Annotated in this window: 43 protein-coding genes and 2 tRNA genes (1 of these 45 running past the window's edge); 9 read left to right on the forward strand and 36 right to left on the reverse strand. The window is 54.4% G+C overall.

What is annotated here, in order from left to right; all coding sequences use genetic code 11:
• The coding region (locus AC1EKE_RS00005; RefSeq protein WP_480307355.1) for a transposase at window positions 1-282 on the forward strand (282 nt) is incomplete at its 5' end.
• Window positions 283-614: 332 nt separating this feature from the next.
• Here the strand turns inward: AC1EKE_RS00005 and AC1EKE_RS00010 are convergent.
• The 19 genes from AC1EKE_RS00010 to nspC all read right to left on the reverse strand — a co-directional run bounded on the left by AC1EKE_RS00010 (window position 615) and on the right by nspC (window position 28,186).
• Window positions 615-2,456 carry an ABC transporter ATP-binding protein gene (locus tag AC1EKE_RS00010; protein WP_480307356.1) on the reverse strand — a complete coding sequence of 614 codons (1,842 nt, stop codon included), beginning with the start codon at window positions 2,454-2,456 and terminating at the stop codon, window positions 615-617.
• Window positions 2,457-2,487: 31 nt separating this feature from the next.
• On the reverse strand, window positions 2,488-4,791 hold the full coding sequence (locus tag AC1EKE_RS00015) for an ATP-dependent helicase (protein ID WP_480307358.1): 2,304 nt from the start codon (window positions 4,789-4,791) through the stop codon (window positions 2,488-2,490).
• The gene (gene uvrA, locus AC1EKE_RS00020) at window positions 4,788-7,658 is read right to left on the reverse strand and encodes an excinuclease ABC subunit UvrA (RefSeq protein ID WP_480307360.1); all 2,871 of its coding nucleotides are present in this window, start codon (window positions 7,656-7,658) and stop codon (window positions 4,788-4,790) included. The genes AC1EKE_RS00015 and uvrA overlap by 4 nt, the downstream gene beginning before the upstream one ends.
• Before the next feature lie 21 nt (window positions 7,659-7,679).
• Complete coding sequence (queG, locus tag AC1EKE_RS00025; RefSeq protein WP_480307361.1) at window positions 7,680-8,624, reverse strand: tRNA epoxyqueuosine(34) reductase QueG; 945 nt, start codon at window positions 8,622-8,624, stop codon at window positions 7,680-7,682.
• The gene (locus AC1EKE_RS00030; RefSeq protein WP_480307363.1) at window positions 8,621-11,920 is read right to left on the reverse strand and encodes a protein O-mannosyl-transferase family; all 3,300 of its coding nucleotides are present in this window, start codon (window positions 11,918-11,920) and stop codon (window positions 8,621-8,623) included. The genes queG and AC1EKE_RS00030 overlap by 4 nt, the downstream gene beginning before the upstream one ends.
• A 336-nt stretch (window positions 11,921-12,256) precedes the next feature.
• The gene (locus tag AC1EKE_RS00035; protein ID WP_480307365.1) at window positions 12,257-13,363 is read right to left on the reverse strand and encodes a phosphotransferase enzyme family protein; all 1,107 of its coding nucleotides are present in this window, start codon (window positions 13,361-13,363) and stop codon (window positions 12,257-12,259) included.
• A gap of 8 nt (window positions 13,364-13,371) precedes the next feature.
• On the reverse strand, window positions 13,372-14,073 hold the full coding sequence (locus AC1EKE_RS00040) for a phosphatase PAP2 family protein (RefSeq protein ID WP_480307366.1): 702 nt from the start codon (window positions 14,071-14,073) through the stop codon (window positions 13,372-13,374).
• 4 nt (window positions 14,074-14,077) lie between these two features.
• Window positions 14,078-14,920: a tetratricopeptide repeat protein gene (locus tag AC1EKE_RS00045; protein ID WP_480307368.1), complete on the reverse strand. Its 843-nt coding sequence runs from the start codon at window positions 14,918-14,920 to the stop codon at window positions 14,078-14,080.
• Window positions 14,920-16,767, reverse strand: a complete 1,848-nt coding sequence (locus AC1EKE_RS00050; RefSeq protein ID WP_480307370.1) for a BatD family protein — start codon at window positions 16,765-16,767, stop codon at window positions 14,920-14,922. The genes AC1EKE_RS00045 and AC1EKE_RS00050 overlap by 1 nt, the downstream gene beginning before the upstream one ends.
• Before the next feature lie 6 nt (window positions 16,768-16,773).
• Window positions 16,774-17,475, reverse strand: a complete 702-nt coding sequence (locus AC1EKE_RS00055) for a tetratricopeptide repeat protein (RefSeq protein ID WP_480307372.1) — start codon at window positions 17,473-17,475, stop codon at window positions 16,774-16,776.
• Window positions 17,462-18,496 (reverse strand): vWA domain-containing protein, encoded by a 1,035-nt coding sequence (locus AC1EKE_RS00060; RefSeq protein WP_480307373.1) that lies wholly within the window; start codon window positions 18,494-18,496, stop codon window positions 17,462-17,464. Before AC1EKE_RS00060 ends, AC1EKE_RS00055 begins: the two co-directional genes overlap by 14 nt.
• A 12-nt stretch (window positions 18,497-18,508) precedes the next feature.
• Window positions 18,509-19,489, reverse strand: coding sequence for a vWA domain-containing protein (locus AC1EKE_RS00065; protein WP_480307375.1), 981 nt, complete (start codon window positions 19,487-19,489; stop codon window positions 18,509-18,511).
• Window positions 19,486-20,493, reverse strand: a complete 1,008-nt coding sequence (locus tag AC1EKE_RS00070) for a hypothetical protein (RefSeq protein ID WP_480307377.1) — start codon at window positions 20,491-20,493, stop codon at window positions 19,486-19,488. The genes AC1EKE_RS00065 and AC1EKE_RS00070 overlap by 4 nt, the downstream gene beginning before the upstream one ends.
• Complete coding sequence (locus tag AC1EKE_RS00075) at window positions 20,493-21,365, reverse strand: DUF58 domain-containing protein (protein WP_480307379.1); 873 nt, start codon at window positions 21,363-21,365, stop codon at window positions 20,493-20,495. The genes AC1EKE_RS00070 and AC1EKE_RS00075 overlap by 1 nt, the downstream gene beginning before the upstream one ends.
• Window positions 21,366-21,376: 11 nt before the next feature.
• The gene (locus AC1EKE_RS00080) at window positions 21,377-22,375 is read right to left on the reverse strand and encodes an AAA family ATPase (RefSeq protein WP_480307381.1); all 999 of its coding nucleotides are present in this window, start codon (window positions 22,373-22,375) and stop codon (window positions 21,377-21,379) included.
• A 95-nt stretch (window positions 22,376-22,470) separates the two neighbouring features.
• Window positions 22,471-24,747, reverse strand: coding sequence for a GH92 family glycosyl hydrolase (locus AC1EKE_RS00085; protein WP_480307383.1), 2,277 nt, complete (start codon window positions 24,745-24,747; stop codon window positions 22,471-22,473).
• Window positions 24,744-26,048, reverse strand: coding sequence for a 30S ribosomal protein S12 methylthiotransferase RimO (rimO, locus tag AC1EKE_RS00090; protein WP_480307385.1), 1,305 nt, complete (start codon window positions 26,046-26,048; stop codon window positions 24,744-24,746). Before rimO ends, AC1EKE_RS00085 begins: the two co-directional genes overlap by 4 nt.
• Before the next feature lie 11 nt (window positions 26,049-26,059).
• Complete coding sequence (ftsY, locus tag AC1EKE_RS00095) at window positions 26,060-27,019, reverse strand: signal recognition particle-docking protein FtsY (protein WP_070467172.1); 960 nt, start codon at window positions 27,017-27,019, stop codon at window positions 26,060-26,062.
• Window positions 27,020-27,031: 12 nt separating this feature from the next.
• Window positions 27,032-28,186 carry a carboxynorspermidine decarboxylase gene (nspC, locus tag AC1EKE_RS00100; protein ID WP_480307387.1) on the reverse strand — a complete coding sequence of 385 codons (1,155 nt, stop codon included), beginning with the start codon at window positions 28,184-28,186 and terminating at the stop codon, window positions 27,032-27,034.
• A gap of 363 nt (window positions 28,187-28,549) precedes the next feature.
• On the opposite strand from nspC, the gene AC1EKE_RS00105 reads away from it, so the two are divergent.
• A complete protein-coding gene (locus AC1EKE_RS00105) occupies window positions 28,550-29,029 on the forward strand; it encodes an Lrp/AsnC family transcriptional regulator (protein ID WP_070467169.1) in 480 nt (159 codons plus the stop codon).
• 11 nt (window positions 29,030-29,040) lie between these two features.
• Here AC1EKE_RS00105 and sov read toward each other — a convergent pair whose 3' ends face one another.
• The 3 genes from sov to AC1EKE_RS00120 all read right to left on the reverse strand — a co-directional run bounded on the left by sov (window position 29,041) and on the right by AC1EKE_RS00120 (window position 35,856).
• On the reverse strand, window positions 29,041-35,049 hold the full coding sequence (sov, locus tag AC1EKE_RS00110; RefSeq protein WP_480307389.1) for a T9SS outer membrane translocon Sov/SprA: 6,009 nt from the start codon (window positions 35,047-35,049) through the stop codon (window positions 29,041-29,043).
• Between the two features lie 18 nt (window positions 35,050-35,067).
• Window positions 35,068-35,685 (reverse strand): Holliday junction branch migration protein RuvA, encoded by a 618-nt coding sequence (gene ruvA / locus AC1EKE_RS00115; protein ID WP_480307390.1) that lies wholly within the window; start codon window positions 35,683-35,685, stop codon window positions 35,068-35,070.
• 99 nt (window positions 35,686-35,784) lie between these two features.
• Window positions 35,785-35,856: transfer RNA gene (locus AC1EKE_RS00120), tRNA-Phe, on the reverse strand.
• A gap of 279 nt (window positions 35,857-36,135) precedes the next feature.
• Between AC1EKE_RS00120 and AC1EKE_RS00125 the strand changes: the two genes are divergently transcribed.
• From AC1EKE_RS00125 to AC1EKE_RS00150, 6 genes are all read left to right on the forward strand, one after another.
• Complete coding sequence (locus AC1EKE_RS00125; protein WP_296164685.1) at window positions 36,136-36,366, forward strand: hypothetical protein; 231 nt, start codon at window positions 36,136-36,138, stop codon at window positions 36,364-36,366.
• A gap of 123 nt (window positions 36,367-36,489) precedes the next feature.
• Entirely contained in the window at window positions 36,490-37,125 is a 636-nt protein-coding gene (locus tag AC1EKE_RS00130; RefSeq protein WP_297126780.1) for an OmpH/Skp family outer membrane protein, read from the forward strand.
• A 120-nt stretch (window positions 37,126-37,245) separates the two neighbouring features.
• Entirely contained in the window at window positions 37,246-38,049 is an 804-nt protein-coding gene (gene truA / locus AC1EKE_RS00135; protein WP_480307393.1) for a tRNA pseudouridine(38-40) synthase TruA, read from the forward strand.
• Between the two features lie 56 nt (window positions 38,050-38,105).
• Window positions 38,106-38,324 (forward strand): hypothetical protein, encoded by a 219-nt coding sequence (locus AC1EKE_RS00140; RefSeq protein WP_297126786.1) that lies wholly within the window; start codon window positions 38,106-38,108, stop codon window positions 38,322-38,324.
• A 24-nt stretch (window positions 38,325-38,348) separates the two neighbouring features.
• The gene (locus tag AC1EKE_RS00145) at window positions 38,349-39,995 is read left to right on the forward strand and encodes a diphosphate--fructose-6-phosphate 1-phosphotransferase (RefSeq protein ID WP_480307395.1); all 1,647 of its coding nucleotides are present in this window, start codon (window positions 38,349-38,351) and stop codon (window positions 39,993-39,995) included.
• Between the two features lie 107 nt (window positions 39,996-40,102).
• Window positions 40,103-41,020 carry an NAD(+)/NADH kinase gene (locus tag AC1EKE_RS00150; RefSeq protein WP_296158700.1) on the forward strand — a complete coding sequence of 306 codons (918 nt, stop codon included), beginning with the start codon at window positions 40,103-40,105 and terminating at the stop codon, window positions 41,018-41,020.
• Between the two features lie 3 nt (window positions 41,021-41,023).
• Here AC1EKE_RS00150 and AC1EKE_RS00155 read toward each other — a convergent pair whose 3' ends face one another.
• The 13 genes from AC1EKE_RS00155 to AC1EKE_RS00215 form a co-directional block, all read right to left on the reverse strand.
• A complete protein-coding gene (locus tag AC1EKE_RS00155; RefSeq protein ID WP_480307396.1) occupies window positions 41,024-42,991 on the reverse strand; it encodes a DUF4954 family protein in 1,968 nt (655 codons plus the stop codon).
• A gap of 115 nt (window positions 42,992-43,106) precedes the next feature.
• On the reverse strand, window positions 43,107-45,071 hold the full coding sequence (gene gyrB / locus AC1EKE_RS00160) for a DNA topoisomerase (ATP-hydrolyzing) subunit B (RefSeq protein ID WP_297126795.1): 1,965 nt from the start codon (window positions 45,069-45,071) through the stop codon (window positions 43,107-43,109).
• 234 nt (window positions 45,072-45,305) lie between these two features.
• A complete protein-coding gene (locus AC1EKE_RS00165; RefSeq protein WP_480307398.1) occupies window positions 45,306-45,908 on the reverse strand; it encodes a 5-formyltetrahydrofolate cyclo-ligase in 603 nt (200 codons plus the stop codon).
• 25 nt (window positions 45,909-45,933) lie between these two features.
• Window positions 45,934-47,565 (reverse strand): S41 family peptidase, encoded by a 1,632-nt coding sequence (locus AC1EKE_RS00170; RefSeq protein WP_480307400.1) that lies wholly within the window; start codon window positions 47,563-47,565, stop codon window positions 45,934-45,936.
• A gap of 15 nt (window positions 47,566-47,580) precedes the next feature.
• A complete protein-coding gene (locus tag AC1EKE_RS00175; protein ID WP_296158705.1) occupies window positions 47,581-48,033 on the reverse strand; it encodes a deoxycytidylate deaminase in 453 nt (150 codons plus the stop codon).
• A gap of 22 nt (window positions 48,034-48,055) precedes the next feature.
• On the reverse strand, window positions 48,056-49,861 hold the full coding sequence (gene argS, locus AC1EKE_RS00180) for an arginine--tRNA ligase (protein ID WP_480307402.1): 1,806 nt from the start codon (window positions 49,859-49,861) through the stop codon (window positions 48,056-48,058).
• A gap of 5 nt (window positions 49,862-49,866) precedes the next feature.
• Window positions 49,867-50,220 carry an aspartate 1-decarboxylase gene (panD, locus tag AC1EKE_RS00185; RefSeq protein ID WP_018107645.1) on the reverse strand — a complete coding sequence of 118 codons (354 nt, stop codon included), beginning with the start codon at window positions 50,218-50,220 and terminating at the stop codon, window positions 49,867-49,869.
• Between the two features lie 34 nt (window positions 50,221-50,254).
• On the reverse strand, window positions 50,255-50,773 hold the full coding sequence (gene ispF / locus AC1EKE_RS00190; protein WP_480307403.1) for a 2-C-methyl-D-erythritol 2,4-cyclodiphosphate synthase: 519 nt from the start codon (window positions 50,771-50,773) through the stop codon (window positions 50,255-50,257).
• Complete coding sequence (locus AC1EKE_RS00195; protein ID WP_480307405.1) at window positions 50,773-51,924, reverse strand: PorV/PorQ family protein; 1,152 nt, start codon at window positions 51,922-51,924, stop codon at window positions 50,773-50,775. The genes ispF and AC1EKE_RS00195 overlap by 1 nt, the downstream gene beginning before the upstream one ends.
• Window positions 51,921-52,532 carry a hypothetical protein gene (locus AC1EKE_RS00200; RefSeq protein ID WP_480307406.1) on the reverse strand — a complete coding sequence of 204 codons (612 nt, stop codon included), beginning with the start codon at window positions 52,530-52,532 and terminating at the stop codon, window positions 51,921-51,923. The genes AC1EKE_RS00195 and AC1EKE_RS00200 overlap by 4 nt, the downstream gene beginning before the upstream one ends.
• Window positions 52,529-53,179, reverse strand: a complete 651-nt coding sequence (locus AC1EKE_RS00205; RefSeq protein WP_480307407.1) for a redox-sensing transcriptional repressor Rex — start codon at window positions 53,177-53,179, stop codon at window positions 52,529-52,531. Before AC1EKE_RS00205 ends, AC1EKE_RS00200 begins: the two co-directional genes overlap by 4 nt.
• 341 nt (window positions 53,180-53,520) lie before the next feature.
• Window positions 53,521-53,594: transfer RNA gene (locus AC1EKE_RS00210), tRNA-Asp, on the reverse strand.
• Window positions 53,595-53,702: 108 nt separating this feature from the next.
• Window positions 53,703-54,560, reverse strand: a complete 858-nt coding sequence (locus tag AC1EKE_RS00215) for an endonuclease/exonuclease/phosphatase family protein (RefSeq protein ID WP_480307408.1) — start codon at window positions 54,558-54,560, stop codon at window positions 53,703-53,705.
• A gap of 355 nt (window positions 54,561-54,915) precedes the next feature.
• Between AC1EKE_RS00215 and AC1EKE_RS00220 the strand changes: the two genes are divergently transcribed.
• Complete coding sequence (locus AC1EKE_RS00220; protein WP_480307410.1) at window positions 54,916-55,827, forward strand: metallophosphoesterase family protein; 912 nt, start codon at window positions 54,916-54,918, stop codon at window positions 55,825-55,827.
• Window positions 55,828-55,919: 92 nt separating this feature from the next.
• Here AC1EKE_RS00220 and AC1EKE_RS00225 read toward each other — a convergent pair whose 3' ends face one another.
• Window positions 55,920-57,671, reverse strand: the 3' portion of a protein-coding gene (locus AC1EKE_RS00225) for a S9 family peptidase (protein WP_480307411.1). Its footprint extends 762 nt past the window's final position; only the last 1,752 of its 2,514 coding nucleotides appear in the window; its start codon lies beyond the right edge, outside the window — the gene reads right to left on this strand; it ends in the stop codon at window positions 55,920-55,922.

Genomic DNA, 57,671 nt, shown 5'->3' on the forward strand with positions numbered 1-57,671 from the left:
GAGCCGATCCGACCGCGGTACAGCGATCGGAAGTACAAGATAAAGGAGGCAGATCTTATGCTCATCACCAAGGAAGGAATGGAAAGTGAGGTGGAGGAGGTACGCAACATCGCAACTTTCCTCCGGTCAAACTCCACCCCCATCCTGAGATACTTCTACCGCAGGGAGAGCAATGCCAAGGCGGAGGCTCTCAATCAAAACCTCCAGCGCTTCGTCAGCGTCAACTACGGAGCCAGAAACACCGACTTCTTTCTCTACCAAGTCGCCCTCCACTTCTCCTGACGCCCTCCCCTCAACAAAGGTAATCTCTCACCCCTCCCCGTCACGGCACATCAAAATGCGAATTAGCCAAAAGAAGCCACTCAACTCATTGTAAAGAGTGGGAAACGAAGCACCCGCAAGGGCGCATTGCACCATCATGCCTACCCTGCGAGGCAAGAGGTAATCACTAATATCGGTATTAGTGATCACTAATACCGATATTAGAGAAGACTGATACCGATATTAGATTTCACTAATATCGGTATTAGATCGAGCACCTATCCATCGGGTATGAGACACCACACCCTTATGGGCTCCACAGCAAAGGCAATAGATCGTAGAGGAGGAAGTAGCTATAGCTTCTGCATAGCGACGAGGCGAGCGTAGTATCTCCCCTGAGCCAGCAGCTCCTCGTGCGTACCTCGCTCGACGATACTTCCCTTGTGCAGGACAATGATCTGATCGGCACTGACAATCGTGGAGAGACGATGAGCGATAACGATAGTGGTGCGTCCTCTCATAAGGTGCTCCAGCGCCTCCTGCACCAGTCGCTCGGACTCGGTATCGAGAGCAGACGTTGCCTCGTCGAGTATCAGGATGTCCGGGTCTTTGAGCACGGCGCGCGCGATGCTCAGTCGCTGCCGCTGCCCACCGGAGAGCTTGCTGCCTCGATCACCGATATTGGTCTCGTATCCCTCGGAGAGCTCTCTGATAAAGTCGTCCGCATTGGCCACCTTGCAAGCTGCCACGATCTCCTCATCTGATGCATCCTCGTTGCCAAAAGCGACATTGGCCCGGACGGTGTCATTGAAGAGGATCGCTTCTTGATTGACATTACCCATCAGCATCCTCAGGTCGTGCATCCTCAGCTCCTTGATGTCCGTGTCGTCGATCCGTATGGAGCCCTCGTCCACGTCATAGAAGCGAGGCAGGAGGTCCACTAAAGTGCTCTTGCCGGAGCCACTCTCCCCCACGATCGCCAGCGTCTTTCCCTTGGGGATGGTGAGGTCAACGTCCCTCAGGATCCAGTGGTCGTCGTAGTTATTGTAGCGAAAAGACACATGATCATATCTGATCTCTCTCTCGAAGCGGATCGCCCGGGGATGCTCAGGGTCTTGGATCGGATTGAGTGCCGAGAGCACTTCGTCAATGCGGGCGAGGGATGCCATCCCCTTACGTATGTCGTAGGAGGCGCGGGAAAACTCCTTCGCAGGATTGATGATGCTGTAGAAGATCACTAAGTAGTAGATGAAGGTGGAGGCATCGAAGCCAACGCTATTATGGAAAATGAGCGTACCACCAAACCACAGCACCACGGCGATGGTGACCGTCCCAAGGAATTCGCTCACGGGATGAGCCAATGCCTGTCTAGAGGCGACGTGCCTGGAGATGGTCCTAAACTCCTCGTTTTGGTTCTCAAACCGATCTTGTATGGGCTTCTCAGCATGAAAAGCCTTAATCACCCTAAGTCCGCCCAGCGTCTCCTCAAAGAGGCTGATCAGATAGCCCCACTTCGTCTGCCCCTCAAGGGAGTCACGCTTAAGTCTCTTGCCGATCCGCCCCATAACAAGCCCAGCCACAGGCAACAGAAGCATCACAAAAAGGGTCAGCGTGGGGCTGATGATCAGCATAGCGATCAGAGAGACGAGGATGATAAGGGGATTCTTGATCATCATATCAAGCGAACTGATCAAGGAGTGCTGCAGCTCATTGACATCTCCTGATATACGCGCCAGCAGGTCGCCCTTGCGCTCCCCGGAAAAGAAGGCCAGGTTGAGCCCCAGCACTTTCTCATTGAGCTGATTTCGTATATCCCTCACCACACCGGTCTGGACCGGTATCATGAAGAATGAGGCAGCATACTGCACTGACACCTTCAGCAATGTGATCGCCACAAGATAAAGCGCCAAGACCAGTAGAGACTTAGAGACACCATAGGCACCTATCATCTGTGTCACCGCATAATTGAAGTTATTCTGGATCCCACTCATCAGCGTGCTGAGCGACAGCTCGTCCCATGGCACAAAGTGGTATGCGGTGGTGTCTATCCCGAAAAGAACCCTCAGGATAGGTATCAGGAGAGAGAATGCCAATAGGTTTAGCAGCGGTGCTATAGCATTGCAGGCTATGTTACCTAAGATATACCACTTGTACTTGGGGAGAAACCTTCTAAATGCTCGAAAAAAGTCCTTCATCAGGGTAAGTCGTTAGTAAGTCGCAGCTCGATCAGATCTTGCGAAGCTTGGCAAACTTAAGGATCATCTGCTTCCTAGATCCATCGTCAAAGGTGACAAGGACCTTGGTCCCGGAGACACTCTGTGAGAAGCCCTCCACCTGCCCTACCCCAAAGGTGGGATGCTCTACGCGGTCGCCCTTGCAGAGATCCGCCTCGCTCACTCGGTCGGTCAGCGGCTCGTTGTCCTCCTCTTTCGTCCGTATCACTCGGCGAACACGCCTGGGCTTGGGATCAATATGGGACGAGGACTTCTCCAGTGATGAGGGTGCCACTGAGGGGCTTACCTTCCTCGGAGACTCCTCTCGAGCTATCGAGCGAGGCAAGTAGTCGGTCAGTCCGGTATGATCCTCAAGGTATCGGGGATCCAAGTCAAGGAGGAACCTGCTCGGTCTCTGGTAATCCAGCTGACCATGAGTCATACGGCTCTGAGCGTAGGAGAGGATGCACTTCTCCTTAGCTCGCGTGATAGCCACGTAGAGGAGACGACGCTCCTCCTCAATGTCTTTCTCCTCGCTATATCGGTCGCTGGGGATCAGCTGATCCTCTAGCCCCACACAGTAGACCTCCTCATACTCCAGTCCCTTGGAGGCGTGCATCGTCATCAGGGTAACTCTGGGGGTGCCGTCCTCCTTCTGATCAGCATCAGTGTAGAGAGACATATCACGGACAAAGTCCTCAATGGTCACCGGATCATCAGAGAGCTCGTAGTGAGCATCCTCATACTCCTGCACCGCTGAGACCAGCTCATTGAGGTTGTCCAGCTTAGACAGCGACTCCACACTATCGTCGCTATACATATCAGTCAGCCGTGTGGCGAGGATGAGATGGCTCATATACTCTGCCAAAGTCATCCCGGTGTTAGCCGCCTCGCGTAGCTGATTGATCAGCTCCACAAAGTCGGAGATCCGCTTGATCGGTCCCGCCTTAAGAGCCTCTGCCATCAGATCAGGGTCTGCAGCCACCTCCATCAGGGGCTTATGCTGACTATTAGCCAGATCAGAGAGGGTGGAAAAGGTCATATCGCCGATCCCTCTCTTAGGAGTATTGTAGACCCTCCGGAATGCCTCATCATCACTGGCATTGATAACCAGGCGTAGGTATGCGAGAGCATCCTTGATCTCAGCCCGGTCGTAGAAGGAGAGCCCACCATAGATCCTGTAAGGGATAGAGTAATTGCGCAACTGCTCCTCGAGTAGACGGCTCTGAGCATTGGTACGGTAGAGAATGGCTACCTCCTCAGGGGATCTCCCACGCCGGAGGGAGGAGGAGATCATCTCCGCGACCCGCTCAGCCTCGGACTTACCACTAAAGGCATCGAAGAGGGTAAGCTTCTCTCCCTGACCAGCTATCGCCTCCACAGTCTTGGGGATGCGGAAGTGATTTTTCTCGATCAGACTATTGGCGATGTCGACGATATTGGAGGTCGAGCGATAGTTTTTCCGGAGCTTATAGACCACGGCTCCGGGGAATGTATTGCTGAAACTGAGGATATTCTCGATCACAGCGCCACGGAAGGAGTAAATGCTCTGTGCATCGTCGCCTACCACCGTGAGGACCGTATCTGGTCCCTTCAGTTGCTTGACGATCTCATTTTGTACCCAATTGGTATCCTGATACTCATCAACAAGGATATATCGAAATCTCCTATGAAGCTCGTCCCTCACCTCTGGATGCTGCCTCAACAACCGGAGCATATTGATGAGAAGGTCATCGAAGTCCATCGCATTGGCTCTGAAGCAGCGGCTCAGATAGCCCTTGTAGACATCCTCAAAGCGGGGCATCCGACGTAGTCTTGGGTCACTATCCGAGAGGCTACCGGGAGTAAGTCCATCATTTTTACAAGCTGATATGAGTCCGTAGACCTTCTTGGGGGGATAGTCTTTCTCATCCAGCTTCATATCTCGGATGATGACCTTGACCAAAGTCCGTGAGTCACCTGAGTCGTAAATGGTATAATCGCTATCATATCCGAGATACTTCCCGTAACCACGGAGCCAGCGAGCAAAAATGGAGTGGAAGGTCCCCATAGGGATCATACGCGAGAGATCCTCTCCCACGATGGTGGCGATACGGGAGCGCATCTCTCTCGCAGCCTTATTCGTAAAGGTAAGCGCCAACACCTCTGAGGGACCCGCCTTACCCTCAGCCAAGATATAGGCTATCTTCGTCGTCAGGACGCGTGTCTTGCCCGAGCCTGCCCCGGCAATCACCAGACTGTCGTGAGTGAGATCCTCTACAGCCTGACGTTGTTCTTCATTGAGCGTCGCTAAGAGCTCCTCGCTTGTCGTCATCATACGTCTCTACCAGCTGCCTTAAATTCCTCTCTCAGATACTTTGCCGTGTGGCTGTCACAGCGCTGCACCATTTCCTCAGGTGTCCCTTGGAAGATGATGTGTCCACCATCCTTACCTCCATCGGGACCTATATCTATGATATGGTCAGCGGTCTTGATCACGTCAAGATTGTGCTCAATGATCACGATGGTATTGCCTCGATCCACCAGCCTATTGACGATAGTCATCAGCATACTGATGTCCTCGAAGTGAAGCCCCGTCGTCGGCTCATCGAGGAAGTAGATCGTATTGCCGGTATCTCGTCTATTCAGTTCGCTCGCCAGCTTGATCCGCTGACACTCACCCCCGGAGAGAGTCGATGAGGACTGACCAAGCTTTATATAGCCGAGACCCACGTCCTGCAGCACCTTGATCTTACTCTGGATGCGGCTTTGACCATCGAAGAAGTCCACCGCCTGATTCACGGTCATCTCCAGTACATCGGAGATAGACTGCCCCTTGTACCTTACCTCCAGCGTCTCCCGATTGTACCGCTTTCCACGACACACCTCACACGGCACATAGACATCGGGGAGGAAGTGCATCTCGATCCGGCGATAGCCATTTCCATTGCACGCCTCACAGCGTCCCCATTTGACATTAAAGGAGAAGCGGCCCGGCTTGTACCCTCTGATCTTTGCCTCCGGCATCTCCGTGAAGAGATTTCGGATGTCGGTAAAGACTCCCGTATAGGTCGCGGGATTGCTCCTTGGTGTGCGACCGATGGGCGACTGATCCACCTGGACCACTTTGTCTACCAGGTCAATGCCCTCGATCTTATCATACGCCAGTGGCTCCGTGAGAGACTTGTAGAGATGCTTTGAGAGAGCCGGGTAAAGGGTGTCATTGACATAGGTACTCTTCCCGGAGCCACTCACTCCGGTCACCAGAGTCAGCGTCCCCAGAGGTATGGAGAGTGGCTCCCCATGCAGGTTGTTTCCCTTAGCGCCCAGCAACGTAAGGCACTTACCTGAGCCGCACCGCCTTACCTTGGGGATCTCTATGTCCTTTTCCCTCCTTAGGTACTGCGCTGTCAGGGTATCAGTCTTCATCAGCTCCTCAGGTGTACCACTAAAGACGATATGTCCCCCCTTGCGTCCCGCTCCGGGACCAATATCGATGATATAGTCGGCCTGCTCCATAATCTCTCGGTCGTGCTCCACGACTAAGATCGTATTGCCCTGGTCCCGTAGCGACTTAAGAGATCGTATCAGCCGGTCGTTATCCCTCTGATGAAGCCCTATCGAGGGCTCATCGAGGATGTACAGGACATTCACCAAGCGGCTTCCCAGCTGAGTCGCCAGCCGTATACGCTGCATCTCCCCCCCGGAGAGGGTGGAAGTGGTCCTATCCAAGGAAATGTAGGTCAGCCCCACCTCTACTAAGAATGAGAGACGGCTCTCGATCTCCTTGCAGATCTCCGTAGCGACGACACGTCTCTGCCGGTCTATCTTTGCCGGGACCGCTTTGATCTCCTCAAGTAGCTCAGGGATCGGCATCGACGACATCTCTGTGATGTCCTTGCCATCAATCTTAAATGCCAAAGCCTCCTTGCGAAGCCGCTTGCCTTGACAGCGCGGACAGGGGACATAGGTGCTAAATTGCTCCGCCCACTTCTTCGTCTTAGCATTATAGTCCCCCTCCGTCATTTTCTCCAGCAAGGAGACAATACCATTATACTCGGTCAGCCGCTGACGGACACCGGTCTCAGTGTGATAGTAGAGAGGATAGTCGACACCATTCAGCACGTCATCGATCAACTCCTCCGGATACTCCTCTATAGGCGTATCAAGATCGAGGTCATGGTGCTTAAGGATCGCATCCATCTGGGCAAAGAGCAGCCCCCGCTTATACTTCCCGATCGGGACCAGCCCCCCTTCTCTCAAGCTGAGCTTCGGGTCCGGGATCACCTTGGAGAGATCCGGAGCGGTGACCACCCCGAGACCCTTACACTTAGGACAGCTACCCTGAGGAGAATTAAAAGAAAACGTATTGGGATCCGGGTCCGGGAGCGACTCTCCCGCTTCCTCGTCCATCAGATTACGGCTGTAGTAGGAGGGCTTGAGCCCATCCTCCTGCATATCCTGCACAAGGATGATCCCCTTACCTATCCTAAGAGCCGTCCTGACGCTCTCCTTGATTCGCTCAGACTGATTTGGCACCACCTTCAGCTTATCGATCAGGATCTCTATCGAGTGGTTTTTGTATCTCGACAAGGCGAGACCAGGCTTCAGGTTAGTCAGCTCGCCATCGATCCGTGCAGATACGTACCCCTTCCTGCGATAGCTCTCGAGTAGCTCGCGGTAGTGCCCCTTACGTGTCCGTACGACCGGAGCATAGAGATAGACCTTACGATCGGCATAGGTCTCAAGGAGCCGCTCTATGATCTGATCCTCAGAGTAGTGGACTAGCTCTTTACCGGTCTTGAGCGAGTAGGCGGTCGCACAGCGGGCGTAAAGCAGACGGAGGAAGTCGTAGATCTCCGTGGTCGTGCCTACGGTACTGCGTGGATTCTTGTTAGTAGTCTTCTGCTCAATGGAGATAACAGGCGACAGACCGGTAATCTCATCTACGTCAGGTCGCTCCAGGTCACCGATATAGCCTCTGGCATACGAGGAGAAGGTCTCCAGATATCGTCGATTACCCTCTGAGTAGATCGTATCGAAGGCGAGCGACGACTTGCCACTACCACTCAGCCCCGTGACCACGGTTAGGGAATTGCGCGGGATGGACACAGAGATGTTGCGTAGGTTATGCTCCCTCGCTCCCTGTACCGCGATCCACCCTTTCTCTACAGCCTTGCTCTCTATCTTGCTCTTATCTTTCATAGATATAATGGGCAAAGGTACTCAATTATCAGCGTCGGTGGGAGGATTATTCTCCAGCCAAAGCCGGCAGTTGCGCGTCATCCACTTATAGTTAGCTCTGCGGGCAGGGCTTTGCTGAAATATTCTGTGGTACTCCTCCAGCGACATCTCTGTGATATCCTCGCGACTTAGGTCGAGGATCGTATCGTAGGAGGGGAAGAGCTTAGTCGGCTGTGGTCGGTGATTAAAAGGGCAGGCATCCTGGCAGCTGTCGCAGCCGAAGAGCCTATTCCCCATCCGTCGACTCAGCTCCGGCGACACCTCATCGTGGTGCTCCACAGTCAGGTAACTGACACAGCGTCGAGCATCCATCCCCTCCGGTGAGAGCGCACCTGTCGGACAGGCGTCCAGGCAACGATGACAGGAGCCACAGAGCGGTCTACGGACCGGATGCTCCGACTCCAGATCAAGAGTCGTCAGCATCTCTGCAAGGAAGAAGAAACTGCCCATCCCTGGGATGATCATACAGCGATTCTTCCCTATGAAGCCTATACCCGCCTCGCTCGCCCAATACCGCTCGAGGAAAGGTACACTGCCTGAGATGCAGCGAAATGAGTGTTGCGCCACACGATCATTTATCCCTTCGCCAAGGCGCACTAGTGCCTTTGTCAGCACATCGTGGTAGTCCGGTCCGTAGGCATACTTAGCCACCTGTGGAGCCTCCTTGGGCTGCTGTCTCAAGGGATAATACGAAGCTGCCACCACGATCACCGAGCGAGCACCCGGAAGGATCTTGTCAATGGGATTCTTCCTCACCTCGACATTCTTGGACATGTAGCTCATACCCGCCTCCTTGCCCTCCTCGAGCCAGTGGTCGAGGTAGGACTGGTGCTCATCCGACACCTCGCCGAGCCGAGCAAAGCCTACTGCATCAAAGCCATACTCCCTACCAGCCTCACGGATGAGCGGTCGCAGGTCTTGAGTCATTGCTTCGATGCCCCGGAGAGCTGGTTGTATATCTGCAGGTAAGCCTTGCTGTAGTAGTCACAGTCCTTGCCATACTTCGCCTCCAGACCGCCACCATGAGTGCGATTGAGCCGCATCAGCTCCTCAGCAACAATGATCTCGCGCTCGATCTCAGGCATAGAGGTGATGAAGTCCCTGTCGCTGAGGCGGAAGAACCAGTCTAGGTCTCTCAGGCTACGATCAAGCATCAGCGAGGTGATCTCCTCAGCGTCAGCAGTCATCCCTGCATCGTAGAAGGCTCCCACGAGGGGAAGTGAGGAGGCTCCATGAGGCACCACCTCATCGAGGATGGCAGTCCTGGATCGCTTCAGCACCTCCCGTGCTCGGATCGAGTCACCACGGGCTATAAGTCCCTTAGCCAGCGGAGCAAAGATCATGCTCCGGTACGTTTCCAGCATTCGCCGGGCATTCTCATCCATATAGGTCCCTGCGCGATCAGCTCCCGCCCAGCGGAAGCGCTCCATCACGTTGGTGTACATCCGATCCACATCGACCTCACTCGAGGTTCCCTTAGTCCGGATCGGGAGCACCTGATAGGCCATACCGGTCTGGCGGAAGTAAGGGGTAAGTCCCATGCGATTGGACTCACCTACTGTGATGCAGAAGTAGATCGGTCTCTCCCATCGATTAGCCTCGATCATATCGTAGGAGACCAGCTCCTCCTTGCCGAGATAGCTCTTGCCCGCAAAGTCATACAGCGTCACCGGACCCTTCACAAGCGCTGTATCGCTTGGGTAAAGGATACCTCGCCGTATCAGCTCCTCAGGGTCGTAGCGAAGAGCCACCTTGGTGCTGGGCAGGTAGTCCACCTTCTGCACAATGCCGGGGATATCCTTAGTGGAGGGGTCATCGGAGCCGATGAAGTCGAGTGCGTGCCTCAGTTCCAGCGTATCCTTCATCACCGGCACCACATAAGCGATGCCACGCTTGTCACCCCCATACTCCTTCAGCCCCCAGGTGATGGGCATTGGAGCCGCCTCGTAGGTCTGCTTCTTCATCTGCTCGATGTACCAGTCCGCCTGCAGGTAGGAGGAGTTGCAGACCTTCAGATCAGTCCGCACTCCCTCCACCTCCTGCGCATACCAGAGGGGGAAGGTATCGTTGTCTCCATTGCAGTAGATGATCCCATTTGGCTCGCAACTATTGAGGTAGTTATTCCCCGTATCGGCTGCGAGACGACGCCCTGAGCGGTCGTGATCGTCCCAGTTTTGCCACGCCACTAAGGTCGGCACGAGGAGGCAGAGGGCTGTCAGACCGAGAGCCAGAGCACTCTTCTTCCGGCTTCTCTCCCCGGTGATGAGGTCATAGAGACCGAAGACACCACACCCGATCCAGATACTAAAGGCGTAGAAAGACCCCGCGTAGGAGTAGTCTCGCTCGCGCACCTGATAAGGCGTCTGATTGACATACAGCACGATGGCTATACCGGTCATAAAGAAGAGCGAGAGGATGATCCAGAAATTTTGCCTACTCCGCTCACGTCGGCTCAGCAGCTGAGCAATCAGTCCGAGGAGACCGAGGATGAGGGGTAGCATGAAGTAACGATTGTGTCCGGGATTGTCGGTCACAAAGGAGGGCAGGTCTGTCTGTGGGCCGAGAAAGAGCCCATCGATGAAGGGGATACCTGTGATCCAATTACCCTTCGTCAGCTCTCCCTGCCCCTGTATATCATTTTGCCGACCGGAGAAGTTCCAGAGGAAGTACCTCCAGTACATATAGTTGAGCTGGTAGGAGAAGAAGTAACGGAGGTTCTCCCCGAAGGTCGGTAGCGTCACTGTCTCCGCCTTGCCTGCTTGATTGACCGTCTTCGTCTCTCCCTTCACCTCACCCCAGATCTCATACCCCTCCTTGAAGTGGGGCATCATATTGCTGTAGACGCGCGGGAAGAGCATCTTCATATCGCTCCGGTAGACCAGCGAACTACTCTCCTGACGCTCATAGTGATCGGGATCATCGGGAGAGAGCTTATTCGCCCGGGCATAGGTGACCTTAGTAGTGGTCACCGGACGCCCTTGGGCGTCGTACTCCGGCAGTGAGGCGTAGGTTTGACCATAGATGAGGGGGGTACTACCATACTGCTCACGCGAGAGGTAGTATCGGAGGGCAAAGACATCAGCAGGAGTATTCTGATTCATCGGAATATCCGAATTGGCTCGCACAAGGATCACGCCATAAGTGCTGATACCGGCAAAGAGAAGCCCCATCGCCATCGTCAGGTGAGCTAGCCGGTGAGCATCTGTCCGCTTGGAGTACCACAGGTACCAGACGATGGCAGCGATCACGATGATAGGGACGATCCACCCACTGCCCATAAATGGGATCCCGAGCAGGATGCAGGTGGAGAGGAAGCCCACCCGGAGGAGTGTCATCGGCACGGGTCGTCTCATCGATGCATAGATGGTGAGCCCCATCACAAGAGCCAGCACGAGGACGTAGCAGATCAGACCGCTATTATAGCTGAGACCAAGTGTATTGACGAAGAAGAGGTCAAAGTATCCCGCCACCTCCGGCACACCCGGGATGATCCCAAAGAGGATCACTGCGATGAGGACAAAGGACAGCAGCGTAGCTACCAGTCCACCCCTCCACGTTGCCTTTTCCGTCCGCTTGAAATAGTACACCAGTGCCATCGCAGGGATAGCCAGCAGATTGAGCAGGTGCACACCCACACTCAGTCCCATAAGGTACGCTGTCAGCAGGAGCCAGCGATCCTCCTTGATCGGATTGCGCGTCTCCTCCCACTTCAGTATGAGGTAGAAGACGAGAGCTGTGAAGAAACTCGAGAAGGCATACACCTCACTCTCCACCGCACTATACCAAAATGTGTCAGTGAAGGCGTAGGTGAGCGAACCCACCAGGGCACTACCCAGAGCGATCCACGCATAGTCGGCAGGTATCTCAGCCTCCTCACGCCACGAGGCAGTGCGGAGGATAAAGGACCGCCGAATCAGGTGGCTGATCGTCCGGAAGAGAAGTAGGATCGTCAGGCCGGAGAGTAGTCCACTCAGGGCATTGCCCGCAATGGCGATCCAATCGCCATGAGCAGGGAAAAGCTCAGCAAAGGCATTGTACGCCAGCATATAGAATGGCGCACCCGGCGGGTGTCCCACCTCTAACTTATGGAAGGTGGTGATAAACTCCGGACAGTCCCATACCGAGGCACTCTTCTCCATGGTCACCCAGTAGACGATGGCAGAGATGGCAAAGACGAGCCAGCTCATACCACGCTCCAGGCGCTTATAGTTACTTCGTTGCATGCTTATCTTCTCAACCGATCGTGACATCACGATCAGTTGCAAAAATACCAATTTTTAGCCCAATGCCCCCTATGGAATGCCAACGCTCGTGCAACTAAGGAATGACCACAAAAGGGTACTCAAGGGCAGGGACTCCCCCTAAAACCAATATTGATCTGAGAGAAATCTAATACCGATATTAGTGAAATCTTTTACCGGTATTAGAGAAAACTAATACCGGTAAAAGAATTGCCCTTGAGGAGGTGGTCGCTATCAGACCATTGCAAAATGGCATCGGGCCAATGTATGTGACTCTTAACTGAGGAACTTGGTTTTTCAGTCAGGCGAATAAGACGCTTACAGCCAGTGTGACATAAAGTCACTCATTACCTTGGCCTTATCCTCTAAGCGAGTCAGGTAGACAAACTGAGCCCACGCGCGATCCCAATTGTGGTCCTTGTAGTCCGTCTTATAGTAGGTATCCCCATTGATGTAGTCGGTCAGGAATCGGACCGCCTGCATATAGGTCATCATACGACCGCCGTAGGGGATAAGTCGTATCTCCGTCTCGGTGAGGAAGCTACTGGCAGAGGCCATGTAGCCCTCCACATACGACTTGAATATCTCCATATCCACATCGATCCTGGACTCGTCGGTCTCATCCTCGGCACCTGTATTCACAGCAGTGCGGATGAAGTCTCCGACATCGGAGAGGATGAAGCCGGGCATCACGGTATCGAGGTCGATGACTGTCAGCACCTCTCCGGACTCCTTGTCGAAGAGGATGTTATCCACCTTTGTATCTAAGTGATTGATATGCTTAGGTAGCTTTCCCTCTTCGTACAGTCTCTCCTGGATCAGCATATCATCGGAGCGATCATCCAGCTCCTTGACGAGCTTCCGTACACGGTCCTCAGCAGCTCTCCCTACACGATCTTCTCGGATGGCATCAGAGAGCTCTCTGAGCCTAAATGCCATATCGTGGAAGCGGGGGATCGTCTCGCCCAGTGTGCCCTCAGGCACATCCGCAAGACGGCTCTGAAACTGTCCAAAGGCCCTCCCGGCAGATCGTGCTGACTCCGGCGTGACTGTATCTACGGTAACAGATCCCGGGATATAGAGCATCACGCGCCAGTAGGCTCCCTCGTAAGAGGTATAGCGTTCACCGCTTTTAGTCCGGAGGAACGTGCAGACGTGTCGGTCAACATCCTGATCCCCCTCAGCCTCCAGCTTTTTCCTAATATGCTCAGTGACAGTAAATATATTGTGCTGAAGGGTGTCTACATCCCGGAAGACTTGATGATTAATCCGCTGGAGGACATACTTGATACGCTCCACGCCATCAAGGTCCTTGACTGTAACGCGTAGAGTATCATTGATATGACCATTTCCAAAAGGCTCTACGCCAACCACTTCTCCCTCGATAGGGAAAGCATCCAGTATCGTCTGATAGTTTTTTGTCATAATTAAGTTTAGAGATATAAGATGGGGTATACGATAGGCCCTAAGATCCAAAAGGCGAGGTATAGGATCACAAGAGAGAATGCAATCTTATCGATCCTATTGCGAGGAGTTATATAGCAGACCGACTTCTGCCGATCCGGGATCTTGAAAAAGCTGTAGCGCGTCTCACGATAGAGGTAGTACATCATAATACCGACGAGGGTACCACAGAGACACCCCGCGATGACGTCTGAGAGAAAGTGGACACCTAAGTAGACGCGTGAGTACATCGTAGTCAGCACAACGATCGTCATAATTATGGAATAGCCCCTATGCCTCATCAGCAACATCGTGAAGGCCCCAAGGGCAGCAAAGTTGGTGCTGTGACCGGAGATAAAGCCGTAAAGACCTCCTCCTGAGTGTCCCATGACCGTCTTGACGACATCCTCAGTAAAGGGGTGAAGGGTCGGACGGAAGCGCTGGAAATAAGGCTTAAAGACTGCCGATGAGAGCTGGTCAGAGATCACCATCATCAGAGCAACAAAGAGGATAAGCAACAGGCACTCCTTGACCTTTTGCCGATAAAAAAGCAACGTGAAGAAAAAGATCAGGAAGAAGTACCAGATCCGCTTGTCGGAGAAGGTGAACATCACCGAGTCCAAATAGGCACTGTGAGGGCTATTGAGCCAGAGAAAAAAGTCTCGCTCCAGCAGGGCTAAATTCTCTACCATTCTATCAGTCGCTAAAGTCGTTGATTAAGTCAAAGGTCTCCTCGGGGACCCAGCCGACTGTCCCGTCAGCAAGTCGTATCTCAGCGTAGCCCCCTACTCTATCCAGCACCCTAACCTTATGCCCCTCGTGCACTACCGCAATATCCTGCGACGAGGAGTCGGGAGAGCTCTGCAGAGTGATCACAGGGGCCGTCAGGATCGCCTCAGAGCGATCAGTGATAAACCGATAAGATCGGTACACAAAGAGATTGAGGATCAGGCATAGTACGAAAGCGACTAACCCGGCATAGAAGCCTATACGCCTCTTCGTATCGCTACGTCCGTAGGCAAAGAGGAAAATGAGTAGGACAAAGATCACGAAGGAGCCTAAGGCAAGGCTCATCCATACCGGCAGAGAGAACCAGTGAGTCATCCCGTCCATCATCCTCGAGAGCATCTGTGATCGGGGCTGCTCTACCTTCTCGGCGGTATGGTCAGCGAGGAAGGCAAGGTTGTAGCGGGTGTCAGCGTCAGAGGGATCCAGCCTATAGGCGCGCTCGAGACTGAGAATGGCGCTGGAGAGCTGACCATCCTTATAGTATGCACAGCCGAGGTTGTAGTACAGCTCGGCAGAGGGCTCAGGCGAGAGGCTGAGGCACTTCTCGTAGATCGATATGGCGAGGCTGTACTTTTGCTCACCATACGCAGTCGCTGCCTCATCCATCAGTCTCTTGATGTCGGTAGAGGAGACTGCACCATCAGAGGGTACCACGACGTCAGTGCTGTCTGCAGGAGCCGTCTGCTGAGCAGAAACTCCACTAAGGGCAATAGAGAGGAGAAGGATGGGAAGTATCAGTAGTCGTTTCATCAGTCTATGATCTTGATTTTAGAGGCCTCGATGCCATCAATGACCTCCGATGCGGTCTTGTAGAGCTCATCCCTTAGCCCTCCCTCCTCAGAGGGTGCAAAGCGGGCCAGCTCAAGGTCTGACTGTACGGAGAGGGTCCGGCTCACCAGCTCATCGGATAAGCCATTAGCTCGCATGACCTCCGCAATGCGCTCCTTAGAGAGATTAGATGGCGGGATATAGAGCTTGGCACAGAGGTAGCTATTGAGACCATTGAGGAGTGCCTCGTAGTAAGCCATATTGTCACCCTTGGCACGCTCCTTCTCCGCCAGCTTGAGATACTTTCGCGCCATCTTGCCGGCACGGCGGGCGCGGTTGTGGGAGTTCTCGACCGATCCGGCCCTACGGGAGCGAATGAGGAAGAAGGCAATCACACCTATAAGGAGTACCACGCCATAGAGCAGCCAGTATGTCCTGAGGCTGACTCGTGAAAGATGGGTAAGCCTGCCGGTCGGCTTGAGGTAACGAATGTCGTTGCCCAAGCGCTTGAGGGCATCGCGGCTACCGAAGGCAGAGCCATCCGACACAGCCGATCCGCTGCCTTTCTCTACCTGGATTTTCTGTGCAGGGATCACTTCACGCTTGTAGGACCCGGTGCTGGGGTCAAAGTAGGAGTAGGTAACCTCGGGAATGGTATAAGTACCCTCGTACCTCGGGATGGCGAAGTACTCAATGGACTTCCAGCCGGATGCTCCTCCCGCCGTGACTTGGATGTCGTCCTCCTCTTGAGGATCATAGACCTCAAAGCCCTCGGGCCACTGCACTTCAGGGAGGGTAGACAGCTTGAGATTTCCCTCTCCACTGAGAGTCAGTTTCATCTGTACACTCTCACCGGTCTTCATTGGCTGGTGAAGCCCATCGGAGGTGAGCCTGAAGTTGCCGACAGCTCCTGTAAAGTCGTCAGGCTTAGGCGTGGGGAGGGGCTTTACATTGACCGTAAAGGGCTTAGTGGTCACCTTTTTCCGAACTCTCTGATAGGAGTCAAAGAAGCCGGAGAAGAAGTCATCGGGATCATTATTCTGCGAGGGAACCGTCACAAGAAGGCCGAAGGAACCTGATGGGACGCTGAGCTTACCGGGCTTTTGAGGAAAGAGAAGCTGACGGAGGAGCGTCACTGTGTAGTAATTTTTGCCCCGATACTGCTCTATGTCGAGCTGTAGCGGACCACTCTGTGGGATCTCCTGCTTGACAAAACCATCATACTCGGGGAAGTTGGCACTCTCGATCTGGATCCCTTGGTATCTCGAGTAGAGCTTGTAGGTGACGAGGAGGGCCTCCTGCTCATAGACGGTCGTCTTACTCACATTAGCCACCACCTGCAGAGCATCATTGCTCAGGTGGACCGCCTCAGCGTCGGAGAGCTTACCCTCACCCTCATCGCCGGATGCACTTGATCCGGAGGCTCCTGGAGAGGCGGCAGATGGCTCATAGACCTTGAAGGTCGTAGCCCCCGATCGATAGGTGGCGCCTCCGACCTTGACAGTAGCGGAGGGGAGGCTGTAGGAGCCGGCATGATCAGCTATCAGAGTGTAGGTGAATGAGGTCGAGGAGGAGCGGGACATCTTACCATTGATGATGCTGGTACTCGAGGATCGACTCACCGCAGGTCCATATAGGACCTCTAATCCTGATGGGAACGCCCACTGAGGATCGGATGCCTTGTCACTCACGATCAGCTGGATCCTGAAGGGCTCCCCGACGACCGCTTCCTGGGGCGGTGAGACCCGTACAGTTACCTTATCCGTCGCCTGAGCAGTCAGGGAGAGGATGAGGAGGCTTGCGATTATATAAAATACTCTACGAGACATAGTGGATTACCAATTCTTGCGACGACTGCGCCCTCTCTGCTGCTGAGCCTGCTCGAGCTTCTGCCGGGTATTTTTCTCATCCTTCTGGAGGGCTTGGAGGATCCTATTGGCGGTCTCTTGGGACATCTGATCCTGACTGGGCTGCTGAGGTTGCTGCTGCTGATCTTTCTGCTGATCCTTTTGCTGATCTTGCTGCTGGTCTTTTTTCTGATCCTTATCCTGATCTTGCTTCTGATCCTGACCACCACCGCCATTCTTTTTCTGATTCTCCAGTAGCTTCTGAGCGAGAGCGAGGTTGTAGCGCGTGTCCTCATCATAGGGACGGCGACGAAGTGACTCCTTGTAGTACTCGATCGCCTGCTCCAGCTGCTTGGCTCGGAAAGCGGTGTTGCCGGCGTTGTGCGTCAGATCGGCCGCCTCAGTAGGAGTGAGCAGAGACAGGTGCGGAGCGAGAGACTGGTAGAGCTTGCCGGCCTCCTCTCCTCGATCGGTCCGGTAGAGGACATTGGCAAGATTGAAGATCGTGGTGCGGTCGCTCTTATTGACCTCAAGAGCCTTGCGGTAGTCTATCTCAGCCTTGGAGTACTCCTTGGAGCGATAGAGCTTATTGCCGCTGCGGGTCAGGTCCCGGACCTGCTTCTGCCCCCAGAGAGGGAGACAAAAGAGAGTGGCAAAGAGGATCGACAGCAAGTACTTACTTCTCATCATCACGCTTTATGTCAAAGATATTAAACCGCCTGAGGAACCTATTCTTATGATCCAGCATCAGCAGGTCTATTATGAGCAGGAGCAACGCCGGTATAAGGAAGTAATAATAGACATCCGCATAGGATCGGTAGACGGTGGTACTCATATCCGACTTCTGCAGTCTGTCGAGGCTCTTCTTGAGCAGTCGGACCGCTCCGGAGACGTCCTGAGCATGGATGTAGACTCCATCTGCAGTCTCAGCAATCTGCTTGGCGAGCTGCTGATTAAGGCGTGTAACGACCACCTTACCCTCTTCGTCCGTCAGATACTCACCATTCCCCATCGGTATCGGTGCACCCTCCTCTGTCCCAACACCGAGGACGGAGATGAGGATCCCTTTCTCCTTAGCTGCCTGGAGCGCCTCCTCCACATCTCCATCGAGATTCTCCGCATCGGTGATCAGCACCAGCGCTTTCTTCACCTCCTTGTCCGATGAAAAGCCTCTGGTAGCTAGCTTGATTGCTTCACCGATAACGGTCCCCTGAGCAGCTATGAGGCTTGGATCAGCAGACTGGAGAAACATCTTGGCGGAGACGAAGTCCGACGTGATCGGTAGCTGGATGTAGGCTTCCCCGGCGAAGTAGATCAGACCGATCTTGTTATTAGCCAACTCGTCCGTCATACGAGACACAATGTTCTTGGCTAACGTGAGACGGCTCGGAGTAACGTCCTTGGCAAGCATCGAATTGGAGAGGTCGAGAGCGACGATCATCTCGATGCCCTCCAGCTTTACCTTCTCCGGCTTTGATCCCACTTGTGGGCGGGCAAGCGCCACCACGATAAGCATACCGGAGGCGATGAGTAGGATGTCCTTCGTCAGTTTTCGTCTCAGAGAGAGATCGGGCATCAGCTGGCGAACCAGCTCTGTCTCCCCGAAGTTCTTAAGCTTCTTCTTGTCCCTCCTGATCCTCAAGAATGCCCACACCAAGAGGAGCGCGAGAGGCACAAGCAAGAGCAGTATGTAGGGGTATAAAAATCGCATATCCTCAGTATATCACGGCATCGTACGGAAGGCGGTCGTCCTCAAGAGGATCGCCCCAAATAGGCAGAGCAGGGCGGCACAGAGCCAGGGCATAAAGTGCTCAGACTTCTCCGTGTAATTATGTACTTCCAGCTTGATCTTCTCCATCTGATCGATCTGGTCGTAGATCTCCTCAAGGCTGGAGTTGTCCGTGGCCCTGAAGAAACTACCACCGGTGGTCTCAGCAATGGTCCGGAGGGAGCTCTCATCGATCTCCACCGGCATCATCTGATACTCGATACCGAAGTCCGTCATCACGGGATAGGGAGCCTGCCCCATAGTACCGACAGCGATAGTGTAAACTCTTATTCCAAAGCTCTTCGCAATCTCAGCCGCCGTCATGGGGTCAATGGTTCCGGCGTTATTGGTTCCATCCGTAAGGAGGATCACCACCTTACTGTCCCCCTTTTGGTCCTTAAGTCGGCTCACTGCGGTGGCTAGGCCATCACCGATGGCTGTTCCGTCCTCCAGCAGTCCTATGTCCACCTGACTGAGGAGGCTGAGTAGGATGGCGTGGTCTGTAGTGAGGGGACACTGGGTAAAGCTCTCTCCGGCAAAGATCACCAAGCCGATGTTGTCATGCTCGCGAGAGGAGATAAATTCGCCAGCCACCGTCTTTGCCGCTTCGACACGATTGGGCTGTAGGTCTCGGGCAAGCATACTCCCGGAGATATCTAGGGCCATCATAATATTGATGCCCTCCGTCTCACTTGACGACTTGCTACTAAAGCTCTGCGGGCGGGCAAGTGCCACCACCATACACGAGTAAGCGCTGAGCAGCAGGGCAAAAGGGATCCACGTCAGGCATGAGCGCAAGCTACGACGCATACCGCGGAAGGCATTGGCGGTGCTCAGCGTAAAGGTTGCTGGACGCTTCCGCCTACGTAGATACAGGTAGACGAAAAGCGGCAAGAGTAGCAGGAGGAGAAAAAACCAAGGATGTGCAAATGTCATAGTTTGTCCTCTTTCTTATCCTTATCGTCCTCCTTAACCTCCACCTTTGGTCTATGCTCCTCGACAAAAGCTCGAGAGGCACTCAAGAGACCCACATTCTCCCCCATCTCCGGACGATACTTGGCAAATTTCGCCAGATCGGCAGTAGTCAGGATACGACTTAGGTCATCATACATACGCTCACGCCCGATGTGAGACCGGAAGAGCTCCAATATCTCCGACGAGGTCTTCTCACCCGTCTCAAAGCCATAGACCCGCTTGAGGTAGCGACGCAGAATATCTGACATCTCGGTGTAGTACTCCTTCACCTGATCGCTCTCCCAAAGTTTCTCATCCTTAAGCTTCGTCAGCTCCTCCACCGCTTCCTCGTAGGGATCTCGGAGTGGCTCCTTGGCTATGGTAGACACCGCCACGGCTCCCTTCTTTCTGCAACTTACAAAGTAAGCGACCGAGACGAAGAGCAAGGCGATGAGACTCAGAAGAGCGTAGAAGAGTGCCACATAGTAGAGATAGTCCCAGAGGACAAAGTCCGCCAGCCACTGGGGCTTTATGTCCTTGATCTCATCCGGGTGCTCAAGGTCTACAGGTACGGTACCGACCATAAGGATCGGCTGATCCTGTGCCTCCACGGGCTTGTCCGCAACTATCGCTGCAATGTGCTCAAGCGTGTAAGAGGCGGAGTCAAAGGAGGTGAGCGTCACCTCGTAGACGATCTGACGCAGTCGGTCACTGATCATCGTTGTATCGCCGGTGGCAACACCCAAGATCTCCACCCCTGAGACCAAAGTGTCTGCAGGCAGAGCGAGCTGGACCTCCCTATCCGCCGGGGCGACGACACTCACACTGAGAGTGGTCTGCTCACCGATTAAGATCTTCGTCGGCTCTAATTTCGGGATCACACGCACCTCGTCCTGTGCGAAAGCGCTTCCGCACACAGACGCGAGCAGAAGGAGGGCAATCAGCCGACAATGCCGGAGACGATGGGTCATATCTATATCTGTCATCAGATCCGAGGGTGAGTAAAGAGTCGCTGCAGTCTCGGGACATAGTCCTCCGACGTCGACACGCTCGCATATCCGATATTGTACTTACTGAAGGTCTCCCTCAGCTTGACGGAGAGCTCCTGCCAGTAGTCACGATACTGCTTCCGGACGGACTTAGAGGAGCTGTCGATCATACGCACCTCACCTGTCTCAGCATCCTTGACGCGGAGCAGTCCGACCATCGGCAACTCTGCCTCGTGGGGATCGTAGACCTGCATAGCGAGCAGGTCATGCTTATTACGCACCACTGCCAGAGTCTTAGCATAGTCACTCCCGTCAATAAAGTCGGAGAGGAGAAAGAGGGTGCAGCTCTTACGCTGTACATTGTGTGCAAAGCGCAGAGCCACGGATATATCAGTCCCCGACCCCTCAGGTTCGATAGAGAGGATCTCGGAGAGGATTGTCAGCACGTGCTTGTGACCCTTAGATGGTGGGATATACTTCTCCACCCTATCGGAGTAGAAGATCACACCGACATTATCATTATTCTTAATGGTACTGAAGGCGAGCGTGCCGGCGATCTCCGCCACTCTTTGCCGCTTCGTCATACCCACGGTACCGAAGTGCTCACTCCTTGAGATATCTACGAGGAGGATCATGGTCAGCTCGCGCTCCTCCTCGTAGACCTTGACGTAAGGGCGAGCATATCGAGCGGTGACATTCCAGTCGATATCCCGCACATCATCCCCGGGCTGGTACTCTCTCACCTCACTAAAGGACATACCTCGCCCCTTGAAGGCAGAGCGATATGCGCCGGAGAAGATATCCTCCGACAGACGACTCGACTTGATCTCGATCCTTCGGAGTCTCTTTAGCAACTCCTGTGTATCCATCACCTCTCCGCTTAGGGCACCTGTACCTTATTGAGTATCTCTGTGATCACCTCATCTGTCTTGAGATTTTCTGCCTCAGCCTCGTAGCTAAGCCCGATACGATGACGCATCACATCGTGACAGACAGCACGCACGTCCTCCGGGATGACGAAGCCGCGATGCTTGATGAAGGCGTAGGCTCTCGCAGCGAGGGCAAGGTTGATCGAGGCACGCGGTGATGCGCCATAGCTTATCATCCCCCTAAGGCTATCCAGCCCGGCATCGCCCGGGAAGCGGGAAGCAAAGACGATATCAATGATGTATTTATTGATCTTCTCATCGAGGTAGACCTGATGCACGATCTCCCGAGCCTTTAGGATCTGATCACCGGAGACCACGGGACGTACCTCGGCCGGCGTAGCCTTGATCTGCTCCGTCACGATACGGCTCTCCTCCTCCTTGGTAGGATAGCCTACCAGCACCTTGAGCATAAAGCGGTCACTCTGTGCCTCCGGTAGGGAGTAGGTTCCCTCCTGGTCGATCGGGTTTTGAGTGGCCATGACGAGGAATGGGCGTGGCAGCTCAAAGGTCTGAACAGCGATCGTCACCTGACGCTCCTGCATCGCTTCAAGCAGTGCACTCTGCACCTTGGCAGGAGCACGATTGATCTCATCGGCGAGCACAAAGTTGGCAAATATCGGCCCCTTCTTCACGCTGAAGGTCTCAGACCGCTGACTATAGATCTGAGTGCCGATGACATCTGCCGGGAGAAGGTCGGGAGTGAACTGGATCCGGCTAAAGTCAGAGTCAATAAGCTCCGCCAGAGTCTTGATCGCAAGGGTCTTCGCCAATCCGGGGACACCCTCCAGGAGGATGTGCCCGTCTGCAAGTAACCCTATGAGAAGCGATTCCCGAAGATGCTTTTGCCCAACGATGACACGATTCATCCCCTCATCAATGAGGGTGAGAAAACCGCTCTCACGCTCAATCATCTCCGTCAGTGCCCTGATATCTACGCTTGGTTGTTCCATATCTAATCTTACTATATTATCTACCTAAGCCTCCCTCTCAAACAGCCACAAATATACCGATTTCGCCCCAACCCCTGCCGAAACAACTGATAATCTTACTTAACGCTGCAGTCACGTGAAAAGGAGTATGGGGTCGCTGAAAGCGAAATTCCCCTCTTCATATTAGGCTGATTGCTCATCTGAAACCTTAGCACGCCACCCCTTCGGATTTCATCCATCGTCAGATAATTTCGATCCAAGACCTTGTCACCGAGCTGCATGGCATCTACGTATCGGCAACCGGGACCATTACCTATCGCCTCGATAGAGAGTTCCTTTCCCTCAGGGAGACTTATCGTCACCCTATCAAAAAGCGGTGAGCCGATCACATACTGGAGCGAGCCGGGACAGACGGGGTAAAACCCGAGTGCCGAGAAGACATACCAGGCAGAGGTCTGCCCATTGTCCTCATCCCCGCAGTAGCCATCCGGTCGTGCTGCATAGAAGCGATCCATCACCTCACGAACTAGATACTGAGTCTTCCAAGGCTTACCGGCGTAGTTGTAGAGATAGATCATATGCTGGATCGGCTGATTGCCGTGGGCGTAATTGCCCATCCCCATCACCTGCATCTCGCGGATCTCGTGTATGACAAAGCCATAGTAGCTCTCGTCAAAGATCGGGGGGAGAGAAAAGACGGAGTCAAGCATCTGTACGAATGGTTCTCTGCCACCCATCAGGTCGATCAGCCCCTGTGGATCGTGAAAGACAGACCAAGTGTAGTGCCAAGAGTTACCCTCGGTAAAGTCCCCTCCCCACTTAAGCGGATTGAAGTCAGGGGCGGGCGTGCCATCCTTCAGACGACCACGCATCAGCTTGTGCGTGGGGTCATAGAGGTGGTGATAGTTCGTAGCAGCCCTTGCGTAGGGTCTGAGCTCCCTCTCACTCTTCCCCAGTGCCTTGCCGAGTCTCCAGATGCACCAGTCATCGTAGGCATACTCGAGCGTACGTGCAGCACTCTCATTGATCCCCACATCGGAGGGGACATAGCCGAGACGGTCGTACCACTCCCACCCAAGGCGACCGGTCGCGGATACCTTAGGGTGGACTGCGTGAGCGCCATGGGTGACGGCATCCCACAGTGCCTCCACGTCGTAGCCTCTCAGACCGGTGAGATAGCCATCAGCGACGACCGAGGCGGAGTTATTTCCCACCATGATGTCTCGATGTCCCGGGCTGGACCACTCCGGCAGGAAACCGCTCTCGCGGTAAGCACTCACGAGACCCGCCTGCATATGAGCTGCCTCCTCAGGGTAGAGCAGATTGAGGAGCGGGAATAGTGCCCTGAAGGTGTCCCAAAATCCAGTATCTCCATAGAGATACCCCTCATGGACCTGACCATCGTAAGGACTGTAGTGGATTCTCGTCCCGGACTCATCGTACTCATAGAGGCGACGTGGGAAGAGTAGACACCTGTAGAGCGTGGAGTAGAAGGTCCTCATATCGTCGACGCTCTTTCCCTCCACTCGGATGCGCCCGAGGAGACTATTCCACAGCTCTCGCCCCTCCTGCTCCAGTTCGTCAATACCCTTTGACACCGCCTCTCGCTGGTTGAGCTCTGCCTGCATCGGGCTGACAAAAGAGGAGGAGACGACCAGCTCGACCGTTGCACCCTTCTCAAAAGCGACCACAGCTGAGGTATGATCTCCCTCCGCCTGAGGAGAGTCTACCTCCTGACCCTCCTTATATATATGGTGTAGTCGGAAGGGGCGGTCCGTCTTCACCACAAAGTGGCACCTGAAGTTGTCCGCCACCCCGCCACTATTCTTGCTGCTGTACCCGGTAATGGTCTGCGCCCTTTCGTCCACAGTGATCGCTGACCCTCCATCGAGAGCATCGAGGACAAGATAAGGCGTCCGCCCCTCAGGGTAGTCGATCCGAAACCTTACCGCTCGCTCAGTCGGCACCATAGTCACCCGGGTATCGTAGTCTGCCAGATAGACACGATAGCTGTAGGGAGTAGCCACCTCAGAGAAGTGTGAGAACCACGATGCCCTCTCGTCCTGATCAGGAGAGGGATTGTCCGTCGTAGGCATCAGGACCAGCTGACCATAGTCATTCATCCATGGACTGGGCTGGTGGGTCTGCTTGAAGCCCCTGATCTTCTGCGCGTCATAGGTGTATTGCCACCCATCGCTCATCTTACCCGTGAGGGGTGTCCAAGCGTTCATTCCCCATGGTCGGGCAATCACCGGGTAGGTATTACCGGCGGAGAGATCATGACTGCTGTCGGTACCCATCAGCACTTGGACATAGTCCACCGGCTCTTGGGCAAAGAGACCGACAGAGAGGAGGACGAAAAGGGATGCAAAAGAGAGCGTGCGTCTAATCATTTGGACTCTAAGCTTAGCACCTCACCGACAAGGTCATAGTCGGCGGTGCCGGTGATACATACCTGACAAAACTCCCCCACTCTTGTCTCTCCCGAAAGGATCACCTCGGGATCCACATCAGGCGAGTCGTACTCCGTCCGACCGACATAGTGTCCCTCCTCAGCTCGGTCTACCAGCACCCTGAACGTCTTACCCACCATTGATTCCGCCGTCTCTATGGCAATCTCCTGCTGCAGGGTCATCAGGCGGTCGTAGCGCTCCTCCTTGACCTCCTGCGGGACATTGTCGCTGTAGTGAAGGTAGTCGTAGGTCCCCTCCTCATGGGAGTACATAAAGGCACCCATGCGCTCAAATCGCTGCTCTCTGACAAAGTCCATAAGCTCCTCAAAGTCCGCGTCCGTCTCCTCCGGATGGCCTACCATCAGGGTGGTCCGGATCGCTATGCCTGGGACCTCCTCGCGCATACGGCGTAGGAGCTCCTCCGTCTCCCGACGGGTCACTCCCCGTCGCATCACTCTGAGCATATGGTCAGAGGCGTGCTGGAGGGCAATATCGAGATACTTACAGACCTTGGGTTGCTCGCGCATCACCCTCAGGAGATCCATCGGGAATTGTGCTGGATAGCCATAGTGGAGTCTCACCCACTCGATCCCACCGACTTGACAGATCTTCTCGATCAACCCTGGCAGTCGTGGCTCCCCATAGAGATCCCGCCCGTAGTAGGTGAGATCCTGTGCTATGACGAGCAGCTCCTTCACCCCCGAGGCAGCCAATCCTCTCACCTCCTCGAGGATCTCCTCCTCCGGTCGGGAAATGTGCTTGCCGGTAATGATCGGGATGGCACAGTAGGCGCAGTGCCGACTGCAGCCCTCCGCAATCTTCAGGAAAGCATAGTGATCCGGCGTGGTCGTCAGGCGGGAGTCAGCGACAATAGTGTGGTATGCCTTCCCAAGGTGACTGATCAGATCCTTCCAGTCAAATTTCCCATATATCCCATCCAGCTCCGGGATAGCCTCCCTCAGCTCCTCCCGGTATCGCTCACTGAGACAGCCCATGACATAGACCTGCCCCACCTGCCCCGAGGACTTACCCGAGACCACCTCAAGGATCATATCAATGCTCTCTTTCTTGGCACTCTCAATGAAGCCGCAGGTATTGACCACCACGATCTCGCCCTCCACCCTCTCGGGGTTATGGCAGACCGTGTAGCCACTCTCCGCAAATTGTCTCATAAGCCGCTCCGAGTCAATCAGATTCTTGGAGCAGCCCATGGTGATGACGTCTACCCTATTCTTCCGCATAAGCCGAGCTGTCAGAGCGAACCCTCAAAGAGGGAGTCCACGAACTCCTCCTTATTGAAGAGCTGCAGGTCGGTCATCTGCTCTCCGAGACCGATATACTTGACCGGGATCTTGAATTGGTCCGAAATACCAATCACCACCCCACCCTTGGCAGTACCATCCAGCTTGGTGATGGCGAGGGTATTGACGTCGGTCGCCTCAGTAAATTGCTTGGCCTGCTCAAAGGCATTCTGCCCGGTGGAGCCGTCCAGCACCAGCAGGATCTCCTGCGGTGCCTCCGGATGAACCTTCTGCACCACTTTGCGGATCTTCGAGAGCTCATTCATCAACCCCACCCTATTGTGAAGCCTCCCGGCGGTGTCGATGATGATCACGTCTGCACCATTGGCCTTGCCGTGCTCGACGGTATCGTAGGCAACGGAGGCCGGGTCGGAGCCCATCTTCTGCTTGATGACCGGGACACCGACGCGCTCTCCCCAGATCTCCAGCTGCTCAATGGCCGCAGCGCGGAAGGTGTCTGCAGCCCCCAGCACCACATTAAGCCCTTCACTCTTATACTGATAGGCGAGCTTGCCGACGGTGGTGGTCTTACCCACGCCATTGACCCCCACGACAAGGATCACGTAGGGCTTGACCTGCTTGGAGAGGTCAAAGGAGGTGCCATCCTCCGTCTCATTCTCAGCCAAGAGCGCTGCGATCTCCTCCTTAAGCAGTCGATTGAGCTCCCCGGTGCCCACATACTTATCCTGAGCGACACGCTTCTCGATCCGGTCAATGATCTTCAGCGTCGTCTCCACGCCCACGTCACTGGTGATGAGTGTCTCCTCGAGCTTGTCAAGTACTTCGTCATCCACCTTGGACTTCCCCGCTACGGAGTGGGAGAGCTTGTCGAAGAAGCTCTGCTTCGTCTTCTCCAGACCGGTGTCCAGTGTCTCTTTCTTTTTCTTAGAGAATAATCCAAAAAATCCCATCGCTCAATATCTTTAATCCATTCTTGTCTTGTAATCCTCATAGCCATAAGCTCGCAGCAGCTCCGGCGTACCATCACTGTGGAGTAGGTAAATAGAGGGGTGAGAGATGCCATTGAACATAGTCGTCTTCACCGTCGTGTAGTGTATCATATCCTCGAATATCAGCCGCTCCCCCACCATCGGCTCATGGTCGAGGTACCAGTCGCCCATCACATCCCCGCTGAGGCAGCTGTTGCCACCCACACGGTAAGGGCCATAGGCATACTCCTCGTCTTGCACCATGGAGGCTCCCCGGATGACAGGTTGATATGGCATCTCGAGGCAGTCGGGCATATGGCAGGAGAAGGAGGCATCAATCATCAGGGTGGTGACTCCACCATGGGTCACCCTGTCGAGGATCGTCGTGATGAGTGGTCCGGTCTGCCAAGCAAAGGCGCTCCCCGGCTCCAGGATCACCTGCAGGTGAGGATAGCACCGGTGGAAGTCCGTGAGGAGCTTGATCAGCAGCTCCACGTCGTAGTCCTTCCGCGTCATCAGGTGACCGCCCCCAAAATTGACCCACTTAGCTCGCTCAAGATAGCGACCAAACTTCTCCTCGATCACGCTCAGCGAACGCGCAAAGGTGTGCGAGTCGTCCTCGCAGTGCGAGTGGATGTGGATCCCCTCGATCCCGGCCGGCAGTTCGTCAGGCAGGTCAGCAAGCGGCACGCCCAGTCTCGAGTCCGGTGAGGCGGGATTGTAGAGGTCGGTCTCGATCTCGCTGTACTCAGGATTGAGCCTAAGACCACAACTGATCGGATGCCCAACATAGTCACGGACCGTGGGATACCAGCGGTCAAATTGGGAGAGAGAATTGAAGGTGATATGACTGCTGCATCGCAGGATCTCCTCCATCTCATCCGGTCGATAGACCGGAGCATAGGTATGGGTCAGAGAGCCCATCTCCTCGTAGCCCAGTCTCGCCTCAGAGAGGGAGCTGGCAGTAGTGCCACTGATGTATTCCCTAAATATCGGGAAGGTCTTCCAGAGGGCAAAAGCCTTAAAGGCAAGTATGATCTCCACGTCCGCCTCGACCGACACGCGACGTATCAGCTCCAGATTACGCCTCAGGAGCGTCTCCTCCATCACATACGATGGAGATGGTATATTGTGATAGCATTCCTTCATTACTCAAAGGTACCAATTTATTGAGGTCGCCCCATAAGAGGTCACCCCACGTGCTGAAAAAGCCTGCAGGACACACCTATATAAAGTCAATCAGCGGTGTGCTTTTTTCAGGAGAAGACACCATCAATCTAATACCGATATTAGTCTTCTCTAATACCGATATTAGTGATCTCTAATATCGGTAAAAGAATTGAGCCTGACGTTGGGGGATTTTCCGTCGTCTGCCAACAGACTCTCGATGGGCTAATAGACATCTCCTCTGCAGCAGAGGTATAAGAATTCGGTCAGTGAGAAAGAATTGCTTATTTTTGTCTCAGTAAAGAACAATTACCCTTTGCCATCATCTAAATCAACCATCTTTTTATGAGTCACACATTAGATAATATCGACATCAAGATCCTTAAGGAGCTTCAGCAAAATGGGAAGATGACCACTAAGGAGCTTGCCAACCGCGTCGGGCTATCTCAGTCACCGGTCTTTGAGCGACAGCGCAAGCTGGAGCAGGAGGGATACATCGTGAGGTACGCTGCCATCTTGAGCCCTCAGAAGACGGGAAATAACATCCAGGTGTGGTGCAACATCAAGCTTAAGAAGCACGCACAGGAGATGGGACAGGACTTCATGAGCAAGATCGTCGACTTCGACGAGGTGGTTGAGTGCTACAATACTTCGGGGGACTACGACTTTATGGTGAAGATCCTTGTACACGATATGTCAGAGTACCAAAATTTTGTACTCAACAAGCTCGGCACAATCGACAGCATCGGCAGTCTCGACAGTGTCTTCGTGCTGGGAGTAGTCAAGCAGACACCGGCTCTCCCGCTGAAGAATATTGATGAGTGAGAGTCCCCGACTCAGGGGTGGAGGGTCAGCAGTAGCATAGCACCGTAGGAAGACTTGCGGTAGGGGTACTGCCTACCCGTGACGAGGGGGATACGTATATCCTCTCTCCAAAACCCTCTGATGGAGAGGTTCCGAGAGCAGTGATAGTCCAGCGTCAGTCTTAGGCTGTGGGTGTCAAGTCCCCGCAGCCTGTTTTGAGTGGAGCGTCTGAGGTCTGCCTCCTCCAGCGATGTGTGCGTAAAGGAGTACCCAAGGCTACTCTCGAGGCTGGTAGAGGTGGAGGACAGCAAGGGGAGGCTCGACCGAATGAGGGGAGGAAGCTTGAGCTGATATCGGAGTGAGACGTCACACCTCCGATCGGTTTGGGAGAGGAGTCTGAGACTCTCCGTGAGGATGGAGTGCGACTTACTGAGGACATACGCTGCTGAGAGCGTGAGGCTCTTGCCGACGGAGGTGTCAAGCCCCAGCAGAGGGCTGAAGAGATCGGTGGTGGTGATCGTCTGAAGATCGTATGGTGTGCTGCTCCAGGTGTCGCTCCTCAGGCGGTAATCGGGCAGCTCGAGGAGCCCTCTGTACTGATGCTTGATCAGGAGTCGGGGTGTAAGCGATCGCACGGCGTCAGAGAGCGAAGCGAGGTCGATCGTAAGGAGCCAATTGGGGAGAAGATTGATCGATGAGGGTAAGCCCCGCTGCATTTTGGGACTGACGAGATATCCGGATGCGAAGCGGTCAATGGCCTGCTCGGTGGTTGGGTTTTCCGCCAACTCTCTTAACAGTCGCTCTGTCCGATCACCTCGAAGCCCAATGGTGGACATCGTGAGCCGTCCGCTCATATCGACTACATCACCGGTGATGCTGCTACATATATAGGAGTTGCTCTTCGTCTGAGTGAGGAAGAGCTCTACAGAAAGTCCTCGGACCGGTTGCAGGCTCAGAGCGCAGGAGAGATCGTCCTTGACAAAGTAGGAAGGAAGGCGACTGAGAGAGCTATCGTCCATTATCCAGCGAGACCTTACCGCATGACCTATCTCACCTGCGTAGTCGCTGATGCTAAGCATGTAGCCGATCGTGGGAGACAGGACTTCTCCCTGATGACCAAAGCCAAAGATCTTGCCTACCTCTGGCAGGAAGCCGGGGATCATACTCCCGGCATCATGACTGTATCTCAGCCGCAGCTCCCCCACCCGCTTGGATACCTTACTAAGGTCGTACCGGGCTTGGAGATCAAGACGTCCATTATTCTTGATGGTGTGCCCACTCGACCTGTTGCCCACTACCACACCCCGTCTCCAGCTGTAGTCTCCGCTATAGGATAGACTGGCGTACAGCGGGGTCAGAAGGGAGTGTCGCATACTCGGGGTATGGAGAGTGATGCTATAGCGCCCCTGATACCTATCAGTGGTGCCGAGTGAGGCAATGGAGCGGAGGATCCGGTCCGTGAATAGCCGAAAAGAGAGGTCACTCTCCCCTCGGGCGACCACCTCAGGAGGGATATTGTCGATGAGGGCGAAAGTATTGCTTTGGATGGTGAGTGAGCCAAAGTCGACAGGCGACCACTTGATGGCCAGAGATCGGTCCCAGAGCCAATTCCGATAGACCTGAGCAGACTGCTCCTTCTCCTCACCGGGTGTGGGCATAAGGGACGTATTATCCACCCGACTCCAGCCACTATGGAGCCTGAGGTAATCCCCATCCCCCCCCTCCGCGCGGTAGTCTATGGTGGTGTGCATCCGTCTATTCTTCTCCTCTATCACCTGGGGATCCTTACGCTGATGATGGGTGAGGTCGTAGGAGAAAGTGAGATCGGACCTTGACTTCCCGCCCGAGGTGAGTGGTTCTCCATCGGGACTGACTCTCCAATTGGTGAGGCTGAGATGATCCGCTCGCTCGAGGTAAATGGGCTCCCTCCCCCGATAGGGCAGATCGGTGTCGTAGGGGTCATAGTGCGGTGTCTTTTTATTCTCAAGCAACGTGTAACGGACAGGCGCTTGGACGCCCCACTCCCGGGGTAGGAGCTTGCCCAGCTCCAGCATAGTCTCCAGGTCAATATAGGTTTGTGTGAGTTGCTGCCGGAGGCGGGCATCATTGCGTATGTCGCCATAGCCACCGGACTGACCACCGACCTTAATACTAGCTGAACCTAGATCGGAGAGTGTCGCCTGTACATCAGCGAGCCAAGCGCTGCCACCCATTTGGCCAGCTCCTGAGACGGTGAGATCATTGATCCACACCTCTGCACTGATGCGCCCACTGCTCCGGTTTCGAACGCCGATCAAGATAGCTGAGAGGTTGCCGAGGGAGGGATAGCCCTTGATCGAGACTCTGCCTCTTGTGTAGAGCTCCTTCTTATCAAGAGCCCCCTGAGAGGCACGCTCCTGCTTCAGTCCGGTCAATTCGCTAAGATCGATCTGTAGGACATTGGAGAGGGGCCAGATTAAGTCCTGCTTCTCCGAGGTGCTCATCCCACTGTAGTCTCTCCTTGGGGTCACCATCAGGGGGAGACGATACTCGTAGTAATTGGCAGAGTAGTCCGATCCCAGCCGGATAAAGAGCTCGAGATCCCGATCCCTCACTTCTCCCTCGGCATGGGTATGGAGGGTGAGATACCGGTAGTGGCGCAGGTCAAGATCGGTAGACCGATAGACCGCTGCCACCTCGTCCTTCTCCATAGTGGGGATCGAGAGGGCAAGCGCCTTCTCATCATAGCGAGCTAAGGAAAGGGTGCCACGCCTTTGGCCACGGACTACCCCCTTAGGGGAGACGTAGGGAATGGGTGATCTGCCCGAGTCCTCCTCGAGGCTGTGGGTCTGCAGGGTCAGCTCAGCATTGGACCGGTCGGGATCGATGACCGAGGTGTAGCGTTGCCAGGGTGAGGAGATGAGCCGGAGGGAGGCGCACCTGAGGTGTATCGGCTTATCGAAGTGCTGTAGAGTGAGCCGAATCGCCTCGATATCCTGCATCGTGGGGTGAGCACCGGAGGTAGCATCGTACTTGGAGAGCGGGATGGTAAGCTTGACCCACCTCGAGGAGCGCCCATCCTCCTCCCGGATCTCCACCTCACCGGAGTACCACTTCCCTCCGGGACGGAGCGCCTCCTTAGTCACCGACAGATGATAGCGAAAGTAGCCATCAGTAGTGGATAGTACGCCATCTCCATTGAGGTCCTCGCTATCCGGTAGATCGGTGCGTGCCGACTGGTGCCCTTGGATGAGCCGAGGCAACGAATTTCCCTCCGTACCATTGATATACTTATACCTGCTCGGAATGTCCGCCTCCACCCTGTCCCAGTGGTCCCCGAGGTAGAAGTGGTAGTCATCACCGGAGGGGTCCCCAAGTGGCGAACCGGGAAGCTGTACTCCTTCCACACTCCAAGCCTGCGGATCAATGTGGGTAGTGACAGACTTGAGATACGAGGCAAAGAGGACCTGCTCATCCGACGAGGAAATACCGTCCAAGCCGACATCCTGCTCCTCGATGCCCTGAGAGGAGAAAGAGCGAGACGAAGGGAGCGTCTCCGAGCGCCGACCATGGGGGGTAGTCACCTTGGGGAGGTCACTCTCAAAGTCGAGAGCGCCATCCGGGATGATCTCCTCAGAAAATCTACCAAGATCGACCATCAAATCCCCCTCCGGGGCATCAGGACGAATGGAGAAAGGATCCAAAACCCAGAGCTCAATGGAGGTGATACGCTCCTTCTCCAAGTCCCTTATCTCCAGAGTGGATACGATGGAAGCCCAGTTGTCGTGAGGTCGAGCAAGCTTGCCATCCGACGTCCAGCCATCTGTGCGGTAGTTGTAGGGGCCCCGCTCATCCGGATAGTACGAGAGGTTTAGCATCTCGATAATCTGAGTGGTCAGCTGATCGAGGTCTCTGCCGGGGAAGAGCTCCTCGACTCGATACTCGCGCACGAGGGGACTTTGTCTCAGGTCAGGGCGTCTGCTGAGCCCGGTCGGCTGACCGGGTGCCCCCTCTCGGACCAAGAGAGGGTCGACATTGAACCACGCCAAGTGGGCTCTGTAATCGGGACTGCTCTCTCTCAGTGTCGACAGTTGCCACCGCAGAGAGGAAGTCAGGTCGACAGCCGTGCCACCGTCCTCAAAGTCGTCCACGACAATTGCCTCTCTGCCACCGGAGGTGTTGTAGTCCGAGATCAAGTGGGTGTAAGCCATCTTTGCTCTGAGCGAAACGGGGATCTCCTCCGAGACGGTTGCAAAGCGGGAGAGCCATCGGGACAGCTTTCGAGAGGAGAAGTCGTACGTGAGGTGGGTACCCAGGATCGTATTTCGCAAGTCTTCCTGACCGATCCGCATCTTTTCTCCCCCGCTATCCTCCACGTAACCATATAGGCTGGCTCCGAGGGTCAGGCGGTAAGCAAGTGCAAGCTCAGCCTCAAGTCCGAAGAGGGACTTCCGCTTGACCTCTGTCTGCGACTCCTGAGGGATGGTGATCTCTATCGGCTCGTCTGAGGTGCTTAGGACTCTCAACTCGCCCTGGTCGTAGTCGACTGTAAAGTCCGCCCCCTCAATCAGCGCTCGTCCGCCCTGCGTCGCAGTAATACTTCCCCTCGGGATGCGGTGACCGATCTTGACCGTCTCTTGCGACCTCGCCGAGACCGATCCTGTGATCCTAAATCGATCCAGATCCTGACGCTCCTTGGCCCTCGTCGGGCTCTCAGTATATAGATCCTCATAGGGCTCATACCCATCGGGGAGGGATCGAAACGGCTCTCTCCTCGGGATGAAAAGTGTGCCCATCTCCTCGCTCACCGTCACGCCCGGAGTGTAGTCCAGACTCCCATCACTCACCCCACCTATGCCCCTACTGTCCCGCACATCCAAGCCCATCCACTTCATCCAAGTCTCTCCGGATGGTGTCATCTCTGTAGCCACACCGGTGCTGGGCTCCAAGTAGCTCAGCTTCACGTCTAAGTCCTCAGCACCATCGAGTCGACCGGTTGCTCCGATGGAGTAGCCATTCTTCATCATCAGCACCCAAAGGTCGGATGAGGGGGACTTGTCCCGATCTGCCAGAAGTGCTGCGGTGATCGTACCCGAACTATCTGCATCGAAGGAGCCGACACGGATCCTCTTCCCCTGATACTGGTACTCGTAGGAGACAGCGAGCCGCTTGCTGTCCGAGAGGGGAAACCTGAGCGAGATGAAGCCGAGGATCGGATTGACCTCGTAGCTCTCCTCATCCAGTCGCACGGCATAGGGAATCTCGGACACCTCTCCCTGGCCCTGACCCTCCGGTGGGGTCTCCTTCTCCATACTCAGAGACCGATAAGCAGCCACTCTGTGTGCTCTGCCACCATTATCCGTAGTGCCGGCTGACTCGATCCAGACGGAGACGCGCAAGATCTTGATGTCGCTCTCCACCAACGGCAACTCCCGCAGCGCCTTATCGTATTTCTTTGCAAAAAACTCCGACAGGAAGAAATGCTTATTGACCTCATAGTCGGAGCTTTTCAGCTCAAAGGGGTACACCTGCTTACCCCGTCTGATGGTCATCCGCCTGACATTATCCCTCTGTATCGAGGTGAGGAAGCGTAGCTGCAGAGGCCCCGCCCAGAGGTCACCCGAGACGCCGAAGAGGTTGGACGGGGTGGAGATGAGTGGGTTGTGGCTTCGATAAGAAATGTTGCCCGCTTGGAGGGACTGAAGCATCTCGTACTTCCCTCCCTTATACCCGAGGCGCAGTCTATTCTTGGATGAGCTGAGACTCCTATCGGTATTGTAGTCAAGGTCGAGCCACAGGCGGTCACCATACCTCACATTGGCGTGCAGATTGCTCTGCTGCTCCAGTATCGGCATTGTCCTCTTGCGATAGCTCTGAGGCAGGAGAGGATTATCCTCCCATATCGTTGACCTGCCGGCCGAGAGGGTGATCGAGCCATTCGTCACAACTCTGAGCCGGGGAGGGGCGTTTCTCACGCTATCGCTCGGTAGCTGCTGTGCGAGTGCTGATGCCGAGAGCAGCAGTCCGGCCACGCAGAGCATGAGGTTCAGGCAGCCCTTCATCGGAAGTCGATAGGATGATTAGAGCATCTGCAGACCTCGACGGATGATGTCATTGACGCTCATATCAGGATCCTCCTTGACAAGCATGGCGATCACCTTATGAGCCATAGCCTTGGTGTATCCCAGCGTGACAAAAGCCTGCTCCGCCTCCTCGTAGAGCTCCCTCCTCGCCAGTGGTACCGCCTTGTCATCCCGCGTAAGATCCTTCGCATCGATGAAGTCAGCCATCTCAGCGACCACCTTGTCCTTAAGATCAAGTATCGCCCGCTTAGCAGTCTTGGCCCCAATCCCCTTGACCCCCTGCAGGGACCTGTCGTCTCCGGCCGCGATAATAGAGACCAGCTCCTTAGGGGTAAAAGTGCTGAGGATAAGTCGCCCTGTGGCAGGTCCTATGCCGGAAACCCCGATCAGGAGACGAAAGATCTGTCTCTCACTCTGGTCAAGAAAGCCATAGAGCTCGAACGCATCCTCACGGATGACCTCATGGACAAAGAGCCGAACCTCTCCAGCCCCAATACGGTCCAGAGCGTTGTAGGTATTGAGGGTGATATTGAGCAGGTACCCTATGCCACCTGCCTCCACGACAACAGATGCCGGATTCTTGGAGAAAAGTTTTCCGTAGATGTACTCAATCATGGTGGAAAGGTACAAAAAAAAGGAAGCCTAGCCAGCCCAGAAAGTGAAGCCCCTCGAATGAGACCTAAGTCAACATCCAAGGGGCTTCGGGGGAGGGAGTGGCGCGACTTGGAATTGAACCAAGGACACATGGATTTTCAGTCCATTGCTCTACCACTGAGCTACCGCGCCATTTGTGCTATACGAGAGGTGTACTCCTCGTTTTTGCACTGCAAAGGTAAGATAAAAATTTGGATTAGCAAGCACCTTTTCGTCCTCACCACCTCTCACCGACCTGAGGAAAGTGCCGACCCAGCCTGTACAAGCCTCGACCGACCGGACCATAAAATGTTATAACTACCTAAAGATGACGCCTCTTCCCGGATCCAAAGGAAATCGAGACCCTTGAAAGCAATAAAAAAGGTATATTTGCCAGCGTATTTGATCACCTAAGGAAACGACTACCAAGTCATGACGACAACTCTCATACTTACACTTGCCCTCGTAGGAATAGCCGTGCTACTCTTGGGGGTGCGGGTGTTTTTCGTGAAAGGTGGAGAGTTCCCTAAGACCGAGATAGAGGATCAGCCTGCACTTCGTGCTAAGGGCCTCGTCTGCGGCAATAAGATCACCGCTCTTGAGATGAAGCATCGGAACCTATACGATCGCATCAGCGAGGGTCAGGAGCTCCCGGACGACTAAGACCTCCATCCACTTTGATTGATCACACCTACATCTCTTATCATACAGTCATTCTCCAAAACCAATAATTCTCAAAGGAGTTATCTCGGGCATCTCTGCCCAACAGCTCCCAGTATTTCATCAATGAAGAACTCTACAAATACCATCATCACCGTCATCTTGGCGGTAGCAGTAGTTGCACTTTTTGTGCTTCACTTCGCAGACAAGCCCAAAACTCCCAAGATGGCACCTATGCCTACCGGCGACTCTACCGTCGTCATGCCGATAGCTTACGTCACCATTGACAGCCTGATGACCCAGTACAACTATGCCAAGGACGTCAATGACAAGCTTATGGCATCCGCTGAGACCAAGCAGGCAAACCTCAACGCTCAGGGTCGTCAGCTCGAGAAGGAGATGCAGGACTTTCAGTACAAGATGAATAACAACGCCTTCTTCAGCCAAGAGCGTGCCGAGCGAGAGTATCAGAGACTTGCAAAGAAGCAGCAGGACTTCCAGCAGCTCCAGCAGAAGCTCTCAGGTGAACTGATGGAGGAGCAGGCGAAGACGATGAAGTCGCTCTCCGACACCATCTGGTCTCAGATACGCACCTACAATGAGCTCCACGGGCACTATCAGATGATCCTCACCAACCAAGGTGGCTCGATCATCTACTCGGTACCTATGTACGACATCACTGAGGAGGTGGTCAAGTATCTCAACGATCAGTACGACCCCTCTAAGAGCACCGCAGAGAAGGAGGATACTGACAAGAAGTAAGCCCCCTTTACGTTGCCCCCTACCCTTATCAAGGATGGGCTGACTATCTAAAAGCAAGTCCCACAGTGCTCCTCTTGACGGATCTCTGTGGGACTTTTTTCCGAGCAAAAGAAGAAGGGTATGAGATACTTCCTCTACATAGCATACGACGGCACCGATTTCCTCGGCTGGCAATCACAGCCCGAGGGACGCACCGTGCAGGGGGAGCTGGAGCAGAGGCTCAGCACGATGCTTCGCCACCCCATATCCATCACGGGGGCGGGGAGGACCGACACTGGGGTGCACGCGAGCCGGATGGTTTGTCATCTGGACCTCGACCTGTCGGGCAGAGAGATGGAGGAGATGACCTATCGTCTGCGACGCTTCCTCCCCCCCGACATTGCCTTACTGGAGGTCAGGCGTGTGACCGCAGATGCCCATGCCCGATTTGATGCGATCAGTCGCCGGTACGGATACCACGTAAGGACCACAGCCTCACCCTTTACCCGGAAATACTGTACCCTTGTGCCCGAGTCGCTGGACTTTGAGGCTATGAACCAAGCGGCCACTTATCTCATCGGAGAGCACGACTTTACGACTTTCTCCAAGAAGCACTCTCAGGTCAGGACGCACAACTGTATCGTCACAGAGGCGAAGTGGGAGCGTGACCCCTCTTTTGGTGAGTGTTGCTACACCTTTCACATCACGGCCAACCGCTTTCTGAGAAATATGGTTCGCGGCATAGTGGGGACACTATTTGAGGTTGGGCGTGGAAAGATGGATCCATCGGACTTCGGAGATCTCTTAGCAGCACGTGACAGATCCCTCTGCGGGTCATCTGCGCCGAGTGAGGGACTCTTCTTAGAGGAGGTGACTTACCCGGAGTCCATTTTCCTCTCAGATGCCGGGCCAGAGGCGCCACTCCAGGATACTCCCAAGGAGTGAAAAATGAGTACCTTTGTACTGATAGGTAAGAAGTATCACACTAATCCATATTTACTATGCCTCCAGGACCAAGGTTTTTTCGTGGCTTCAGAGCAGTTGCATTAGCAGGAGCCGCCATCTCAATCATCGGCGCGATCGTTTGTCTGATTTTCTTAGCAGGCTGGATGAAGACCTACTTCGCACTGCTGTGCCTGATACTGGCACTCAACTTCGGTCTGATGCTCTACTTCATCAGTCACAACGACCCGTCCAAGAGGGGTAAGAAAGAGGAATAAACATCACACATTCATACACATCTTATGAGAGTAAGCGAATTACAGAGAGAGAGAAAGTCCTACCAGCCCAAGATGCCTGACGTGTTGAAGGGGAAGCTACACGCCGTCAAGGGCAACGCCACAGAGTCGGTAGCTGACAAAGAGAGAGTCAAGGAACTCTTCCCCCACACCTACGGTATGCCGAGCATCACCTTTGAGAAGGGGGAAGATGCCGACGCCAAGCACGACCCGATCAATGTAGGTGTCCTCTTGTCCGGTGGTCAAGCCCCCGGTGGACACAATGTGATCGCGGGGATCTTTGATGGTATTAAGGCGCTTAATCCCGAGAGCAAGCTCTACGGATTCCTGATGGGACCCTCCGGGCTGATCGAGCACAAGTATATCGAGCTCACCGCGGAGATCATCGATGAGTATCGCAATACGGGAGGCTTTGATATGATCGGCTCCGGACGCACGAAGCTGGAGACCAAGGATCAATTCGACAGCGGACTCCGGATCCTGCGTGAGCTCCATATCTCTGCACTCGTGATCATCGGTGGTGATGACTCCAATACCAATGCCTGTGTACTCGCCGAGTACTACAAGTCGATCGATGCCGGTGTACAGGTGATCGGCTGTCCTAAGACGATCGATGGGGACCTCAAGAATGAGCAGATAGAGACCTCCTTTGGCTTTGATACAGCCACAAAGGTCTACTCCGAGATCATCGGAAACATCGAGCGCGACTGCAACTCTGCACGCAAGTACTGGCACTTCATCAAGGTAATGGGACGCTCAGCCTCTCACATCGCCCTTGAGTGCGCTCTACAGACGCAGCCTAATATCTGTCTCATCTCGGAGGAGGTAGAGGAGAAGAAGCAGTCACTAAGTCAGATCGTAGAGTATATCGCATCAATAGTGGCTAAGCGTGCTGCTGAGGGCAAAAACTTTGGCGTAGCCTTGATCCCTGAGGGGCTGATCGAGTTTATCCCCTCTATGCGAGATCTCATCAGCGAGCTGAATGACCTGCTTGCCAAGGTAGGAGATGACTTTGCTCACACCCCGAAGGAGGAGCAACTCGAGTTTATAGCCTCACGACTCTCAGCAGAGAATGCAGAGGCCTTCCGCTCCCTCCCCGACACTGTCGCCTATCAGATCGCAGGAGAGAGAGACCCTCACGGCAACGTACAGGTGTCACTCATCGAGACGGAGAAGCTCCTCTCAGGTATGGTGGCGAAGAAACTCGCAGAGTGGAAGAAGGAGGGGAAGTACGAGGGATCCTTTAAGACTCAGCACCACTTCCTCGGCTATGAGGGAAGATGTGCTGCTCCATCCAATTTTGATGCCGACTACTGCTATACTCTCGGCTTTACAGCAAGTAAGCTGATTGAGGCCGGTCTGACTGGGTATATGAGCTCTGTACAAAATCTCACGAGAGAGGTTCCGCAGTGGATTGCTGGTGGTACACCGATCACGATGATGTTCAATATCGAGCGTCGCGGAGGAAAGGACAAGCCGGTGATCCGCAAGGCCCTTGTTGACCTGGAGGGTGCTCCATTCAGAGAGTTTAAGAGCCATCGCGAGGAGTGGGCTAAGGAGACTGCTTTCGTCTATCCGGGACCGATTCAGTACTGGGGTCCGAGCTCCGTCTGCGATCGTCCGACAAAGACCATCCTTCTGGAGCACAAGTAAGGCCTGAGTACCCTATATCGCCTAAGGGGCGGGATCGGAGCATTCCGATCCCGCCCCTTTTGCTATATTTGTCCACGGGGATTTCCAATGACCTTTAGCATAAATATATGAGGATACACATCATAGGCTCGACCCATCAGACCGCTTCACTCGATACCCTGCGAGGGATCCTGGACCTGCTGACTGTCGACAGTACCGATGAGGTAACCATCGATAGTCGTTTTTTTAGCTACCTGATCCAGCACGAAATAGCTCCATTGGGCGTGAAGACCTACCCCCTCAGCGGGACTATCGACACAGACCTAATGGTCTGCATCGGAGGGGACGGCACATTCCTGCGGGGTGCAAAATTGGTCGCTGGCACGGAAGCCGGGATCATCGGTCTTAACTCCGGACATCTGGGATTTCTATCCAGTATGCAGCCCGATGTCCTCTCCTCCTACTGGGAGGAGATACGATCTGGGCGTGCTCAGGTGGACGAGCGAGCCACGCTGGAGGCAGTCGTCACCGGTCCGGATGGGAAGATCCTCCATAAAGGGATTGCGCTCAACGAGGTCTCCGTCATCAGGCGAGACATACTGAGTATGATCAGAGTCACCACCAAGGTCTGTGGACAATGGATGGTCGACTACCAAGCGGATGGGGTGCTTGTCTCAACGCCCACAGGCTCCTCCGCCTACGCGCTGAGTGTAGGCGGACCACTGGTTCACCCCAATTGCACCTCACTCCTCATCGTCCCGATAGCCCCCCACTCTCTCACGATGAGACCCATCCTAATACCTGATAGCATGACGATCGACTTCACGATCAGCAGCCGATCAGGGACATTTGCTATCGCTCTGGACGGGAGAGGAAAGGATTTTCTGGACAATTGTCGGGTGACCGTCCGGAAGTCGGATCGCGTGGTCAAGGTACTCCATACCAGCGGTTATCAATACTTTGAAAACCTTCGTAAGAAGCTGATGTGGGGTGCCGACTCGCGATCTGTCGGTAATGATGAAGACGAAGCCTCTCAGCCCGACTAAAGACTAAAGCTGCAGCTGCTTCACGACCGAGTCATATAGACTCTGCTTCCGCTCCATATGCTCCCGGACACACTGGACATACACATCCTGCTCCAGCTCATCCGCTGCGTCCAGCTGGGTAGTAGCTGAGGAAGATATTCTCCGATCGATCGCATGCTCCTTGGCAGCATCCTGGATGAGACTGCGATCTATCGTCAGCACCGCATCGATCCACCGATCCAGTATCTCATGGACCACCTCTGCCGTCAGAGACTCGGACTTATCAAGCCCGTACCACCGGCAGATCAGGTCGTAGCTCCAGTCCCACTCCAGCTCGTAATACCTCTCATGCAGTGATCGGACCTGGCTGCTGAAGTCATCGAGCGTCGCGTACGCAGTCTCCCTCAAGCCATCAGTGAGTCGTCTCACCCCACGCTCGGGAGCAATCATACCACACAGGTCCGTCCAGAGACCTACTCCCTCATCGTGATCCGGTCGGAGCAGTCTCTGGAGATCCTCAATAGTGGCAATCTCTTGGCTCTCCACCTTGTCCCGGATACGAGTGATGAGGGAGTTGCCGATAAACTTGTCGATACCCAGCCTATAGATCCTAAGCCCATGGTGCAGGGATGAGGACTTAAGGTGGAGATTGTGATAAATGTAGGTCTCATCGTGCTGCCCGACAAAGTCAAGCAGCTCCTGCAGCTTGCGATATCCTTGCTCCATTTTTCCCACCGTGTAGGGACTGAGCAGGTTATAATTAACGCAATCGAGCTTACAGTCTCCCGGTCGGTGATCACGAGAGGGCCATTTCTTGGCATCACGCATCGTCCCAATAGTCAGTAGTGCTCGACCGGGCACGAGATAAGTCTCATTGTGATTCTCGATCACGTAGCTGAAGGGGAAGGCGGAGGTATCCACATGGTCCGTATGCCGGCCCATAATCAAGCTGAATGGACCGATCCTTGAGGGCCAAAGGATATACGAGTCACTTGAGGTCTTACTTCCCCGCTCCACGACACCATGATGGATGGGACCAGTCTTGTAGAGGTGATTACTCTGGTTGGATCCCGAGCCCGCATTCAGGAAGGAGAAAAGGCCTGCGATCAGTAAGGAGCTCTTATGCATAGATACCGTGAAGGGACCTGCGACAATGGCAGCCGCCTCCCCATTCTCTAAGGTACAATTACTGAATATCAGAGACTCATTGGCAGAGAAAAGATTTCCCACCTTGGCAGACTGACCGACAAAGACCATATGTAGCGTACAATTATCCACCATCGAAGCACCGGCAGCCGCGATGAAGTGCTTACCGATCACTCCATTACCGACCACAGCCGGGTATCCGGGGCGACTGCAGAGGGAGAAGTCGCTGAGGATTGATGCACCATCGATGATGCTCCCATCGCCTATGTACCCATCGATGATGGTACCAGTATTGACGATCCTCACGTTGTCTCCTATCGTCCCTCGCTCCGAGCGACACTCCTCCACGTCCTCGCTAATCAGCCGTATCAGCTCCTTATGGACGGGATCCGAGTCAGGGGTAGTCACCAGCAGGTAGGCAATCTGAGCGGTCAACTTGCGCGAGAGAGGCACCTCTATGCCACCGGTCTCATTGAGTACCGGCACAGAAACGCCATTGCCAAAGGTCGACGAGCCGGACATATAGATGGCATTGACATTACTTACCGTGACGTCAGCTCCTATATCGTAGTCCGATATGCAGTCGCGGACATTGGCAATATACGCTCCATCCCCTATGGTTGTGTCCTTCAGGAGAGCGTGACAGATACCATTACTCCGCATGATCCCATACCTATCTATGTGGGTGCCGGATAGGTCTCCGAGGGTACAGTGACCCACAAACGTCACCTCGGTCAGCTGTGAGGGGGCAAAGGTATCACTCACCTCGATGTGGCTCCAGTCATCTGCCTGACACCGCCTATTATCCTCCAAAAGCCTGATCTCCTCCTCTGTCAAGTGTCTCATAATAATCTATTTCTTTAGAAAGTAAATCTCCATTAATGACGAGTGCGACCAACAAACCTGTCAGCCGCACTCGCTTAAAATCTAATAATCCTCCTCCTGCAGACGGACGTACATACTATGCATCTACAGTGGCAAAGGTGGCATTCTCCTTGATGAAGTCTCTACGAGGCTCCACATCCTCACCCATCAGCATCGAGAAGACTCGATCAGCCTCCACGGCATTCTCCAGAGTGACCTGCTTGAGATAGCGTCCCTGAGGATCCATTGTCGTTTCCCAGAGCTGACTGGCGTCCATCTCTCCAAGACCCTTGTAGCGCTGGGTGATGATCTTAGACTCGTCACCGGCGCCATACTGGGCGATAAAGTCCGCCCTGTCTTCATCATTAAAGCAGTAGTCGATCTTGTCCCCACTCTTGGTCCGGCACTGATAGAGTGGCGGATTGGCAATATAGATGTATCCCTCCTCCACAAGGGCACGCATATGGCGGAAGAAGAAGGTGAGCAGCAGGGTGGCGATATGCGCACCATCCACATCGGCATCGGTCATGATGATCACCTTGTGGTATCTCAGCTTGGAGTAATTAAGCGCCTTGGGATCATCCTCTGTACCGACGGAGACACCGAGGGCGGTGTACATCGACTGGATCTCCTTATTCTCAAATACTCTGTGGGGCATCGCCTTCTCCACATTCAGGATCTTTCCTCTTAGAGGCAGGATAGCCTGATACTTGGAGTCTCGGCCCAGCTTGGCAGTACCACCTGCCGAGTCTCCCTCGACTAAGAATAGCTCACACTCCTCAGGGTCTCGACTGCGGCAGTCTGCCAGCTTGCCGGGTAGACCACCGGAGAACATCGGTCCCTTGCGCTGAACCATCTCTCGCGCTCTCTTGGCTGCAGTACGTGCCTTAGCCGCCAGGACTACCTTATCGACGATGGCACGAGCCTCCTTGGGATGCTCCTCGAGGTACTCCGTCAGTGCATCGCTGACGGCAGAGTCGACGATGCCGGTGATCTCAGAATTGCCGAGCTTCGTCTTCGTCTGACCCTCAAACTGCGGCTCAGCCACCTTGATAGAGATCACGGCCGTAAGTCCCTCACGGAAGTCATCACCGGTGATCTCGACCTTCTCCTTCTCGAGGATGCCGGAGTCATCGGCATACTTCTTCAGAGTACGTGTCAGCGCGCGACGGAAGCCGGTCAGGTGAGTACCACCCTCTCCGGTATGGATATTATTGACGTAGGTAAAGATATTCTCGTTGAAGTCCGTATTGTACGTCATCGCCACCTCCACCGGGACATCATCACGCACGGTATCGATATCTATGACATCGCTGATGAGCGGCTCCTTATTGGCATCCAGATACCTCACGAAGTCGACCAGACCATGAGCCGAGTGGAATGACTCACGCCTAGGGTTACCATCCTCGTCCCTATCTCTGTAGTCGGTCAGCTGGATCTCAAGCCCTCCATTGAGGAAAGCGAGCTCTCTCATACGCTCCTCCAGGACTGAGAACTGGTATTGGGTGGTAGTAAAAATGGTGTCATCGGGGAGAAAGCTGACTACCGTACCGGTGTGATCACTCGTACCGATCACCTCCAGCTGGCTCACAGGCTTGCCCTTCTCATAGTCCTGAGCATAGATCTTACCATCGCGATAGACCTCCACACGAAGTTTATTGGAGAGGGCATTTACACAGGAGACACCCACACCATGGAGTCCTCCGGAGACCTTGTAGGAGTCTTTATTGAACTTACCACCGGCATGCAACACAGTAAGCACTACCTCGACGGCAGGCTTATGAAGCTTGGGATGCATATCGACCGGAATGCCTCGCCCGTTATCGCGGACTGTGATCGAGTTGTCCTCATTGATATCCACCTCGATCCTATCGCAATACCCGGCCATTGCCTCATCGATAGAGTTGTCGACCACCTCGTTGACCAAGTGGTGCAACCCTCTCGAGCTGACGTCTCCGATGTACATAGCCGGCCGCTTACGGACCGCCTCCAGTCCCTCAAGTACTTGGATGTCGGACGCGTCATACACCTGTGGCTTAGGTGTCTCTATTTCGGTATTCATGGATTGATAATTCTCTTCTTTGTTACTATACAAAGATAGCGAAATAATGCGGATCAGGGAAGAAAAATACACCCGTCTCAAGGGCTATCCGACGACGGACGATCCTGTCCCATTTACCTCGTCAGCCAAGGGATAATTCTAATACCGATATTAGAGTTTTCTAATATCGATATTAGTGAAATCTTATACCAGTATTAGTCCGAGTGCTTGTGCAGGTTGCCTTGTCAGGGGGCTTTACCGGGATGGTCCGCAGAGCGCTGTATCATCCTCCCAAGCGAGCCCCTGCAGGGGATAGTCGTGAGGGTCCGTAGGCACTGTGTCAAAGATCTGAAACTCGAGACCCAGTCCGACGACAAGCCTCAGCTCCGAGGCGTGCTTCGCGAGGTAACGGTCGTAGTACCCTACGCCATGCCCCACTCTACTCCCGTCTTGGCGACCGAATGCCACGCCGGGGACGACGAGTAACTCAGGTACCTCCTCGTCCTCTATCGGGCAGGTCGGCTCAGGGATCCCATAGCCGGAGAGCTCGTAGCCGGAGATGTCACCCATGGGATAAAAGCGAATGGTCTCACCATCATCGCATCTCGGGACAAGTAGGCGACGTGAGTCCTCCTCACGGAGAATGCTAATGAGGGCAGCCGTCTGCACCTCATTTTTCATACTCATAAAGAGCCCCACACTCTGCCCCTGACGCCCCCTCAAGAATTTCTCGTAGAGGGAGCGGCAAGCTCTTGCCGACCGCTCGTCACGCTCCTCAGAAGAGAGCACCCTGAAGTGGTCCCGGACAAGGGCCCTAATCTCTTTTTTGGTGACCGGAGAGCTAAATATTGGTGTCATAATTTGGGAGAAAGAAAGTCCATGATTACCTCTCCGATGAAAGTCTCAACGGTGAGTAGATCTGCCGGCTGAAGAGGTCCACCGCGCGACTGATCATCGGATCACTCTGCGCAGCCACCCTAGCCATCGCATCGTCCCCATAGATATACATAATGACAGACTGAGCCATCAGGTCACTGAGGTACTCCTCATCGTGAGAGAGGAGGTAACCCCGCAGCGGGATATTATACTCGCGGGCAGCATAGTTGCCCATCATCCACGGCAGTCCCTGTAGTCTCAGAAAGTCATAGCACTGCAGTTCGTCCCCCATACTTGTCAGGTAAGCCCTGTGGCTATCAGCGTAGAGGAAGGCGTACTTCTGCGGGATCCCCCTACGCAGGACGTCCATTGTGTAGCCTGTAAGCTTGGAGCTATCCTGAGGGACAAAGATGTCCGGGATAATGCCGCCACCACCGTAGACGAGTCGTCCGTGCCCGGTCTTATAGACCTTGGAGGAGTCCGTCGGGATCGAGTCGGAGCTGTAGAGCTCACCGCTGCTAAATCGCTTTGCCCAGTCGCTAAAGTACTCACCGCTGTCGCCTGTGTGGTACTCCCTCTGGATGCAGCGACCTGAGGGCGTGTAGTAGCGGGCGATAGTGAGGTGAACTGAGGAGCCGTCTGGGTACTCAAAGACTTTCTGCACCAGTCCCTTACCGAAGGAGCGCCGTCCGATGACGATCGCCGCGTCGTTGTCCTGCATTGCTCCGCTGACGATCTCGGCTGCTGAAGCGGAGGACTCATTGATCAAGATATACAGGGGGAAGTCAATCAGACTGCCACCCCCACTGCTGAGGTATTGCTCTCTTGGATAGTGAGCGCCCTCGATGTATATCACCGGCTTATCCTTGGGGAGCATCTCATTGATCATCCTCAGGGCCGACTCGAGGATACCGCCGGGGTTGTCTCTCAAGTCAAGTACAAGACCCTTCATCCCTCCCTGCTGCAACTGAGCAAAAGCCTGCATGAAGTCATTGTAGGTGCTGAGGGAGAATCCATCTAGGCGGATCACACCCAGCGAGTCACTCATCATATACTTCGCGCCGACCTTACTGGTCGAGACGGGACCACGCTTTACCCGGACTGTCCTCTGGTCATTGGTGGAGGGATCACGGAGGGTGAGGGTCACCATACTCTCATTGGCTCCCTTGAGCAGACTCATAATCGTATCGGTAGGGATCTTGCCCTCGATGGATCGTCCATCGACACTTATGATGCGATCACCCGCTCTGACTCCGACGAGGTCAGAGGGACCATTGGGGATCGTACGGATCACGATGGCTGTGTCCTTGAGGGAATTGAAGACCACACCAATGCCGTAGAAGTAGCCCTCCAGCTCCTCTCTCTCCTTCTTCCTCTGCTCTGCCGTCAGGTAGCTTGAGTGAGGATCGAGGTGAGACATAAGGCTCGGGATCAGGGTCTCCACCAGGCTGTCACTCGAGACCTCATCCACATACTGAGTGTTGATCAGATCGAGAGAGGCTTGGAGCTTACTCAGGGCAGAGTTTTTCCCTAGTCCTGCCCTGTAACGACCGAGGTAGTACCCGCCCCCCGCCAGGAGGAGTGTCGCAAGCCCCACAAGGAGAGTAGCAAGTATATTACGGATAGCTTCCTTAGTCATAGCTCAGTGGTGTGATTAGAGATCCTCCGAGGAATCAATGTCAATATGATCCACAGTGATGCCCGCCTGACGAAGGAGGTCGATGCCCTCAGTGATGCGGTACTGCGTGGCATACACCACTCTGCGGATGCCGGCTTGGATAATGAGCTTTGCGCACTCCATACAGGGGGAGTTTGTCACGTAGATGGTGGCGCCTGTGCTATTATTATTAGAGGCAGCGACCTTGGTAATGGCATTTGCCTCGGCATGGAGCACATAAGCCTTCGTCTTACCCTCATCGTCCTCGCACTTGTTCTCAAATCCGGACGGAGTGCCATTGTACCCGTCGGAGATGATCATCTTGTCCTTGACGATGAGCGCTCCCACGTTGAGACGCGTGCAGTAGGAGTTTTCCGCCCATATACGAGCCATCCGGAGGTACTTCTTGTCGACCTCCAGCTGCTTCTTTTCCTCGTGAGATAGAGCCATTGCCTTATCGAGCTATAGAGAGTTACATCCTCTGAGGTACGCGAATGCCGAGGAGCCCCATAGCGGTCTTGATCACCTTGCCGGTCTCTTCACTCAGGCTGACGCGGAAGGAGCGGAGCTGCGCATTGTCCTCCCGAAGGACAGGGCAGTCGTGATAGAACTGGTTGTAGAGCTTTACTAAGTCAAATGTGTAATTGCAGATCGCGGCGGGATTGAGATCATCAGCAGCGGCAGACACCACGCTCGGGAAGCGGTCGATCGCCTGCACAAGGGACTTCTCCTTCTCCTCCAGCTCGAGTGCGGCACCTCTCCAGTCGACTCGATCACCAGCCTTGCTGACCAGACTGCAGATACGCGCATAGGTGTACTGGATGAATGGACCGGTATTACCATTGAAGTCAATGGACTCCTCGGGGTCAAACATCATATTCTTCCGCGGATCAACCTTCAGGAGGAAGTACTTCAGAGCGCCCATCCCGACGATCTCATCGACCTCGTTGCGCTCATCCTCGGGAAGCTCCTTGATCTGCCCCTGAGTCTCGCTCACATTATGCGCCTCCTCATGCATTGCCTGCATCAGATCATCAGCATCGACGACCGTACCCTCGCGGCTCTTCATCTTGCCGTTGGGCAGCTCCACCATACCATAGGAGAAGTGGACAAGCTCCTTGCCGAAGGGGAAGCCAAGCTTATCGAGCAGAATGGAGAGGACCTGGAAGTGGTACTCCTGCTCATTACCCACCACGTAGATCATACGATCGATGGGGTAGTCAGCGAAGCGCATCTTCGCCGTGCCTATGTCCTGAGTCATGTAGACCGATGTGCCGTCGGAGCGAAGCAGGATCTTGCGGTCCAGACCATCCTCGCGGAGATCAGCCCATACGGAGCGGTCCTCGTCCCTGACAAAGAGTCCCTCGTTCAGTCCGCGAAGCACCTCCTTCTTTCCCTCCAGATAGGTGTCGCTCTCGTAGTAGATCTTATCGAAGTCGACCCCCAGCCGCTTGTAGGTCTCATCGAATCCGGTATAGACCCAGTCATTCATCTTCTTCCAAAGCGAGCGGACCTGCTCATCACCGGCCTCCCACTTCTCCAGCATCTGCCGAGCTTCCTTCATCAGCGGACTGGCTGCCTCAGCCTCTTCCTTAGAGAGTCCCTGAGAGTCCATCAGCTCCTTTACCTCGGCACGGTAGTGCTTGTCGAAGAGGACATAGAAGTCTCCCACCAAGTGGTCCCCCTTTTTGCCCGAGCTCTCCGGCGTAACGCCATCACCCCACTTGAGCCAAGCCAGCATCGACTTACAGATGTGTATGCCGCGGTCATTGACAATATTAGTCTTGATCACCCGACAGCCGTTTGCCTTAAGTATCTGTGCAAGGCTGTACCCGAGGAGGTTATTCCGCACGTGCCCAAGGTGAAGTGGCTTATTCGTATTAGGAGAGGAGTACTCGATCATGTAGAGCGGCGCATCCTCACCAGCGGACCGAGTCCCGAATCGCTGCTGATCAGCCACCTCACCGAGCTGATCCACATAGAGGGCAGAAGTAAGCGAGAGATTGAGAAATCCCTTGACCACATTATAGCTCTGGATCATCCGAGAGAAGTGGGCTGTCAGGTAGTCACCAATGGCATTACCCAGCTCCTCGGGCTTCATATGAGCCTGCTTGAGAAAAGGAAAAACGACAAGGGTAAAGTCCCCCTCCTGATCCTTTCTAGTGGGATCAAGCCGCACCTCTTCAGGTGATAGGTCTATGTCAAAAAGGGCCTTCAGAGCATCCGATACCGCTCTCTGGAGATGATTCTCAAGGGTATGATATGATCTATTAGTCATAAGGATTAGTCGACAAGTTTATTAGTAGTTGTATCCGGGAAAATCACTGTCGGCTCAAAGTGAAGAGCCTCCTCCGGTGTCATCTGTGCATAGGATATGATGAGGACAATGTCACCGGGCAGGAAGTGTCGGGCAGCAGCTCCATTGAGACAGATCGTCCCGCTACCTCTCTCACCAGGGATCACATAGGTCTCCAGCCGTGCACCATTATTGTTATTAACCACCTGCACCTTCTCACCCCGGATTAGGTGAGCGGCATCCATCAGCTCCTCATCGATGGTGATACTACCCACGTAATTAAGGTTTGCCTCAGTGACGTGGACTCGATGAATTTTGGACTTCAATACTCCTATATACATAGACTTGATAGCTGTACCCAATTGCGGGACAAAATTAGCGTTTTTTCAGATCATCACTATCCCCGCACTCCGTCCCATAGATAAGTGCGATGGCATAAGCGGTCATCCCCTCCTCTCTCCCGACCGAGTCCATCCGCTCATTGGTGGTTGCCTTGATCGAAATATCCTCTGGAGAGACCTCCAGGAGCTCTGCGATCCGCTCTTGCATCTGTGGCACAAAGGGATTTAGCTTCGGGGACTCCGCCACGATGGTCGCATCGACATTCCCCACCCTGTAGTTTTTCTCACGGAGCAGACTATAGACCTCAGCCAGCAGGAGCGTAGAGTCAGCTCCGGCATACTTGGGGTCCGTGTCTGGGAAGTGGAAGCCTATGTCTCTCAGAGCAGCAGCTCCGAGGAGAGCATCAGCGATCGCATGGAGCAGCACATCTGCATCAGAGTGCCCCAAGAGGCCTCTGGAAGAGGGGATCCGGACCCCACCGAGTGTCAGTGGCCGTCCCTCTACGAGACGATGAACATCATAGCCGTAGCCGACCCTTATCTTTTGCATCATCAGAAGTCTGCACTCAGGGTGACTCTCAGGGTATTATTGAGTGGCGACTTACTATCGCTTGCCACAAAGTAGGCGAGGTCAAGCCTTGCCATCAGGTAGCGAAAGCCTCCACCGAGGGTCAAGCCAGCGCCAAGCCCGGCATCAGGATGGACATACCTATAGCCTGCTCGAGCGAAGAGCCGTCCCTTATACCCATACTCCACACCGACGGAGGCAGCAAGATCGCGCCATGCATCGGTATCCCGCCACGACTGTCCCATAGCCTGCCATATAGAGTACCGGTAGTAGGCCTTTCGTGCCTCATCTAGACTACCGGTCTTAGCCGACGTGGGATACTCGGGAACCATCAGCTTGTCTCCTGAGACCTGCAGGAAAAGCTCATCCGACTCGGTGAGCTGAAGTCTCGCTCCCACTCCGAGGTCAAGCGTGGCAGGCGAGTAGAGATAGGAGAGCCCGCCATCGTGCGTCATCTTCCCCCCCACATTGCGTAGAGCCAGGGCTGCAGTAAGCTCGGTCGGCAGACTCTTGATAGAGAAAGACTGGCGATAGGTCACACTGAGATCACCCATTACGGTCTGAGCAAGGCTACTTACTCCATTTTGCGAAATATTGTAGTCGGAGGCAACGTATCGGAGCCCGATCCCGACACTGAGCGTAGGGAGGACCCTCAGTCCATAGCCAAGATCGACAGAGAGTTCGTAGGGACGCGTCTCCATAACGCCTCGCTTACTCTTTAGGAATGCGAGGGTGTGACCGATATTGAAATACCTCATCCCAAGTGCCACAGAGTGACGCAGATCCGATGCCCCATCGAAGGTGTAGTACCCGGTGACAGTCGAGAGGTTTGTGTCCCGCGTAAGATCCGGCATCCATGGTGTAAAGGAGAGCGACACTCCCCATGTCTGCCCTTCGGAGATCGGTAGCAGCGACATATTATGCATCAGGGCAAAGGCTCCGTGGGCATAGAGGAGACCACTCTCACCCATAGCTGCAGACCCCGCATCAGGAGTGATCAGGAGGGAGGGCGCACCGGTCACTCTCGGAGACCAGGAGTGATCCGAGGGCTCCGTGGCTGGCTCCTGAGCCGACAACCTCGCGAAGGGCGTGAGGATCAGCAGCGTCAGAGCGATCCATTTCTTTTCGATATTCATTCTATACCTATTCTTAGTAGTTCCTGATCCCCCTCTGCAATAAAGAGGTAATGTCCGCCCTCAATGGTCTTGTACTCATCTCCGAGGGGAAAACAAATACAGTCACCCGTCTTGAGGAGATAGAGCTGAGCTGTCGCCGAGACCACTTCATTGATCCTATCGTCCGAGGGCAGGGGAAGCGGATCCGAAGACTCACGAAGCGGGGTAGCTCCCTCAGTCTCAAGGAGTGTCACCCGACTAGACCTTAGCTCCTCGATAGGGCAAAAGTCCCCCACTGCAAGCGACCCATCAAAGGAGTAAGCCACACCGGGATCCATACGCTGAGAGAGACGATCAAGCACCAGTTGTCGATCAGCCAAAGCGACCCCCCACGCAGCCCTCCGGTAGTACCGGTCGGCAAAGCGTGGCTCGAAGCCCTTACCCGCACGGTCAATCCTCACGACCAGCTGGGGCATATAGCTCAGCCCCTTCATCCAAGAGGTGATCATGACACGCTTACCACTATTAAGGAGCGTATGATCCCCCCTCAGATAAAGACTTGTCATCAGGGAGTCCCCTGCAGAAGAGTTATCCACAAGGAGGTCAAAGTCAGTGCAGAAGACCTTCATATCTCCCCCTGATCCATTGCGTGGACGCGATTGAACATCACCGCCAGACTGGCATACATCGAGAGATTCTCTACCACCACATCGTCAGGCACAGCGATCCGAAAGGGGGTAAAATTCCATATCGCCCTCAGTCCACTCTCCACAAGTCGATCCGTAACCTCCTGAGCATACTCGACCGGGACGGTCAGCACACCGATCTGTACCCCCTCGTCGAGATGCTGATCCAGCTCAGCCATATCGTAGATAGGCACACCCAGAGAGTCATCACCAATCACGGAAGGACTGGTATCGAAGCCCGCCACGATGTCCAGACCATACTGATAGAGTCCCTTATCCCTGATGAGAGCGGCTCCCAGATTACCGCATCCAAAGACATAGGCCTTATGCTGAGCCACAAAGCCGAGAAACTTTCCCAGCACCTCTACCATCTCATCGGTCGAGTAGCCGACGCGAGTCTTACCGACGATATTGACATACGACAGATCCTTGGCAACGAGAGACGGATCGATCCCAATGCTGCGAGCGATGTAGGTACTGGAGACCACCTCCTTACCTCGCGCCTGTAGCAGCTTGATGTACGCCAGATACCACGGCAGACGACGGAGGACAGGCTCCGGCACTTGATTCTTTGGCTTCTTTCTACTCATTAATTGACTCGTACAGCGAAGTTTTTACTCGTCAGAGAAAACCACTCCTCGGGCTCACTGTGCACCCGAAGAGCTACTCCTTAGCTTACTGCGCTCAAATTTACCATTTTCCCCCTAATTCCTCCATTCCTCCTTTTGGGCTCCATCCCGTCAGTCTGAGGATCAAAAGAGTGGATCAAAAAATTGCGTTTTATTGCGGGGTCGAAAGGTCGTAATGGAGCAAAACAACACAATCTGAAGCAATTCCGCGGCACAGATCGCATTAAGCAGCCGGAAAGAAAAAGCAAAAAAAGAGACTGTAAGTGCTTAATATCAGCGACTTACAGTCTCTCTTTCCTCTGCGGTGCGAACGGGACTCGAACCCGTGACCTCCTGCGTGACAGGCAGGCATTCTAACCAGCTGAACTACCGCACCTAACTTCCAAAACTCTTACAGGTCTCTCTGACACTGTTTCTTTCGGTTTTGCTCTGCAAAGGTAAGAATTTTATTGGACACTGCAAGGGGATAGCCCTCCACTATCCCTCAAAATGTGAGGTGCGTCATGATCGGGAAGTGATCCGAGGGAAGCCTGCCATGGTCTTGGTCGGTGATAGTCCGATAGTTATCCACCCTAATATTGGGCGACACCCAGATGTAGTCGATCGGTTCATCAGAGAAGTTGCTCAGATCAAAGTCGTGGAAAGTGCCGGAGGGACCATAGGGCTTTGCCTGGCTGATCGTTCTCGAGTCGCGGAGCAGCGCTGCCTCCCGGAGGATCCGTATCGGCTCTTCATCGGGACCAGCATTGAAGTCACCGGTGAGGATCACCGTCTCTCCCCTCGCGAGCAAGGGACGGATACGGCTCAGCAGGAGGTACGAGGACTGCCGTCTCGCCTCCTGACCGACATGGTCGTAGTGGACATTGAAGAAATACAACGTCTTGCCGCTGATCCGATCACGGAAGTGTCCCCAGCTACATATACGGAGGCACTCCGAGGCATCCCAGCCGTGAGACGGCACCTCCGGTGTCTCCGACAGCCAGAAGTCACCCTGATCCAGCAAGTCGAAGCGGTCGGTCCTATAGAAGATAGCAGAGTGCTCACCGGCCTCCTTGCCATCATCACGCCCTACCCCGATGTAGTCATAGTTATCGAGGGTATCGATATCCCTCAGCTGCTCCAGGTAGCCCTCCTGGGTGCCGAGGAAGTCAAAGCCGTAGTAGGCTATCAGGTCGGTGACCATCTGGCAGCGGTTGGCCCAGCTATTCTCACCATCGTGGTCATTGAGGTACCTGAGGTTGAAGCTTCCCACAGTCAAGGGATGTGCTGGCTGCTGCGCGAGAGAGGTCCCCCCGACGAGTAGGAAGCCGATCAAAAGGAGCACCGGAAATAGTCGTTTCATATCAATATAGTCTTTCACGGAGACAAAGATAGCCATTATTACCGACGGAAGGGTTCAGACAAGAGGTCGGACCGAGGAGCAAAAGGTCTTTGACGACCACCTCTTCCAGATCAGCAATATCGCATTGCTCTAATACCGATATTAGGCGTCACTAATATCGGTATTAGTGACGCCTAATATCGGTAAAAGAAATGATCCAATAGGCAGAGGTTCTTTCGCTGTGATCTTCAGGCGTTTCACTGATAGGCAATTTCACCTATGGTGACAGAAACAAATCTGTATCAATATCGACACGCATATGAGACAGGGGCGTGGTAGATTTGCGGCAGGTAACAATTGATCAATCATCTATCTTATGACACAACACACTGTGGGACCCTCAAGTACAGGTCTTATCCTGAGACTACTCCTCCCATTACTCACAGCCCTACTGATCACCCCGCTAACAATGGAGGCCGAGGAGTCGGGACCATTTAAAGTAGCGTTTCTTACAGACATTCACCTCGATGTACAGGGGACGCCCCGCAAATGCTCCGGCTACAGGCGTGCTCTGGATAGTGTAAAGGGTCACGACGTGGACCTTATGATCCTGGGCGGTGACCTGGCCGATCTGGATCGACGTCTGCCGGAGGACTACGAGAGGGCTGGGCTCACTCTTGACAGGATACGCAGTATGGCCGAGGAGACCGGCATCCCGACCTATTACACCATCGGGAATCATGACCACTACTACTACCGCGAGGATGGCAGCAAGGAGCCGACGGGGGTGGAGCTCTTCGAGAAGCACCTCGGTCGCTCGACCTACTCCATAGACCACAAGGGGGTCCACTTTGTGGTGATCAACTCGGTCGTTCCGACTAAGAAGGGCAACTATGCGATCTCTCAGGAGCAGATGGAGTGGATCAAAAAGGACCTAAAGGAAATGCCGGAGGGCTGCCCTCTGATCGTGGTTACCCACGTGCCGATCCAGTCGCTGTACTATGCTGCCACGGAGGGAAAGGTGTGTGACAAGGACCTGATAAGTAACTTCAAGCCCCTCTGGGATCTCCTCGCGGAGTATCATACGGTGGCGGTGCTACAGGGACACAATCACGTCCATGAGGAGCTATTCAGTCACGGCACCTGGCTCCTGATGGGAGGGGCTGTAAGTGGCGCTTGGTGGCAGGGACCCTTAGATGGCACAGAGGAGGGCTACCTCCTGCTGACTCTCGACCCGGAGAATGATCGGTACAGCTGGGAGTATATCGACGACGGCTGGGACGAGTAGTGGAGTAGAGGATAGAGCAAAAAAAAAGAGGTCTCCCTGCCGGATAGCAAGGAGACCTCTTTTTTCTTTACCCACCTAAGGGGATATGCGGATCAGTAGTGACGCTCAGGATACATATCGTCCCACCAGGCGGGGTCGTCCTTGAGCCACTTCTGGAACCATGCCATCATCGAGCGCATCCAGATCTGCCGGCGGTGGAGCTCCATCACATGGTGATCCTCACCATAGACGCGGATCATCTCCACCGGTCGTCCGAGAATCTTGAGCGCATTGTAGAGCTGGACGCTCTCCCCGAAGGGGACATTGGTGTCAGATGTGCCATGGGTGAGGAGCAGGGGGGTGTGGATCTTGTCGGCACGGAAGAGCGGACTGTGCTTGGCATAGAGATCGGGATTATTCCATGGATAACTGTCGGTACTGGCGACCGTGCTGTATCCGATGCCCCAGGTGCCCTGCCCCCAGTAGGAGGAGAGTGCACTGATGCCGGCGTGGCTGATGGCGCAGGCAAAGAGATCCGTCTTAGTGAGGAGATACTGGGTCATAAAGCCACCGTAGCTGGCACCGAAGCAGCCGATCCGCTTACCATTGACATAGGGATGACTATTGACGAAGCCCTTAGTGGCAGCGATGATCTCATCAGCGGTCCGGTCACCCCAGGCATTGACATGCCTGGCTGCGTACTCCTGACCCCAGCCAATGGTACCGCTCGGATTGAGCACCAGCACGACGTAGTCCTGTGCGGCATACATCGGCTGAGAGTAGTACCAGTCAAACATCCGCCCAACGGGTGAGGTACCGCCGTAGTAGTACACCAGGAGCGGGTACTTCTTCTGAGGATCAAAGGTTGGTGGCAAGTAGAAGCGTCCCGGCACCTGACCACCATCCGGCATGGTGAAGCTCCAGTCCTGCACGCTTCCCACTTTCATATCCTTCATCCGCTCAGAGGCCAGATCTCTGAGGACCGAGGAGGTGCGGCGTGTAACATCTCCCAGGTAAGCATTTGCCACCCTATTGGCACTCTCACCGACGTAAGCAAAGGTCTTGCACCGGGCATCCACAGCGTACGATCCGACATAGTCGACACTCACCGGCAGGGGGCTGATCTTTCCGCTTGTCAGGTCGAGCGAGTAGAGCCGCTGGTAGTCCCGGTCCGCAGCACGGAAGACCGCCTGCATCCGGTCCTGAGCGAGGCGGACTGACTGCACGGAGGGGGCGAAGTCCTTCGTAAAGACCTTAGCCGTCTTACTCCTCCGGTCATAGAGGTAGATATCCGTCTCGTAGGTATTTGTCGTCATACCATCGGGGAGGTTGCGCCCCAGACCGTCAAAGGCATCAGGATTGCCCAGGATAAGCAACTGACCCGGCGTATGGGTATAGCCAACGTAGGAGAGATCAGAAGTGGGAGCAAAGAGGGTATCGACCGCCATCGTCTCCAGATCCATCTCGTAGTAGGCAGTGGCGTAGAAGGGAGACTCCGTGACATCCTCATCCGTCACTGAGAAAATGATCCGCCTGCTGTCCGGACTAATGTCCTCCAGCCCCACAGAGCGATAGCCATAGGTCAGAGGTCGATAGTCTCGTGTGGCGAAGTCGAAGAGGTAAAGGTCATACCGAGTTCGGGGCTCCATTAGGTCCCTATGATCATCTCGACCCAGCACCCGGTCCACATAGGTGGAGTGCTTGTCACCTGTTGTCTCTCTATAGAAGATCAAGCGATCCTCACTCGGAGCCATCGTGAAGGATCCCTCAGGGATGGCCTCACAGAGGAGCTCCTCAGCACCAGTCGCCGGGTCGTAGGTCATCAGACTCCTGCCGAGGTCGGTCTGTACCGTATAGTAGAGCCG

Source organism: Porphyromonas sp. C0041D3 (assembly GCF_056590575.1).

Excerpts from the sequence above, each read along its gene's own strand:
- gyrB (WP_297126795.1), bottom strand. The coding sequence starts at position 45,071 with ATGAATACCGAAATAGAGACACCTAAGCCACAGGTGTATGACGCGTCC.
- queG (WP_480307361.1), bottom strand. The coding sequence starts at position 8,624 with ATGACTCAAGACCTGCGACCGCTCATCCGTGAGGCTGGTAGGGAGTAT.
- AC1EKE_RS00040 (WP_480307366.1), bottom strand. The coding sequence starts at position 14,073 with ATGGTAGAGAATTTAGCCCTGCTGGAGCGAGACTTTTTTCTCTGGCTC.
- AC1EKE_RS00130 (WP_297126780.1), top strand. The coding sequence starts at position 36,490 with ATGAAGAACTCTACAAATACCATCATCACCGTCATCTTGGCGGTAGCA.
- AC1EKE_RS00195 (WP_480307405.1), bottom strand. The coding sequence starts at position 51,924 with ATGAATATCGAAAAGAAATGGATCGCTCTGACGCTGCTGATCCTCACG.
- uvrA (WP_480307360.1), bottom strand. The coding sequence starts at position 7,658 with ATGAAAGATAAGAGCAAGATAGAGAGCAAGGCTGTAGAGAAAGGGTGG.
- nspC (WP_480307387.1), bottom strand. The coding sequence starts at position 28,186 with ATGAAGGAATGCTATCACAATATACCATCTCCATCGTATGTGATGGAG.
- AC1EKE_RS00145 (WP_480307395.1), top strand. The coding sequence starts at position 38,349 with ATGAGAGTAAGCGAATTACAGAGAGAGAGAAAGTCCTACCAGCCCAAG.
- sov (WP_480307389.1), bottom strand. The coding sequence starts at position 35,049 with ATGAAGGGCTGCCTGAACCTCATGCTCTGCGTGGCCGGACTGCTGCTC.
- AC1EKE_RS00045 (WP_480307368.1), bottom strand. The coding sequence starts at position 14,920 with ATGAAACGACTACTGATACTTCCCATCCTTCTCCTCTCTATTGCCCTT.
- AC1EKE_RS00140 (WP_297126786.1), top strand. The coding sequence starts at position 38,106 with ATGCCTCCAGGACCAAGGTTTTTTCGTGGCTTCAGAGCAGTTGCATTA.
- AC1EKE_RS00060 (WP_480307373.1), bottom strand. The coding sequence starts at position 18,496 with ATGCGATTTTTATACCCCTACATACTGCTCTTGCTTGTGCCTCTCGCG.
- truA (WP_480307393.1), top strand. The coding sequence starts at position 37,246 with ATGAGATACTTCCTCTACATAGCATACGACGGCACCGATTTCCTCGGC.
- AC1EKE_RS00175 (WP_296158705.1), bottom strand. The coding sequence starts at position 48,033 with ATGGCTCTATCTCACGAGGAAAAGAAGCAGCTGGAGGTCGACAAGAAG.
- AC1EKE_RS00010 (WP_480307356.1), bottom strand. The coding sequence starts at position 2,456 with ATGAAGGACTTTTTTCGAGCATTTAGAAGGTTTCTCCCCAAGTACAAG.
- rimO (WP_480307385.1), bottom strand. The coding sequence starts at position 26,048 with ATGCGGAAGAATAGGGTAGACGTCATCACCATGGGCTGCTCCAAGAAT.
- AC1EKE_RS00200 (WP_480307406.1), bottom strand. The coding sequence starts at position 52,532 with ATGAAGGTCTTCTGCACTGACTTTGACCTCCTTGTGGATAACTCTTCT.
- AC1EKE_RS00125 (WP_296164685.1), top strand. The coding sequence starts at position 36,136 with ATGACGACAACTCTCATACTTACACTTGCCCTCGTAGGAATAGCCGTG.
- AC1EKE_RS00215 (WP_480307408.1), bottom strand. The coding sequence starts at position 54,560 with ATGAAACGACTATTTCCGGTGCTCCTTTTGATCGGCTTCCTACTCGTC.
- AC1EKE_RS00065 (WP_480307375.1), bottom strand. The coding sequence starts at position 19,489 with ATGACATTTGCACATCCTTGGTTTTTTCTCCTCCTGCTACTCTTGCCG.
- AC1EKE_RS00205 (WP_480307407.1), bottom strand. The coding sequence starts at position 53,179 with ATGAGTAGAAAGAAGCCAAAGAATCAAGTGCCGGAGCCTGTCCTCCGT.
- AC1EKE_RS00075 (WP_480307379.1), bottom strand. The coding sequence starts at position 21,365 with ATGGATACACAGGAGTTGCTAAAGAGACTCCGAAGGATCGAGATCAAG.
- ruvA (WP_480307390.1), bottom strand. The coding sequence starts at position 35,685 with ATGATTGAGTACATCTACGGAAAACTTTTCTCCAAGAATCCGGCATCT.
- AC1EKE_RS00105 (WP_070467169.1), top strand. The coding sequence starts at position 28,550 with ATGAGTCACACATTAGATAATATCGACATCAAGATCCTTAAGGAGCTT.
- AC1EKE_RS00035 (WP_480307365.1), bottom strand. The coding sequence starts at position 13,363 with ATGACAAAAAACTATCAGACGATACTGGATGCTTTCCCTATCGAGGGA.
- AC1EKE_RS00070 (WP_480307377.1), bottom strand. The coding sequence starts at position 20,493 with ATGACAGATATAGATATGACCCATCGTCTCCGGCATTGTCGGCTGATT.
- AC1EKE_RS00055 (WP_480307372.1), bottom strand. The coding sequence starts at position 17,475 with ATGATGAGAAGTAAGTACTTGCTGTCGATCCTCTTTGCCACTCTCTTT.
- AC1EKE_RS00155 (WP_480307396.1), bottom strand. The coding sequence starts at position 42,991 with ATGAGACACTTGACAGAGGAGGAGATCAGGCTTTTGGAGGATAATAGG.
- AC1EKE_RS00030 (WP_480307363.1), bottom strand. The coding sequence starts at position 11,920 with ATGCAACGAAGTAACTATAAGCGCCTGGAGCGTGGTATGAGCTGGCTC.
- AC1EKE_RS00085 (WP_480307383.1), bottom strand. The coding sequence starts at position 24,747 with ATGATTAGACGCACGCTCTCTTTTGCATCCCTTTTCGTCCTCCTCTCT.
- AC1EKE_RS00080 (WP_480307381.1), bottom strand. The coding sequence starts at position 22,375 with ATGGAACAACCAAGCGTAGATATCAGGGCACTGACGGAGATGATTGAG.
- ftsY (WP_070467172.1), bottom strand. The coding sequence starts at position 27,019 with ATGGGATTTTTTGGATTATTCTCTAAGAAAAAGAAAGAGACACTGGAC.
- AC1EKE_RS00220 (WP_480307410.1), top strand. The coding sequence starts at position 54,916 with ATGACACAACACACTGTGGGACCCTCAAGTACAGGTCTTATCCTGAGA.
- ispF (WP_480307403.1), bottom strand. The coding sequence starts at position 50,773 with ATGATGCAAAAGATAAGGGTCGGCTACGGCTATGATGTTCATCGTCTC.
- argS (WP_480307402.1), bottom strand. The coding sequence starts at position 49,861 with ATGACTAATAGATCATATCATACCCTTGAGAATCATCTCCAGAGAGCG.
- AC1EKE_RS00050 (WP_480307370.1), bottom strand. The coding sequence starts at position 16,767 with ATGTCTCGTAGAGTATTTTATATAATCGCAAGCCTCCTCATCCTCTCC.
- AC1EKE_RS00170 (WP_480307400.1), bottom strand. The coding sequence starts at position 47,565 with ATGACTAAGGAAGCTATCCGTAATATACTTGCTACTCTCCTTGTGGGG.
- AC1EKE_RS00015 (WP_480307358.1), bottom strand. The coding sequence starts at position 4,791 with ATGATGACGACAAGCGAGGAGCTCTTAGCGACGCTCAATGAAGAACAA.
- AC1EKE_RS00165 (WP_480307398.1), bottom strand. The coding sequence starts at position 45,908 with ATGACACCAATATTTAGCTCTCCGGTCACCAAAAAAGAGATTAGGGCC.
- AC1EKE_RS00150 (WP_296158700.1), top strand. The coding sequence starts at position 40,103 with ATGAGGATACACATCATAGGCTCGACCCATCAGACCGCTTCACTCGAT.
- panD (WP_018107645.1), bottom strand. The coding sequence starts at position 50,220 with ATGTATATAGGAGTATTGAAGTCCAAAATTCATCGAGTCCACGTCACT.